This window comes from Planobispora rosea (genome assembly GCF_014648175.1).
Lineage (GTDB): Bacteria > Actinomycetota > Actinomycetes > Streptosporangiales > Streptosporangiaceae > Planobispora > Planobispora rosea.
Genome location: NZ_BMQP01000016.1, coordinates 55170 through 111957 on the forward strand (window position 1 = coordinate 55170; position 56788 = coordinate 111957).

Here is a 56788-nt window from a genome sequence, read left to right on the forward strand (position 1 = left end):
GCGCACGTTCTCGCACTCGGGGCCGACCACGTGCACACGCACCTGGTTCTTGGCCCGGTTGTGCCAGAACAGCACGATCTTGGCCTCCTGGCCGTTGTAGAAGCCCTGGTCCACGGCGAACGGGGTCTTGCCGACCTGCGCCGACATCTGCTGCACGCAGCGGGTCAGCTCGGAGCTCTCCGAGGCGCCGTCCTTGGCCGCGGGCGCGGGGCCGATGTAGTCCATCAGCGAGCCGCTGAGCTCCTGGTCGGTGTAGTTCCAGTTGCTGTCGGTGACCTGGTAGGTCTGGGGCCCGGCCACCGCGGGGGCGACCTGGTGCTTCGCGACCGGGCCACCGGACGCGGAGAGCATGCCGGTCGTCACCACGGTCGCGCCGATCACGGCCGCCGCCACCCCCGCCGCCGCGGCGGGCATGGCCCACCGGCGCCGGGCGGCGGCCCTGCGCCGCCTGGCCGGCGTCACCGGGACGACGGTGCCGTCGTCGCCGACGACCCCCAGTCGCGTGACCGGCTCAGGCTCGGGTTCGCGAGGCCCGGGGAGGGACGGGTTCTCCGTCTCCCACGGCGCGTCGCGCATCACGTCATCCCAGGCCGGTGCTTCCACCAGCCCGACACCACCTCCACGGAAGCTCTCGGCCTCGGCGGCCAGTGCGCGGTCGATCCGGAGCGCGACCCCCATCGGCATCGCCGGAGTGGGCGTCGCCGCGAGTACTTCACGGACCGCCGCGAGGTCGGCGAGGCTCTCACCACAGGGATCACAGATCGCGAGATGCTCGCGAACCTGCAGCGCCGTGGCGGCGTCAAGGAGACCCTCGGCCAACTCGGCCAGGATCTCCAGGTCGTAGTGCGTATCACCCGTCACGAAGTTCTGCTCCCTTCGCCGATGAGACGCGAGATAGGTCAGATCGGTTCCGCAGATGCGAAAGAATTGGGACAAGCTTGGCGCGACCGCGCGCACACCGGCTCTTCACGGTTCCACTGGGAACCTGCAGGACATGGGCCGCGTCCTCGACGGAGTAGCCCATCATGTCCACGAGCACCAGGGCGGCCCGCTGGTCCGCGGGGAGCAGCTTGAGCGCGGAGGAGACCTCCATGGAGACCTCGCGCTCGGTCGTCTGGTCGGGGACCGGGGTGTCGCGCTCGGCGGCCTCGATCAACTCGTCGTCGGCGACGGGACGCACCGACTTCCTGCGCATGCGGTCCAGGCAGGCGTTCACCACGATGCGGTGCAGCCACGTGGTGACCGCCGCCTCGCCGCGAAAGCTCTCGGCCTTGCGGTAGGCGGACACGAAAGCGTCCTGTACGGCGTCGGCCGCCTCGTCGGGGTCGCCCAGCGTGCGCAGGGCGACCGCCCACATGCGGTCTCGGTGTCGCTTGACTATTTCACTGAAGGCGTGCGGATCCCCGGCGATGTGCCGGTTCAACAGGTCGGCGTCGGACACGGATGGCCGCGCCGCCTGGTGATCCGCCGCTGGCGGGATATCGGGTGGGGAATTCACAAGGAAGGTCCTGCTATACCGGTCCGGGGATAACACCACTACGGGATAGATGGTGCCACGAAATCTCCTGTGATCGGCAAGAAGACGGGGGAACTAGAGTAAACCGCACTGGTATGGCCGAGTTTTCACTTGACCGCCAGGACCTTCACCTCGTTCACCTGAGCGCGGAACCCACCGGGCAGCTTGGTGAACCAGAGCAGCAGGTAGCGCCCCTTCTTCGGGGAGTCGACGGTGACGGTCTCCTTGTCGCCGAAACCGGAGACCTTCTCGACCACGTCGAGGCCGTCCAGGCTCTTGGAGTCGCCCACCCTCAGTTCCACCGTGCCGCCGGAAGTGCCACCGAAGTCGACGACCACCTCCTTGACCGGCACGCTCTCCTTCAGATCGAGCATGAGGCCGACGCCGTCCTTCAGCCGGCCGAAGTCGGCCGAGCCGTACGTCTCGGAGTGCCAGTCGGTGGAGGGCTTGCCGTCCACCGCGGCGGCCGCGCGCTTCTGCTGCTCGTCGCCGTCGCCCAGCGGGTCGAACCCCGAGGCCGACATGGACTTCACCTCACGGGTGCCCGTGGCCTTGGCGGTGGTGGAGGGCTTGGCGGTGGCGTCGGCCGCCGGGGTCCCGCCGTTGCCGATGTTGCGGCCCAGCGTCCAGGCGCCCAGGCCGACGGCGGCCATCACCAGCAGGACGACCACGGTCATGGCCACCTTGCCGAGCATCCCGCTGCCGGAGGACGCCGGAGCGGCGTACGGCCGGGGGGCGTACTGCTGGGGCGGGGACGCCTGGTGGGCCTGGTGGGTCTGGCGGTGCTGCGGGGCCACGGTGTCCAGGCCCTCGGAGCGGGAGGCCGTCACGGAGGGCTGCGGGACCGCGGTGGGGATGGGCATCGGGACGGGCCGGGGCACGGACTCCAGGGCCTCGGCGACCGCCGCGGGAGTCGTGAGCGGAGCCAGGCCGCGCCTGCTCTCCGGCAGGATCACCCGGCAGGTGACCGTGTCGAGGTAGTTGGGGACCCCGGCGGTGACCTGGCGGGGCGTGCAGTAACGCCCGTCGTCCATGGGCGCGACGGGCAGCTCGCACTGGTCCGGGTCGCCCGGCCAGTGACCGGTCAGTCCGGCGTACAGCAGGCGGCCGAGCCCCTCGGCGTCGGCGCGGGCCGCGTCGTCGACCCGCATGTTGTCGTCGGCCACACCGGCCAGGACGGCGTCGATGCCGAGGCCGAGCAGCTTGACCGTGCCGCCGGCCGTCCACACCAGGTGGTCGGGGGTCAGGCACAGGTGCGGGATGCCGGCCTCGTGGGCGTGGGCCAGCGCCTCGGCGAGCTCGGCGACCAGACCGGCGGCCCGCTCGGGCTCCAGGGACCCGGTGGCGACCAGGTCCGTCAGGCTGTCTCCGCTCACCCACTCGCTGACCACGTAGGAGCGGCCGTCGTCCTCGGTGGCGTCGAAGACCTGGGTGAGCCGGGGGTCGGTGAGGCGGCTGGCCGCGCGGGCGGCCGTCACGACCTCGTTGACGCGCGGGAAGTCGGGCGCGAAGGTGTGGACGGCGACGGGGCGGGCGAGCACCTCGTCGACGGCCTTCCAGAGCGTGGCGCCACCGGACTCGTGGACGCGATCCTCGAGCCGGAACCGCTCGGCCAGCTTCGTGCCGGGCTCGATCGCGGAGGTGCTCATGAGTCCTCCGAAATTGGAGACGGGTCAGCCTCGTGTCCCGTGGACACGAGACAACGCCTCACATGATGCCGGGTGGATCCGCCCACGCCCTCCTGCTTCCGTTCGCCGCATGTCACCACACGCGTCGCACCATGGTAGTGCCGCAGTGGTTCCACCCGGGTTCTCCTCTTCAGACGAGCGGGTGGAATCTCTGGGTTACCGCCGTACCCGTCCTGCCACCATTCCAACGATCGAACTCACCTCCGGGATGCGCATGCGGTGGGCGATGACCAGATAGAGCACCATGCCGAGCCCGCCTCCGGCGGCGAGCATGACGGCCGCGCTGAGCGGGGCCAGGCCCGTCAGCTCCTGAGTGAGCCACAACACGCCCAGGGCGACCAGCGCGCCCGGGATGGCGGCCGTGTACATCCGGGAGAGCCCGGCGGCCACCGCCCGTCCGTTCAGGCCTCCCGCGCGGCGGGCGGCGAGGGTCCAGGCGACCACCGTACCCACCACGTAGGCGGCGGTGAAGGCGCAGGCCAGGCCCATGACCACGTAACGCGGCGGGAGGACCGCCGCGAACAGCAGGCTGAGGGTGATGCTCACCGCCGTGTTGCCGGCGCCGATGAAGACCGGGGTGCGGGTGTCGCCGAAGGCGTAGAAGACGCGCAGGAGGAGCTGGTAGATCGAGAACGGCACCAGCGCCAGACCGAAGACCTGGAGCACGTTGCCGATGTAGACGGCGTTGTCCAGGTCGTTGTTGCCCCAGGAGTAGATCAGCACGGTCACGGCCGGGCCCAGCACCATCAGCAGCAGCCCGGCGGGCACGAGCAGCACCGAGACCAGCCGCACGCCCGAGGCGAACTCCTCGCGGATCGACGACAGGTCGCCCTCGTTGACCGACCGGCTCATCCTCGGCAGCATCGCGGTGATCACCGAGACCGCGATGATCCCGTACGGGAGCTGGAAGAGCTGGTACGCCTGGGCGTAGGCCGTGTTGCCCGCCCCCTCGACCGCGTCGCCCGCACCGGAGGCGATGTTGGTGGTGACCAGGAAGCCGAGCTGGGTGATGATCACATAGACGATCGTCCAGGAACCGGCCCTGGCCATCTCGCCCAGTCCGGCCTCGCGCAGGCCGAGCCGGGGGCGGAAGCGGAAGCCCGCCCGGTGCAGCGAGACCATCAGCACCAGGCACTGGGCCACGATCCCGGCGGTGGTGCCGAGTCCGAGCAGGGCCAGGTCGGCATCGCTCACCCGGTCGACGTCCGAGCCCGCCTCGCCGGTCGTCACGAAGTAGAGGAGCAGGACGCCGATCATCACGATGTTGTTCAGCACCGGCGCCCACATCGGGGCGGCGAACCGGTCGCGGGTGTTGAGGATCGCCCCGGCGATGGCTCCGATGCCGAAGAAGGCGATCTGGGGGAGGACGAACTGCGTCAGGGTGACCGCGACCTCGATGCGCCGAGGGCTCCAGCTGTCGTCGGTGTAGAGGCCGATCAGCGGGCGGGCGAGCAGCACGGCCACCACGGTGAGCACCGTCAGGGCGATCGTCCCGATCGTCATCAGCCGCTGCTCGTAGGCCCGGCCGCCGTCGGGGTCGTGCTTCTGGTGACGGACGATCATCGGGACGATGACGCTGCTCAGCACCCCGCCGATGAGGAAGTCGAACAGGATGAGCGGGATCGCGTTGGCGATGGTGTAGGCGTCGCCCATGTAGGCGCTGCCCAGTGCCGCCACGAGCACCGCCGAGCGGGCGAAGCCCGTGACGCGGGAGACCATCGTCCCCGCCGCCATGATCGCGCTGGCTCGCAGGATCCTGCTCATGCGCTCTTCTCCGCCCGCCGGACGCTCGCTGGTTTCACGACTTCACGACTTCCAGGGTTTCCAGGGTTTGCAGGGTTCTCGGTGGGCCGCGGGGATCAGGACTCGTTCCCGGCGGGTACGGCGGGCTGCCGGGCCGGCGGCTTGACGGCCGCGGCGCGACGGGCCCCCCGGCGGCGCAGGATCCGCATCACCACGGCGGCCAGCATGACGACGAGGGCGGCGCCCACGATCACCAGGGCGATCCCGGTGTATCCGGTCGTCCGCACGGTCAGCCTGACCCGCTGGCCGTACTTGCGCTCGTCCTCGGTGGTGAGCTGGACCGTCACCGTGGTCTGGCCGCTGCCGCTGGCCGTCATCGGGACCCGGATGGTCTCGGCCCGGCCGGCGTGGATCTCCATGAGGTCGTCGTACGGCTCGATCTTCAGTAGCTTGCGATCCCCCGAAGTGACCTTGACCCGGACCCTGACGATCTTGTCGTCGCCGCCCTCCAGGTCGTTGCGGACGCTGATCGGCACCTCACCGTCCTGACCGGCCAGAGTGCGGATCTGGGACAGCTCGTTGCCGGTGATCGCGACCTTGGCGATCCAGGTGTCGATCGTCTCCCGCACCCGCTCGACGTACGGCGCCGCGTCGTCGGTCCGCCCCCGCCAGGCGGAGGAGGACAGCCGCAGCAGCGCCCGGTCGAAGGGGTCGACGTCCTGGACCTTGGTGATGGCGGCGGTCAGATCGGCCCGGGCGCCGACCCGGCGGATACCGCCCATGTAGGTCTTGCCGAGTTCGTTGCCCCTGTCCTGGGGGGTGTAGGTGAGGTCGGCGCGGGCCGCCGGGGCCGCCGGGCCCTTGGCGGGCTTCACCGAGTCGAGCGTCGTGGGCGTCAGCCAGGGCAGGGACGCGGCCGTCTCCACCAGGTCGGTCACATAGGCCGGGTCGGGGGACCAGCGCCGCGGCGGGACGACCAGCACGGTCTTGGCGGGGGCGGCAGCGGCGGTCCCGGTCGTCCCGGTGGCCGCGGCGGTGCCGGGGTCGACGGCGCTCTCGGCGCTGATCATCGCGGTCTCGGCGATGAAACGCCGCCGGCTCTGCAGGGCCGCGCCGGGGGCGGAGGTCGCCGCGCCGAGGGTTTCGCTCAGCACGGGGTCGGCGACCAGGGCGCGGACCGGGCCGCCCACGCTGGACAGGGGGGCGACCGCGTCCGGGGTGGCGGGCGGTGTGACGGGGACGCCGGTGGTGCCGTCCGGGGCGGTCGTGGCGGCCGCGAGCGGCAGGTTCGTCGAGTTCAGCAGTACGGTGCCGACCCCGGAGGTCGCCAGGAGGTCCAGCCCGTCATAGTCGATCATGCCGCCGACCGGCCAGGCGACGTCGGTGCGGACCTCGCGGCCCAGGAGCTCCCGGGCGGTCCTGCCGCCCGTCTCGACACCCGTCGCGGTGACGTCGTCGAGGCCGTTGTGGGCCAGGGCGGTCACGTCGGGGTCGGCGTAGGGCGTGACGACCACCGGGGGATCGGCCAGGGCCGTCTTGAGGTCGTCGAGCCACCGGGTCGCGGCGGGGTCTCCCGGCCGGCGCTCGGTCTTGCCCTTCGTCCTGCTCCAGTGGGTCGCGCCCGCGGCCCTGGCGTCGTCGAGCAGCGCGGGGTCGACCACCCAGGTGATGCCCTTGACCGAGGAGGTGTCCTGGGCGATCTTCAGCAGGTTGCCCAGGCGCTTGCCCGAGGCCATGGCGGCGGGGAGCCCCCCGTCGACGAAGGTGGCGTCGTCGGCCCGGCGCGGCTGGTCGACGATCGGCAGCACCACGGCGAGCCGTGTGCGCGGCACCGTGGCGTCCCGCGGCAGATAGGTGATGAAGGTGCGCAGGGCGGCGACCTCCTGCCGGAGGCTGTCGAGCACCTGGACCATCACCGGGTAGACGCCGAAGCGTGAGATGCCCAGCTCCTGCGGGGTGAAGGCGAACTCCCACGCGGCCTTGCCCGACGGCGCGATCGGCTGCTGGTAGTTCTCCACCAGCCACGAGCCCGGCTGGGAGCCCGGCTGGCCGCTCAGGTAGGCGCTCATCTGGGCACGCTGGGTGAACGGCCGTCCCGCGTAGGACATCCGGACGTACAGGTTGCTGAGGACCTCTTTGCCGTTGTTGATCAGGGAGCCGGAGATTCTGATCTTGGCATCCGGCTCCCGGATCAGGTCCGGTCCGAGCTCGTCGGGCACGAGCCGGACGGTCTGGCGGCTCGCCGTGCTCGGGCCGGCACTCGCCGTGTTCACCTGTGCGCTCGCCGTACCAGGAAGGGCCACGGCCGCGGGAGACAGCAGCGTGGCGGTGAGGACGGCGAGCAGCGTGGCCTTGCGGATCACGGGCCGGCCAAGGGTGGAATACGGCGCACGCCCGTAATGCTAAGGGGTGTCCGACCGGCGCCGCCGGTCTTACCCGGCGAGCTGTGCGGTCACCGGCTCGGTCAGGGCCCGCGGCGGAGAGAGGTCGGCGACCTTCCCGGCGACGAGTCCGAGCAGGTCACCGACGTGGACCAGGAGCGCGGTGTGCCGCTCGCCGGTCGGGGTGTGGACAAGACCGGTGGTCCGGGACAGACGTTCGTCCACCAGCACGGTCAGGCCCTCGGGGAGCAGCAGCGGGCAGACCAGGCCGGCGGCGTAGTCGGTGGCGGAGTTCACGGTGAAGGCGGAGGCGGGACGGACCCTGCGGGCGCCCAGCGCACCGCCGATGGCGCCCGGCCTGGGCGGGGCTCCGACCGTTGAGACGACCGCCACCGGCTCGCGGCCGATCCGCGTGGTGACCTCGAAGACGGAGACGCCCACGCAGGTCGCGGGGTCGGCGGACAGCACCTCGGGAAGCTCGTCGGCACACGTCAACGCGCGCGGAAGGCGTACGATCTCATGATGGATCTGGTGGGCCAGGAGCCATCGGTGGATCGCGAGGGCGTCCTTCATGAATGTCCTCCCTGCCTCGTCGCTCAGCCCCGTCCGGCTCCCTGACCGACCGTAATCTGGTGATCGCTACACGGCGTATCCCCAGTGGGGAACGTATCCCTAACCGAAGGACCTACCCGGTTTGTCCCTTTCAAATCTGACTGAGAGCCAGCGGCACGGCATGAGCGAGTTGTTCCGGAAGATCGACCCGGTCGTCGACGAGCTCGGCGAGCTCTTCGCCGAGCGGGGATACGAGATCGCTCTCGTGGGCGGTTCCGTCCGCGATGTCCTTCTCGGCAGGATCGGCAACGACCTCGACCTGACCACCAGCGCCCGCCCCGAGGCAGTCCTGGAGCTCATCCGCGACTGGGCCGACACCACCTGGACGATCGGCATCGACTTCGGCACGGTCGGCGCGCGCAAGGGCAACTGGATGCTGGAGATCACCACCTACCGCAGCGAGTCCTACGACCCCCGCTCGCGCAAGCCCGAGGTGATCTACGGAGACACGCTGGAGGGCGACCTCGCCCGCCGCGACTTCGCGGTCAACGCGATGGCGCTGCGGCTGCCCGGCCGGGAGTTCGTGGACCCGCACGGCGGGCTGGACGACCTGCACGCCAAGGTGATGCGCACCCCGGGTCCGCCGGAGCAGTCCTTCGACGACGACCCGCTGCGGATGCTCCGCGCGGCCCGGTTCGCCAGCCAGCTCGGGTTCACCGTGGACCCGGCGGCCTTCGCCGCGATGACCGCGATGGCGGACCGGATCGAGATCGTCTCCGCCGAGCGGATCCGCGACGAGCTGGACAAGCTGATCTGCGGTGACCACCCCCGCGAGGGGCTCGGCTACCTGGTCGACTCCGGGCTGGCCGCGCACGTCCTGCCCGAGTTGCCCGCGCTCCGCCTGGAGATCGACGAGCACCACCGGCACAAGGACGTCTACGAGCACACCCTGATCGTCCTGGAGCAGGCCATCGACCAGGAGGAGGGCGGCCCGGACCGGATCCTGCGCTGGTCGGCGCTCATGCACGACGTGGGCAAGCCCAAGACCCGGCGGCACGAGCCCGGCGGCCGGGTCTCCTTCCACCACCACGAGGTGGTCGGCGCCAAGATCACCAAGAAGCGGATGACGGAGCTGCGGTTCCCCAAGGACGTGGTGTCCGACGTCTCCCGCCTGGTCGAGCTGCACCTGCGCTTCCACGGGTACGGCACCGGCGAGTGGACCGACTCGGCGGTGCGCCGCTACGTCCGGGACGCCGGGCACCTGCTCGACCACCTGCACAAGCTGACCCGCGCCGACTGCACCACCCGCAACCGGCGCAAGGCCCAGGCCCTGTCCCGGACCTACGACCAGCTTGAGGAGCGCATCGCCCGGCTCGCCGAGGAGGAGGAGCTCGGCAAGATCCGCCCCGAGCTGGACGGCAACGAGATCCAGGCGATCCTCGGCGTCCCGCCCGGCCCGGTCGTCGGCCGCGCCTACAAGTTCCTCCTCGACCTGCGCATGGACGAGGGCGTCATCGGCAAGGAGGCCGCCACCGAGGCCCTGCGCGCGTGGGCGGAGCGGAACGGCATCCCCTCCGCGGATTCCGGGTCGTGAATCCGCAGGGCGCACCGTCTGGAGAGCACCCCTGACGAACGCATCGAACGCCTGAACCGTCCCCGGTCCGGGACGCCGGCCCGTGCCGGTGGTCGTCGTTCTCACGAGGAGACCGGTACATGCCGCCGGTGTAACGTCCCGTGAGGCCGTGACGACATTCCAAGAGGGTGGTGCGCGCAACGACGATTCCCGAGATGCATCGAGGGACGCGTCACCACCCGAAGGAGAGGGGAGATGGCCCGGCGGGACCGCAGACATGGATGAGATGATGAGCGTACGCGTCGTTCTCCAGGCAGATCCCGAGTGGGACGCCGGAGCCGCCGACCGCCTGGCCAAGCGACTCCGCGCCGAGCTCACCGACCTCGATGTGGAGCTGGTTCGTCCGGTGTCCGGGGGCGGGGCGGGACCGGCCGGCGCGAAAGGGCCCGACCCGGTGACGCTGGGAGCCCTCCTCCTGGTGCTGAGCGCCTCGGGTGGGGTCTTCACCACGTTGATAGGGGCGCTGCAGGACTGGTTGACCCGTCAGTCCGGACGGCACCGGATCTCGGTCACCATAGACGGTGACACCATCGAGCTGGAACGGGCTTCGGCAACCCAGCAACGGGAGCTGATCGAGGCGTTCATCAAGCGCCGCACAGACGGTTAGCGGATGAGTCGGCGGCTGGCGCTGTTGATCGCCACCTACGAGTACGCCGATCCGGGGGCTGCGGCAGCTGGTCGCGCCCGCCCACGACGCCGAGGCTCTGGCGGAGGTCCTGCGTGATCCCGACATCGCCGGATTCGAGGTCGCCATGCTCGTCAACGAGCCCCATCACCGGGTCGGGGAGGCCGTCGGCGACTTCTACCGGAACCGGCGCGGTGATGACCTGACGCTGCTGTACTTCACCGGACACGGGCTCAAGGACGATGCCGGGCGGCTGTATCTGGCCATGGCCGACACGCGGCGCGACAACCTGGTGTTCACGGCGCTGTCAGGTGAGCAGATCGACTACGCGATGGAGGAGTGTCCGTCACGGCGGAAGATCCTCATCCTCGACTGCTGTTACAGCGGGGCGTACCCCGGCGACCGCTTCCCGAAGGCCGACGAAGCCGACGTGCACACGCTCGAACGCTTCCGGGGCCGGGGCCGGACCGTGCTCACCGCCTCCGACACCACCCAGTACGCCTTCGAAGGCGATCACCCGCACGGCGGGGCGGCTCAGTCGGTGTTCACGCGCTATCTCGTGGAAGGGTTGCGCGAGGGGACCGCGGACCTCGACAGTGACGGCGACATCACGCTCGACGAGTTGTACAGCTATGTCTACGACCGCGTTGTGGCCGAGATGCCGCAGCAGCGGCCGAAGAAGCTCGACAACGTCGAGGGCCGCACCGTCATCGCCCGCAACGTCAACTGGTCACTGCCCCCCTATGTCCGCCACGCGCTGGACAGCCCCATCCCCGCCGACCGTCTCAACGCGCTGGACGCGCTGGGGCACCTGTACAGGATCGGCAACAGTCGTGTGAGGGCGGTCACGGCGGAGGCGATCATGCGCCTCGCCGATGATGACAGCCGGAGCGTCTCGACGGCCGCGACCGCCCGCCTCGCGACCATGAGAGGGACGACCGGGGCCGCATCGCCTCCGCCCGCGTCACCCGATCCCGTACCGCAGCCCTCCACGGAGCCGGAAAGCATCCCGGCGGACGCCGCCCCCGTTCCCCCCGACGCCGTCGGACCGCGGCCGGAGACCGTCCCCGGCGTGCACACCCCGACATCGGCGGGCCGGCCGCGGCTGGCCGTCGTCGCATCGGTGCAGGCGGCTCTGCTGAGCGCCGCGTACGGTGTCGCCACTCTGGTGGCCAAAATCACCTACGGCAACAGGGATTTCTCCCCGACCTTCGAACGGGCCGACCAGACGGCGACAACGCTCTGGGCGTTCTCCATCCTGGCCACCGCCGCCGCTCTGGCAGGGTTCGTCCCCGCCCGAAACGCCATGGGCCGGGTTCAGCGCGCGCCCTTCCTCCTGGGCATCGTCGGAGCGGTCATCCTCGCACCGGTTGTCGCCGTCGAAGGGATTCTCCGCGACACCGTGCCCTTCTTCCTATTGCTGACCGGCTTGGGAATCCTGGTGGCCGCCCTGACTCTGGCCGCCGTCACGGGTCACCGCGCGCGGGTATGGCCGACCACGGCGGCGATCGCCATCGGCCTTCTCGGCCCGGTGTGGCTCGCCACCAGCCTCGGCGGCGGCCTGTCGCTGGGCCTCCCGGAAGTGGTCATCTTCTCGATCCTCACAGTGACGACTGCCCGAGCGGTCAGGACTCCCTCCTTCCCGGACTCGCCACGGCCCTGGCGTATGTGGATGACCTGGCCCATGCCTCTCGTCACCGGACTGACGGTTGTGATCATGGCCACGGTGCCCACCGTGCTGGTCGCCGTCGGCTCCGATGACGGGACGGAGTCCGCTCCGAGACCCGATCCCGTCACTTCGGTGACGTTCGCCCGCGAGGACAGGTCCCTGCTCACCGCCAGCTATCTGGAGGCCCGAGTACGGGTCTGGGACGTCTCCGACGGGCGTCTCGTCCAGACCATCCCCGGCACCGCCGAGCATGACGATCACGGCGGGATCCACGCTCTGGCGGTCAGTCATGACGGCACGCTGCTGGCCACCGGGCACGGCGACAACAGCATCCAGCTGTGGCGCTTTCCCAGCGGCACTTGGGTCACACAGCTCATCGGGCACGGAGAGAAGCTGAGGACATCCGATACGGACACAGGCGGCAGCGCGGTTCTCTCCCTCGCGTTCAGTCCCGACGGCAAGATCCTGGCCAGCGGCGGCGTGGACGGCACGGTGCGGCTGTGGGACGTGGTCACCGGGGCGGGGACCGTCACGCTCACCGACCACACCGATTCCGTCACGTCGGTGGCTTTCAGCGGCGACGGCAAGATCTTGGCCAGCGGCAGCCGTGACAGGACCGTCGTGCTGTGGAGCGTGGCGGAGCGCAGCGCCATCGGAACCCTGAGCGGGCAGTTCGGTTTCGGCGGCACGTTCTCCGGGGTGAGCGCGGTCGCTTTCAGCCACGACGACAAGATGCTCGCCACATCCACCCCGGGCAATGTCGGTGTTCTGCTGTGGGACGTCGCCACAAGGAAGGTGATTCGCACCATCTCCGGGCATTCCAACAGCGTCACCGCCATCGCGCTCCATCCCGCTGAGGACCGGCTGGCCGTCGGCGGCTACGACGGCACCCTCCTGGTGTCCGACACCTCCACCACCCGCACGCTCCGTACCCTGCGCGGCTCCAACCGTGAGATCGCCGCGGTCGCCTTCAGCTCCGACGGGCGCACTCTCGCCGACGGCGACTGGAGCGGCACGATCCATCTGTGGGACGCCACCACCGGAGAGCTCAGGCGCACCCTCACCAACGCACCCCTGCCGACACCCAGCTGAGTCCGGGCACCCGGTGGCGGATCGTCACCGGCCGGTCGCTCCGTCCACTGCAGGACCCTGGGGAACTCCCGGACCGGTGCGCCCTTTAGGGTGGCGGCGTGGACGTGCTGAGCCTTGATCGCGATCACGTGTGGCACCCCTACGCCGCGACGCCCCCGGCCGTGCCGGTGCACCAGGTGGTGCGCGCCGAGGGGGTACGGCTGACGCTCGCCGACGGGCGGGAGCTGGTCGACGGGATGTCCTCGTGGTGGGCGGCGATCCACGGCTACAACCACCCGCGCCTCAACCAGGCGGTCAAGGACCAGCTCGGGGACATGGCGCACGTCATGTTCGGCGGCCTCACCCACGAGCCCGCCGTACGGCTGGCGCACCGGCTGGCGGACATGACCGGCCTGCCGAAGGTCTTCCTCGCCGATTCCGGGTCGGTGGCCGTCGAGGTCGCGATCAAGATGGCCTTCCAGTTCACCGGGAGGAGCCGCCTGCTGACGGTCAGGGGCGGCTACCACGGGGACACCTTCGGCGCGATGGCCGTGTGCGATCCGGTCAACGGCATGCACCACCTGTTCTCCGGCGCGCTCCCGGAGCACGTCTTCGCCCCGCGCCCGCCCGCGGCCTACGACGGGGGCTACCTCGCGGAGCTGGAGGAGACCGTCGCCCGGCACGCCCGCGAGCTGGCGGCGATCATCGTGGAGCCGGTCGTCCAGGGCGCGGGCGGCATGCACTTCTACCACCCGGCCTACCTGCGCAGGCTCCGGGAGCTGGCCGACGAGCACGGCGTCCTGCTGATCGCCGACGAGATCGCCACCGGCTTCGGCCGTACGGGGGAGCTGTTCGGCTGTGACCACGCCGGGATCAGGCCCGACATCATGTGCCTGGGCAAGGCGCTGACCGGCGGCTACCTCTCCCTGGCCGCGACGTTGTGCACCGAGCGGGTCGCGGCGGGCATCGGCGTGCTGATGCACGGGCCGACGTTCATGGGCAACCCGCTGGCCGCGGCGGTCGCGGGGGCCTCGCTCGACCTGCTGGCCGAGCGGCCCTGGCGGGAGGAGGTCGCCGGGATCGGGCGGGGGCTGGCCGAGGGCCTGGCCGGGGTCGCCGGGCTCCCGGGGGTGAAGGACGTGCGCGTGCTGGGCGCGATCGGCGTGATCGAGACCATCACACCCGTCGATGTCACGAAAATTCAGGACATCGTGATGCGACATGGCGTCTGGCTCCGGCCGTTCGGCCACCTGATCTACACCATGCCGCCCTACGGGATCGGCGACGACCTGGAACGGATCACTACCGCGATGACGGCTGCGGCGCGGGCACTGGGCGCGGAGTGACGACCCGGTAGAGCACCGCCCCGCCGACGTACCCGGCGGTGATGAGGCCGAGCACGGGCAACGACCTGCCGTCCGGCGGCAGCAGCAGCGCCGCCAGGGCGGCGGCCAGCACGTAGCTGCCGTTGAAGAGCATGTCGTAGATCGAGAACGCGCGCCCGAGGTAGGCGTCCTCGATGTCCCGCTGGACCATCGTGTCCGCGCAGATCTTGATGCTCTGTCCGGCGATGCCGAGCACGAAGCCTCCGACGGCGAAGCCCCACTGCTGGAACGGCGCGCACAGGGCGAACGTCACGACCCCCGCCGTGACGAGCATGGCCGGGATCCACCGCTGGATGCCGAACCGCTCGGTGGCCCACGGCGTGACCAGCACGGCCAGGAAGTAGCCCACCCCCGAGGTGGCGACCACCACGGTCACCGCGTCCAGCGCGTCCTCGGAGCTCTCGGCGAAGTAGTAGCGCGAGAGCATCACCAGCATCGCCGTGCACATGCCGTACATGAACCGGTGGGTCGCCATCGCGCCCATCGCCGCGGCGGCGGCCCGGTGGTGGACGAGGTGCCGCGCGCCGTCGGCCAGTCCGCTCAGCACGTGCCGTACGGCCTCACGGGCCTGCGGCCGGTTCGGGTCGTAGGCGGGGCCGAGCAGCTCGCGGCGCATCGTCCTGGCGATCAGCGCGCTGAGCCCGAAGATGAGCCCGGAGACGACCATGAGCACGGCGATGCCCTGGTCGTCGGCTCCGAAGACCTTCCTGAGCAGATAACCGACACCCACACCGACGAAGGTCAGCACGGTGCCCGAGGTGGGGGTGACCGCGTTGGCCACCATCAGCCGGTCCGACGGGACGACGTGCGGGAGCGAGGCCCCCAGCGCGGCCAGGAAGAAGCGGTTCACGCCGAGCACGCAGAGCGCGGCGGCGTAGAAGATCCAGTCGGGCACACCGGAGATGAGCAGGGCACCGGTGGCCAGCAGCAACGTGCCGCGGATCAGTGGCGCGAAGACCAGGATCTGCCGCCGGGACCAGCGGTCGATGAACACGCCCGCGAACGGCCCGAGGACGGAGTACGGCAGCAGCAGCACGGCCAGGCCCGCGGCGATCTGGACGGCGCTGGTGCTCTTCTCCGGGCTGAAGAAGGCGAAGCCGCCCACCGCGAACTGGAAGATTCCGTCGGAGAACTGCGAGACCAGGCGGGTGCTGTACAGCCGCCGGAAGTCCCGCCCCCGCAGGACCACACGCAGATCGGATACGAACGACACCCGCCCAGCCTATGTGTGCCGCTCCCGATCACAGCATCGGGAACATCCCTGATATCTCAAACGACATACCCGGCCCTTTCATGACCTATCGTCGATCAGGTGTGATGAGCAGACATGATCACGTACCCTCGGTCGAGTGACACCTGATGAGCACGTCGTCCTTGTCGACGCCGACGGAAACGCGATCGGCACGGCGCCCAAGGCGGCGGTGCACGGCACCGACACCCCTCTCCACCTCGCCTTCTCCAGCTACGTGTTCGACAGGAACGGCAGAGTGCTGCTCAGCAGGCGTGCCCTGCACAAACTCACCTGGCCGGGCGTGTGGACCAACAGCTGCTGCGGCCACCCCCTCCCGGGCGAGCCGCTCCCGGACGCGGTGGTCCGCCGGCTCTCCTACGAGCTCGGGCTCCGGGTCGACCGGGTGGACCTCCTCCTGCCCCGCTTCTCCTACCGCGCGGTCATGGACAACGGCATCGTCGAGCGCGAGCTCTGCCCGGTCTACCGGGCCGTCGTCTCGGCCGAGGCGGCGCCCAACGCCGACGAAGTCGACGATGTGCGCTGGGCGCCCTGGAAGGAGTTCGCCGACGACGTGCTCCACAACGGCATGGCGATCTCCCCCTGGTGCCGCGAGCAGCTTCCCCACCTCGACGGCCTCGGCCCCGACCCCCTCCTGTGGCCCGCCGCCGACCCCGCCGACCTCCCCCCGGCCGCCCGCTGACTCACCCCGCCCGCACGACCCGCCGCCTGTACGGCGCCGTGCCGGATGGGACCGTACCGGGTGGGAAAGGCGAGAGCCCCCCGCCTGGAAGGGGCGGAGGGCTCGGTGCGGAGGAGGGGAGCGTCAGCGCTCGACCTCGCCGCGGATGAACTTCTCGACGTACTCGCGGGCCTCGTCGTCGGAATACTGCTCCGGCGGGGACTTCATGAAGTAGGAGGAGGCCGAGAGGATCGGGCCGGCGACGCCCCGGTCGAGGGCGATCTTGGCGGCGCGGACGGCGTCGATGATGATGCCGGCGGAGTTGGGGGAGTCCCACACCTCCAGCTTGTACTCCAGGTTCAGCGGGGTGTCGCCGAAGGAACGGCCCTCCAGGCGGACGTAGGCCCACTTGCGGTCGTCCAGCCACGGCACGTGGTCGGACGGGCCGATGTGCACGTCGGCCTTGCCCATCTCGTGCGGGATCTGCGAGGTGACCGACTGGGTCTTGGAGATCTTCTTGGACTGCAGGCGCTTGCGCTCCAGCATGTTCATGAAGTCCATGTTCCCGCCGAAGTTGAGCTGGTAGGTACGGAGCAGCTCGACCCCGCGGTCCTCGAACAGCTTGGCCATCACCCGGTGCGTGATGGTCGCCCCGACCTGGGACTTGATGTCGTCACCGACGATCGGCACCCCGGCCTCGGTGAACTTCTCCGCCCAGACCGGGTCGGAGGCGATGAACACCGGCAGCGCGTTGACGAAGGCGACCTTGGCGTCGATGGCGCACTGGGCGTAGAAGCGGTCGGCCTCCTCGGAGCCCACCGGCAGGTAGGACACCAGCACGTCCACCTGCTTGTCCTTCAGCACCTGGACCACGTCGACCGGGGCCTCGTCGGACTCCTCGATCATCTCCTGGTAGTACTCGCCCAGACCGTCGAGGGTGTGGCCGCGCTGCACGGTGACCCCGGTCGGCGGCACGTCGCAGATCTTGATGGTGTTGTTCTCGGAGGCGACGATGGCCTCGGACAGGTCGCGGCCGACCTTCTTGGCGTCGACGTCGAAGGCGGCGACGAACTCGACGTCACCGACGTGGTAGTCGCCGAACTTGACGTGCATCAGGCCCGGCACCCGGGTGGCGGGGTCGGCGTCCTTGTAGTAGTGCACCCCCTGCACCAGCGACGAGGCACAGTTGCCTACACCGACAATGGCTACGCGCACCGAACCCATGGCACTCGCTCCCCTTGTTCTAATCGTCAGTTGTCTTCCGGGGCGGCCTGCCGACCCGGTGTATCAGTTCCGGACGCGGACGCCCGGGAGGTTCCTTCGTGTACGGCGGGCCGCTCGCGGCCCGCGTCATCCGCCGCCGGCTCCTGCCGCTGTCCGCTTCCGGCCGTGCGCGGGCCCTCGTTCGCTTCCTGCCGCTCCGTCGCGATCAGCTCGTTGAGCCACCGCACCTCGCGCTCGACCGACTCCAGGCCGTGGCGCTGGAGCTCGAGGGTGTAGCTGTCCAGCCTTTCCCGGGTGCGGGCGAGGGCCGTGCGGACGCTGTCGAGTCGCTCCTCCAGGCGGCTGCGCCGGCCTTCGAGGATGCGCAGGCGCACCTCGGCCTCGGTGTGCCGGAAGAAGGCGAAGTGGATGCCGAAGCTCTCGTCCTCCCAGGCTGACGGGCCGGCCTGGGTGAGGAGCTCCTGGAGCCGCTCCTTGCCCTCCGTGGTCAGCCGGTAGACGATCTTCGATCGGCGGCCGGCGAGGGGGACCGTGCTCTCGGGCGGGGGTTCCTCTTCGGCGATGAGTCCGTCGGCCAGCAACTGGCGGAGGCAGGGGTAGAGCGACCCGTAGGAGAACGCGCGGAACATCCCGAGCAGGGAGTTGAGGCGTTTGCGCAGCTCATAGCCATGTAGCGGGGTCTCGTGCAGCGACCCGAGCACGGCGAGCTCCAGCACGCCACCGCGTCCACCGGCCACTGGAAACCACCACCTCTCGCGTCGATGTATCGAGCCGATACATCAGAAGGATACGTCGGCTCGTCATATCGCTGCAATCGGCAACTTTCCTGAGAGGTTGGGAGCAAACGCAAAAAAGCCGTAGTCTGGCGGCTATGTGGTCACATGGAGCAGGAGTGAGCTCTGGCTCGCATGCGCTCGTGACCCATCACGAATACGGGGAATTCCACGTCCGTGAGGGAGAGGTCTGCCAAGGTTGCTCCCGAAGCCACCAGACGGTCTCGGCCGTCCATGGGAACGGAGATCCCCCAGAACAGGTCGGCTACCAGTGAACCAAGGCGCTGAGATCTCCGGCTATCAGGAGGTAATCTCACCCGCCTGCACACCGTTGTAGACCCTGATGACCGAACGAGGACGCGTGAGTTACAGCAACAGCTATGACCCGGAGCCGAACGGGGGCCAACCGCGCCCCGACGGGTCGGCTCGCCCGGGGCGGCGCCGTCGCTCGAACCCAGGAGCCGCTCCCCGTACCGTCCCCCCGTTCCCGGCGGCCCAAACCGGCGACATGAGCCGGGGGGCTCCCCAGGGACGGCCGCAGGGACACGGTCCCCACCTCGCCGCCCCGGTCCCCCCGCAGGGGACGTCCCCCGTCCCCCGGCCCGGTCAGGTTCCCGCACCCCGGCCGGGTGCGGCTCCCGACCCGCGGCAGGGTACGGCCCCCGGCCGGCGGCCGGGGCAGGGCGGGACGCGTCAGCGGGACACCGCCCCCGCGGGACGCCGCTCCGAGGCAGCGTTCGAGGACACCCAGGCCATGCTCGCCTCGCAGGCGGGCGGGGGCCGCCCCCCGGGATCCGGCGCAGGTGACGCCGGAGGCGGGCGGGGGCGGGGCGGACGCGGACGCGGTGGCTCCGGCGGTTCCAGTGGTCCCGGGGGTCCCGGCGGTCCCGGAGGTCCCGGGGGTCCCGGCGGTCCCGGGGGTCCCGGCCGGAAGCGGGCGGGCAGGCAGGGCTGGAAGCGCTTCGTGCCCAGCTGGAAGCTGGTGATGGCGAGCGGGGCCGTCCTCGCCGCGGGCGTCTTCGGCATGGTCGCGGTGGCCTACGCCAACACGCCCGTCCCCACCGTTCCGAAAGCCGACGTGAACGACCGGGAAAGCATCATCTACTACCGGGACGGCAAGACCGAGATCGCCCGGATCGGTACCAAGCGCGTCCCGGTGACCATCGACAAGATCCCGGAGCACGTCCAGGACGCGGTGATCGCGGCGGAGAACCGCAGCTTCCGCGAGGACGGCGGCATCGACTTCTCCGGCATGGCCCGGTCGGTCTGGAGCACGGTCAGCGGCACCCAGGTGCAGGGCGCCTCGACGATCACCCAGCAGTACGTCCGCAACTACTACGAGGGCATCAGCAAGGACGTCTCGATCCAGCGGAAGGTCAAGGAGATCTTCGTCGCGGTCAAGGTCAGCCGCGAGCTGGACAAGAGCGAGATCCTCACGCGCTACCTCAACACCATCTACTTCGGCGACGGCGCCTACGGCATCCAGGCCGCGGCCACGACCTTCTTCGGCAAGAACGTCTGGCAGCTCACGGTCCCCGAGGCCGCCTACCTCGCCGGCCGCATCCAGAACCCCAGCCGGTTCGACGCCCTGGAGAAGGCGAAGAACTTCGCCGCCACCAAGGAGCGCTACGGCTACGTGCTCGGCGGCATGGCGACGATGAACTCCGCCGCCTACGGCAAGTACACGAGCGCCCCCTTCGAGGAGCTGAAGTTCAAGAAGAGCAAGAGCAAGGAGATCTACCGGGGCCTGCGGGGTTACATGCTCAACATCGTGCTCCGGGAGCTCGAGAGCCGGCACATCACCGAGGAGGAGCTGGAGACCGAGGGGCTCAAGGTCGTCACGACCTTCGACCGGGACATGATGCTCGCCGCGAAGAAGGTGGTGAACGCCAAGACCAAGGGCCTGGACCCCACCATCCACGCCACGGTCGCCTCGGTCGATCCCAAGAACGGCCGGGTGCTCGCGTTCTACAGCGGCGACGACTTCATCGAGTCCTCCGTCAACCGCGCCTTCGACACCACCAAGCAGGCCGCCTCCGCGTTCAAGCCGTACGTCCTGGCCGCCTGGCTGGAGGCCGGGCACTCCCTGAACAGCTACGTCGACGGCAAGAGCCCCATCAAGATGCCGGGCACCACGCCGATCCAGAACTCGGGCAACCAGAGCTTCGGCGCGATCGACATGGTCAGGGCCATGGCCAGCTCGGTGAACACGGTCTTCGTCCAGATGGGCGACGTCGTCACCCTGGAGGAGGTGGCCAAGGTCGCCAAGGCCGCCGGGGTCGGCGAGCAGGCCAAGATCAACCCGAGCTACCGCGGCATGAACGGCGTGGACTACGCCGTCGAGGAGCAGAAGTACCAGGTCACCATCGGCAGCGCCTCGGTCACCGCGGTCGAGCAGGCCGCCGGCTACTCGATCTTCGCCAACGAGGGCAAGCACGTCCCGTGGCACACGGTCAAAGAGGTGAAGCAGATCAAGGACGGCCTCGTCCTGCTGCCGGAGCTGCGTCCCGAGCGGCAGGTCATCAGCCCCGACTCGGCCGCCGACGCGACCGTCGCCATGCAGGCCGTGGTCAAGACAGGCACCGGCACCGCCGCCAACCTGGGCACGCGCCCGGTGGCCGGCAAGACCGGCACCAACAACGGCTACAAGGACGCCTGGTTCGTCGGTTACACCCCGCAGCTCGTCACCGCGGTCGGCATGTCCAAGGACGTGCCGTACACCCCGGACGGCAAGCGCAGGGTCAAGGTGGACAAGTACGGCCTGCCGAAGAACGACAAGGCGGAGGTGATCTGGAAGGAGGAGGAGATGCCCGCCTTCATCGGCGGTGGCGGCACTCCCACCCAGATCTGGCACGACTACATGGCCATCGTCACCGCCAAGGACGAGGTCGTGCAGTTCCCGCCGAAGGCCGGCGTCGGCATCCCGAAGAACCTGGCCACGCCCAAGCCGTCGCCCAGCCCGACGCCCAGAGACCCGTTCGGCGACGACACCGAGAACCCCACTTTCGAGTGGCCGGACGACGAGGGCGACGACAACGGCGGTGGCGGGGAGCCCCAGGACTGCCTGCCCTGGGACGGCTCGTGCGACAACCGCGACGGCGGCGGGGTCGGGGAGGGCACCGAGGGTGACGTCGGAAACTCCCGGGGAACCGCGGTCACGCCGACCCTCACCCCGACACCGACCCCGGCCCCGACACCGAGCGGCCGACGGCCTTGATGAAGAACATCGAGCGAGTCCGGACTCCTCTGTCCGATCTCGGCACACGCGCGGTGCCGTACGTGCCCCTGGCCCTGTTCGCGGGGCTGGGGGCGGTCCTCGCCTATCTGTGGAAGTGGCCGTGCCGCTTCAACGGGGCCTGGAACGACGGCACGCTCCAGTTCACGAACTTCTGTTACACCGACATCTATCCGCTGTGGTGGAACGAGAAGCTGCACCAGGGCAAGGTCCCCTACTTCGACTACCCGGTCGAGTACCCCGTCGGCATCGGCGGGATCATGGAGTTCTTCCGGCGGATCATCCCGGGTGACCCGGGGAGCCTCGAGGCCGGGACGATGTTCTACGACCTCACCGTGATCCTCATGGCGATCTGCCTGGTCGTCGGCGTGCTGATAATGGCGGCGCTGGCCGGTCCGGCCCGCCGCTGGGACGCGCTGTGGTACGCCCTGGCCCCGGCTCTGATCCTCACCGCCTACATCAACTGGGACCTGGCCGCCAACGCGCTCGCGCTGGGCGCGCTGCTCGCCTGGTCCAAGCGGCGGCAGTGGCTCGCCGGCGTGCTGCTGGGCCTGGCGATCGCCACGAAGTTCTACCCGCTGATGTTCCTGGGCCCGCTGTTCCTGCTGGCCTGGCGGACGGGCCGGTGGAAGCCGTTCCTGCAGACCCTCGGCGGCACAGTGGGCGCCTGGCTGGTCGTCAACGTCCCGATCATGATCCTCGCCTTCGACGGCTGGAAGCGGTTCTACGTCTTCAGCCAGGAGCGTCCGGCCGACTGGGGGTCGATCTGGTACTTCTTCCAGCAGAAGGCCTGGCCGTTCCTCGGTGAGCCCGACCGGCTCGACACCCTGGGCGTCCTGTCGCTGGGCGCGTTCTGCGCCGGCATCGCCGTACTGACGCTGACGGCGCGCAACCGGCCCCGGCTGGCGCAGCTCTGCTTCCTGACGCTGGCCGCCTTCATGCTCACCAACAAGGTGTGGTCACCGCAGTACGTGCTCTGGCTGATCCCGTTCGCGGTGCTGGCCCGGCCGAACTGGAAGCCGATCGCCCTGTGGATGGTCGCGGAGTGCTGGTACTTCTTCGCGATCTGGCTCTATCTGGTCTCGTTCCAGGAGGGCAAGGCACACCTGGGGATCTCCGGTGACACCTACTTCACCGCCGTGTGGGGACGGGCGATCGCCATCTTGATCATGATGGTCTTCGTGGTGCGGGACATCCTGCGGCCGGAGAAGGACGTGATCAGGAAGGATGGGGCCGACGACCCGGCCGGAGGCGCCTTCGACGACGCGCCGGACCGGTTCCGGCTCGCGCTCACCTGATCTCCGGGTACGGGACGCATGGCCGCCTCCGTCAAGCACGCGCACGCCGACGGGCCCGGACCCGAGCCCGGGTCCGGACCCGGGGCCGAGAGGGAGCGCGCCGCCACGGTGGAGGCGCTGGTTCTCTGGTTGTTCTCCCGCCTGGGAATCATCACGCTCGTCGCCGTCGTGGGGGCCGCGGCCGCGGCGAAGGGAGAGGAGGCCGCGCCGTTTCTGAAGCAGTGGAGGTATTGGGATGCCAACCTGCTCATCGTCATCGCCGAGCACGGCTACGGCGGGGACCCGGCCGGTGAGCCGGACAAGGGGCTGCCCGCCTTCTTCCCCGGCATGCCGCTGGCGCTGCGCGCGGTGACCCTGATCACGGGCGACTGGACGCTCTCCGGGCTGCTCATCTCCTTCGTGGCGGGCGCGGTCGCGGTGGTCGCGCTGGCGCGGCTGGCCGAGTTCGAGGGACCACCCGGGGCCGGCTGGCGGGCGGTGCTGGCGCTGCTGCTCTGGCCGATGTCGGTGTTCCTGTTCGCCGGATACAGCGAGTCGTTGTTCCTGGCCTTCGCGATCCCGGCCTGGCTGGCCGCCCGCAAGGGGAACTGGCCGCTGGCCGCGGCGCTGGCGGCGGGCGCGTCCTGCATGCGCATCACCGGTCTGTTCCTGGCCCTGGCGCTGATCGTGGAGTTCGCCTCCCAGCGCCGGCCGGTACGGCAGGCGCCCTGGCTGCTCCTGCCGTTCCTGCCCCTGCTCGCCTACTCCGCCTACCAGTACGGCAGGACGGGCGACTGGCTGGCGTGGAAGCACGCGCAGGAGGCCAACTGGGGGCGGACGCTGGTGTGGCCGTGGGAGTCGCTGGCGACCACGTGGCAGACGGCCATGTCGGAGGGGCACTTCGCCTGGGCGTTCCGGATGGAGATCGCCGGGGCGGTCGTCGGGGTGACGCTCGTGCTGATCCTGCTGTACCTGCGGCGCTGGAGCGAGCTCGTCTACGTGGGACTCCAGGTGGGAGCGCTGATCTGCTCGGCGTACTACCTGTCGATCCCGCGCTCGGCGCTGCTGTGGTGGCCGCTCTTCCTGCTCGCCGCCCGGCTGAGCACGCCGGGACCGCGCTGGAGGACGGCGCTCATCGCCGCGTACGCGCTGGTCATGGGCCCGCTGATGGTCCTCAACACCATGACGTTCACGGAGGGTGCCTGGGTGGGATGAGGCGCTTACCCCTTTCCCAGGGAAAGTAATCCATGGAAGTTATCCACAGGCTGGGGATTTCCTCGCGGCCCTGTGGATAACTGTGGATAACCGTGGATCAGGGGCTTTCCGGAGAAAGCAGATCAGAGGCTCTTCCTGAGGAAGGCGATGTCGTCGGCCTGTCCGGCAGACGGGGTCTCCACCACGATCGGCGCACCGGCCTTCCGGCACACGTCGAGGATGAGGCCGGTGTCGATCCGGCCGGCGCCGAGGTTCGCGTGCCGGTCCGCTCCGGAGTCGAACGCGTCACGCGAGTCGTTGCAGTGGATCAGGTCGATCCGTCCCGTGATCGCCAGCACCCGCTCGACCACGTCGGACAGTTCCTCCCCGCCCGCATGGGCGTGGCAGGTGTCGAGACAGAAGCCCACGTCGAAGCCGTCCAGCGCGTCCCAGAGCCGGGCGATCCGCTCCAGCTTCCTGGCCATCGCGTTGCCGCCGCCCGCGGTGTTCTCGATGAGGACCGGGACCTCGTGCTCCTCCAGGCGCTCGAACACCTTGCGCCAGTTGTCGAACCCGTTCTGCGGATCGTCCCCGGCGCCCACGTGCCCGCCGTGGACGACCAGCCCCTTGGCGCCGAGCTCGGCCGCGGCCGCCAGGTGGGAGCTCAGCAGCTTGCGGCTGGGGATGCGGATCCGGTTGTTGGCGGTGGCCACGTTGATGACGTAGGGGGCGTGGACGTAGACGTCCACGCCGGAGCCGGCGATCTCCCTCGTCTTCTCGCCGATGACCGGGCCCTTCCAGCCCTGCGGGTCGCCGAGGAAGAACTGCACGACCTCGGCGTCGCGTGCCCTGGCGTGCGCCAGCGGGTCGTCCTGGTCGACGTGGGCTCCGATACGTGGCATGTGTCCGAGCGTAGCTGTTTCACCGCTCTCGCTTGAGACGGTTGAGCGCTCCCGTCCGGGGCCGTTCCACGCTCTCTCCTCCTGATCCGTTTCACCGCCCCGTCCCAGGGCAGTCGCAGAGCGCGCCCCACCGCCCGCGACATGCGGGCCATCCCCCCGAGGAGTCGTCGATGGCTTACCGGTACCGCAGAGGAATCAGCCTGATCGGCCTCATCTACATTCTGATCGGCCTCTATGTGGCCTGGGTCTACGACTACATCACCCCCGGACTGCTGCGGGACATCGCCGAAGCGCTGCTCGCCGTCCTGCTCTGGTTCCTCGTCCTGCTGGGTGTGGACCTGCACCTCGGCTGAGGGGCCCGGCCCGGGAACCGAGGATCCCGGTCCGGGAGCTGAGGGTCCCGGACCGGGTCACGGCATGAAACCGCCGTGGAAGATGCCGAAGGCCGCGCCCACGAACGAGCTGACGATGCCCACGATGTTCAGGCCGCGCTCCCTGGTGGTCGCCGAGATGTACTGCGAGTAGAGGCCTCCGAAGAAACCCACCGCTCCGGCCCACGACGCGATCACGTGCGCGGCCGGGGAGAGACCGGAGACGAAGGCGACCAGGCCGAGCACGAGGGTGCTGACGCTCATGATGTTCTCGACGGGATGCCGCTGCCCATCGGTGTTCAGGGTGAACATGGAGGGTTTCCCGGTGGAACCGATCGTTTTCCCGGTGGGACGGATGGCGTGCGACATGAATCACACCTCCCCTTTCCTCTGGTACTGAGGTTCCCTGCCGGATGTCCGCCCAACCCTTGACGCCCTGGTAGGCTGGCGCTGCTACGTCGAATGGGTGTGCTATAGACCGCCCCTCCGCCCGAGCGCCGACCTGGGTGCCCGCGGCGAAGACGTCAGCGTCCTCCTGTCACGGCACGGTGTCGTGACCGCAATAGTCCAGAGGAGGTTGGAAGCCAGCATGCGTCGTTACGAAGTGATGGTCATCCTGGACCCTTCGCTCGATGAGCGCACCGTGGCCCCTTCCCTCGACCAGTTCCTCTCTGTCGTCCGCAACGACGGCGGCACCGTGGAGAAGGTCGACGTGTGGGGTCGTCGCCGGCTGTCCTACGACATCGCCAAGAAGCCCGAGGGCATCTACGCCGTCATCGACCTGACCGCGGAGCCCGCCACGGTCAAGGAGCTCGACCGGCAGATGAACCTCAACGAGGGCATCCTGCGCACCAAGGTCCTGCGTCCGGACGTGCACTAAACAGCGGCATTTTGTCGGGCGTCAGCCGTAATCTGAGCCGATAACCAGCAAGGCCGCAGGAAGGGCAACGCTAGCCATGGCAGCAGGCGACACTCAGATCACCATCGTCGGCAACCTCGTCGACGACCCGGAGCTGCGCTTCACCCCCGCGGGGCAGGCGGTGGCCCGGTTCCGCATCGCATCCACTCCGAGGTTCCTGGACAAGCAGACCAACGAGTGGAAGGACGGCGAAGGCCTGTTCCTGACCTGCAACGTCTGGCGGCAGGCGGCGGAGAACGTCGCCGAGAGCCTGCAGCGCGGTATGCGGGTCATCGTTCAGGGACGGCTGCGCCAGCGGTCCTACGAGACCAAGGAAGGCGAGAAGCGCACGGTCTACGAGGTCGAGGTCGACGAGGTCGGCCCCTCGCTCCGTAACGCCACCGCCAAGGTCAACAAGACCGCCCGTCAGGGCGGTGGAGGCGGTGGAGGCGGCTTCGGCGGCCCGGCCAACGACCCCTGGGCCTCCGCGGCGCCCGCCGCCCCGCAGGGCGGCTACAGCGGCGGCGGCGGTGGCGGTGGCTACGGCAACGCCCCCCAGGGCGGCGGCGGTGGCTACGGCAACGGCCCGCAGGGCGGCGGCTTCGGCGGCGACTTCAGCGACGAGCCGCCCTTCTAACGCCTTTTCGGACGGTTCCCCTGGGACCCTCCGGGATCGCACCATCCAGTCCCCAGTATCCGCAGCGACCATTCCCGCCCGACGGCGGGGCTCTGAAAGGAGCACCACGATGGCCAAGCCGGCACTGCGCAAGCCTAAGAAGAAGGTTTGCCTGTTCTGCCACGACAAGATCTCATACGTCGACTACAAGGACACGGCGCTGCTTCGGAAGTTCATCTCCGACCGCGGCAAGATCCGTGCCCGCCGGGTGACGGGCAACTGCACCCAGCACCAGCGTGACGTGGCGACCGCTATCAAGAACGCTCGTGAGATGGCGCTCCTGCCGTACATGAGCACCGCGCGCTAAGGAGGTCCGGACAGATGAAGCTCATTCTCACCAGTGAGGTCACCGGCCTCGGCACTCCCGGCGACATCGTCGAGGTCAAGAACGGCTACGGCCGTAACTACCTGCTTCCCCGCGGCTTCGCGATCCTGTGGACGCGCGGCGGCGAGAAGCAGATCGCCTCGATCAAGAAGGCGCGCGACGCCCGCGAGATCCGCGACCTGGGCACCGCCCAGGAGGTCGCCGGCCAGCTCAAGTCCCTGAAGGTGGTCCTGAAGACGAAGGCCGGCGAGTCCGGTCGCCTCTTCGGCTCCGTCACCACGGGCGACGTCGCCGAGGCCGTCAAGGCCGCCGGCGGCCCCACGCTGGACCGCCGCCGTATCGAGATCGGTAACGCGATCAAGAGCCTCGGCGCCCACCGGGTCACCGTGAAGCTGCACCCGGAGGTCTCCGCCGCCCTCGACATCGAGGTCGTCGCGGCCTGACCGCAGGCGTGAGCGAGGGCCCTTCCCCGATTCGCGGGGAAGGGCCCTCGTCGTTTCCCGGCCCCGGGACGCCTCCGGGTGGTTTTCGGGACCGCTCCGGGGGCTGCGGGCGGTTCCGCCGCCAACGGCGGAGCCGCATCACCGGTGACCGGGACAGGTCCCTAGAATTCTGGGGTCGCTCATTGACTGGAGGTTTGCCATGGTCCGTCCCTCGACACTGCTCGCGCTCGGTGTCCTCGCGGTAGCCACGGCGGCTTGCGCCCCGGCCTCGGAACCGACCCAGGCGAGCCCCTCCGGCGCGGCCAGCCCCTCCGCCGCGACGGGTTCGCCGGCCCAGGCCTGCGCCAAGGACCGGCTCGCCCTGAAGACCGCCGGCAAACTGACCGTCGGCACGGACAAGCCCGCCTACGAGCCCTGGTTCAAAAACGACGACCCCACGAACGGTGAGGGGTTCGAGAGCGCGGTCGCCTACGCAGTCGCGACCCGCCTCGGCTTCACCAAGGACGAGGTCGTCTGGGAGACCGTGAAGTTCGACACGGCGTTCGCCCCGGGCCCCAAGAAGTTCGACTTCGACATCAACCAGGTGTCCATCACCCCTGACCGGGCCAAGGTCGTCGACTTCAGCAGCGGTTACTACACCGTCAAGCAGGCCGTCGTCGCGGTCGAGGGTTCGGCGTTCGCCTCGGCGAAGGACCTGGCCTCGCTGAAGGACGCCACGATCGGCGTGCAGGTCGGCACCACCAGCCTCCGGGCGGTCAAGGACGTCATCCAGCCCTCCGCCGAGCCCAAGGTCTACAACGATCAGGTCGACGCGGTGAACGCGCTGAAGAACAAGCAGGTGGACGCCATCGTGGTGGACCTGCCGACGGCGTTCTACGTCACCGCCGCACAGGTCGAGGACTCGGCGATCGTCGGCCAGTTCAGCGCCACCGGCGGCACGCCGGAGGAGTTCGGCCTGGTCTTCGAGAAGGGCAGCACGCTGGTCACCTGCGTCAACACGGCCATCGACGAGCTCAGGTCCTCGGGCGAGCTCGCGAAGATCGAGGAGCAGTGGCTCAGCGCCGCCGCCGGCGCCCCGGAGCTGAAGTGACCCACCCCGGTCCCGGGCACCGGCTCCGGGAGGGAAGGGCGTGAGCGAGGTCACCTGGGTCAAGAGTGAGCGGCAGCTCCAGCGGGAGAGGCTCCGCCGGGTCCGGGCCGTGCGGTCGGGCACGGTCGCCACCGTCTCCACGATCGTCTTCCTCGGTGTGCTGGCCGCGGTCGTCACCAATTCGCCCGGATGGCCGCGGGTGCAGGGAGCCTTCTTCAGCCCCGAGGCCTTCGCCGAGGCCTGGCCCGACGTGCTCGACGGGTTCTGGACGAACGTCCGGATCTTCCTGATCGCCGAGCCTCTGATCCTCGCCCTCGGCCTGCTCGTCGCCCTGGTGCGCACCCTCCGGGCGCCGGTGTTCTTCCCGCTGCGGGCCCTGGCGGTGGCCTACACCGACGTGTTCCGTGGGGTGCCGACCCTCCTGGTGATCCTGCTGGTCGGCTTCGGCATCCCGGCGCTCAACCTGCAGGGCGCGCCGAGGGACGAGGTCACGCTGGGCGTCATCGCGCTGACGCTCTCCTACGGGGCGTACGTCGCCGAGGTGTTCCGCGCCGGCATCGACTCGATCCACCCCAGCCAGCGCGCCGCGGCCCGTTCCCTCGGGCTGAGCCACGGCAAGACCATGCGCTACGTGATCCTGCCCCAGGCCTGGCGCAGGGTGGTGCCGCCGCTGCTCAACGACTTCGTCTCGCTGCAGAAGGACACCTCCCTGGTCTCGACCATCGGGGTGATCGAGGCGCTGCGCCAGGCGCAGATCTACGCTTCGGACAAGTTCAACTACACCCCCTATCTGGCGGGGGCGCTGCTGTTCGTCCTGCTCACCATCCCCATGGCCCGCTTCACCGATCATCTGGCGGCCCGTTCGCAGAGGAGGCGCGGCCAGTGAGACACGACCGCATCGAGGGCGGCGGGGAACCGGGCGGCGGGGAGCGGGAAGGCCCCGTCCTGGCCGTCGAGGGTCTGTGGAAGAACTACCACGGCACCCCCGTGCTGCGCGGGATCGACCTGTCGGTCGAGGCGCACGAGGTGGTCTGCCTCATCGGCGCCTCCGGCTCGGGCAAGTCCACGCTGCTGCGCTGCGTGAACCTGCTGGAGACCGTGGACGACGGCACGATCCGCCTGGACGGGATCGAGATCACCGACGTCCGGGTGAAGGCTGACGACGTGCGCAGACGCATGGGCATCGTCTTCCAGGCGTTCAACCTGTTCCCGCACATGACCGTGCTGGACAACATCACGCTCGCCCCGCGCAAGGTGCACGGGGTCGCCCGCGCCGAGGCCGAGGAGCGGGCGCGCGAGCTGCTGGACAGGTTCGGCCTGGCGGGCAAGGCCGGTGCCTACCCCGACCGGCTCTCCGGCGGACAGCAGCAGCGCGTGGCCATCATCCGGGCCCTGGCCGTACGGCCCCGCCTCATGCTGCTGGACGAGGTCACCTCGGCACTGGACCCGGAGCTGGTGACCGAGGTGCTCGGCGTCATCAGGGAACTCAAGGCGGGCGGGATGACGATGATCCTGACCACCCACGAGATGGGCTTCTGCCGGGAGATCGCCGACACCGTCTGCTTCCTCGACGGCGGCGTGCTCCTGGAACGCGGCACTCCCGAGCAGATCTTCACCGATCCCCGGGAGCCCCGGACCCGTGAGTTCCTCAAGAGCGTGCTCGACGCCCGCAGGATCTAGGGGGCGTCCGGCTCCAGGGCGTCCGTCTCCGGGACGCCTGCGGTCTCCCAGCGCAACAGGTCTCCCGGCTGGCACTCGAGCACCTCGCAGAGCGCGGCGAGTGTCGTGAAGCGCACCGCCTTGGCGCGGCCGTTCTTGAGCACCGCCAGGTTGGCGGGGGTGATCCCGACGCGCTCGGCGAGCTCGCCCACGGACATCTTCCGCCTGGCCAGCATCACGTCGATGTCGACGACGATCGGCATCAGATCACCTCGTCCAGCTCGGCCTGCATCTGCGCCGCCTCGGCGTCGCGCGCGACGGCCTGGGCGAGCAGCATCCGCAGCACCAGCACGACGAGCGCGACGCCCAGGACCGCCAGGCCGAACCCGCCGATCAGCAGGACGATGCCCGGGGCGACGGGGTCGCCCGGCGCCAGGACGAAGCCGAGCGCGAACACCAGGAGCGCAGCCGCCACGATCGCGCCGATCACGATGTCCACGTACCGGAAGGCGGCATGGGAGAACACCGTCCCGCGCCGCACCATCGTCACCAGCCGCCATACGCAGACCAGGACGACCTGGACCGACACGACGCCCAGAAGCGCGATCACGATGAGCGGGATGCGCAGGTACGTGAACTCCGTGTTGAGCCCTTCCAGGTCGGCGGCCAGCAACGGCACCATCACCGCCTGGACGAACACCGAGCCGGCGAGCAGCGCCACGAGCACGGCTCGCAGCGCGTGCACGGTCAGTCTTCCCATCGTCCCTCCTTCGATCGAGTAGCGATGGAAATCTATCGATATTCGATATGTACGGCAAGGCGGGGGGTCAGCGCAACCCTTACGCCGGTCCAACCTTCACGCTTTTGCGCCGGTCTATCGAGTGACGCGTCCCCGTCCTCGGCCGGCCACCGGGACGTCACCCGGGGAGGCCGCCGGATCGGATCAGCGGCGGTGCCGCCCCCTCAGACCGCCCCTGACCGCGACGGGGGGTTCGAGCGGCGGCCGGCCGCCCGCCAGCGCACTCTTGCGCCTGCCGTACGCCAGATAGACGAGGAGTCCGAAGGTCATCCAGGCGAGGAAGTACAGCCAGGTGATGACCTGGAGGTTCACCATGAGCCAGAGGCTGGCGAGGATCGAGGCGATCGGCACGTAGGGGGAGAGCGGGGTACGGAAACCCCGGGGCAGGTCCGGCATCGTCCGGCGCATCCTGATCACCCCGGCGGCCACCGCGACGAACGCGAACAGGGTGCCGATCACGACCAGCGGTTCCAGCGTGAGCACCGGTACGAACTCGGCCAGCAGGATCGCCAGGACGCCGATGACCAGGGTGGCGGTGGTCGGACTGTGGTAGCCGCGGTTGATCCTGGCCAGCGGGCGCGGGAACAGCCCGTCACGGGCCATGGAGAAGACCACCCGGGTCAGGCCGACGAGCAGGACCAGGACGACCGTGGTGAGGCCGAGGACCGCGCCGATGTTGATGACGTGGACCATGAACCCCTCACCCGCCTGGCGGAAGGCGCTGGCGAGCGGGGCTTCGACGTTGATCTCCTTGTACGGGGTCATGCCGACCATCACGATCGCGACCGCGATGTAGATGACCGTGGTGATCACCAGGCCCCGGATGATGCCCTTCGGAACGGAGCGGGGGGCGTCCTTCGCCTCCTCGGCGGCGGTGGCCACGACGTCGAATCCGATGTAGGCGAAGGTGATCGTGGCGGCGGCGGCGAAGATGCCGAACCAGCCGAACGCGGTCGTCTGGCCGAACGCCAGGCCGAGCAGCGGGGAGTCCAGGGCCGCGGACGCCGTCTTGATCGGTTCTGCCGGGGCCGGGATGGCGGCGAGGTTGTCCTGGTCGAAGTGGGTGGCGCCGACGACGATGACCGCGCCGATCGCCGCCAGCTTCGCGATGACGATGATCCACAGGGTGCGCAGGCCGACCCGGGCACCGAGCGCGACGACTCCGGTCAGCAGCACCAGGATGAGCAGCGTGAACAGGTCGAATCCCCGCTCCTGGCCGATGACCCCGGACAACGGTTCGGGGATCCGCACACCCAGATCCACGAGCATCTGGGCGGCGTAGAGGGACCAGACGCGCGAGACCACCGCGGCGGCCAGCAGCAGCTCCATCACCAGCGCCCAGCCGACGATCCAGGCCCACACCTCGCCGAAGATGACGTAGGCGAAGGTGTAGGCGCTGCCGGAGGCCGGCATGGCCGACGACAGCTCGGCGATGCAGAAGGCCACGAGCAGGCTGGTGATACCGGCGATCATGAAGGAGAGGATCACGCCGGGTCCCGCCATGGTGGCCGCCTGGCGGCCGGCGACGCTGAAGATGCCTGAGCCGATCATGACGCCGATGCCGAGGACGACGAGGTCGGTCTGCCCGTACGCGGCGGGCAGGGCGTGGCGCGCGCCGGTCCAGCGTCCTGTCGCCTCGCTCGGAGGGAGACGGCGCACGATAGATGAAGAATGACCTTCGAGCACGATGCGGCCAATCGTGACGGTACAACGCCTTTGTTGCCGGACCCGTTTCACAGTGCCGTAGGGGATGGGGCGGTACAAGAGGTATGCGATTACGTGGTGGACACCTCCGGGTCACGTGCCGATCACCGCTTGGGCAGCTTTCTGTGCACCGACGGCTACATGTGCGGTGACCTCACCGCCGGACGTCCCTCACGCACCGGTCACCAGCCACCGGTCGCCTCTCGCGCGCAGCCCCAGGGTCACCAGCCGGGCCGCCATCCACACCCCCAGCGCGACCCAGAGCGCGGCCAGGCCGCCCCCGGAGACGAGTACCAGCAGCACCGCGGGCAGATAGGCGATCGTCGTCCACACCCCCGCCCACGCGAGGTAGGACTGGTCCCCCGCGCCGATCAGCACGCCGTCCAGGACGAACACCACCCCGGCGATAGGCTGCAGGAGTGCCGCCACCCACAGCGGGGCGGGCAGTTCCCCCGCCACCGCCGCCTCCGCGTCGAACAGGCCGGGAAGGAACGGTCCCGCCGCGATCGTCAGCAGGCCGAGGACCACCCCGGAGGCGACACCCCAGACGATCATCCGCCGGGTCGCGGCCCGTGTCCCGGCCGCGTCGCCGGAGCCCAGCGCGTGGCCGGTGATGGCCTGTCCGGCGATGGCGATGGCGTCCAGGGCGAAGGCCAGCAGGGTCCAGATCCTGAAGATGATCGTGTGGGCCTCGATCTGCGCCTCTCCCATCCGGGTGGCCGCGGCCGTGGCGATGATCAGTACGGCCTGCAGGCACGCCGTACGGATCACCAGGGCCGCTCCCGCCGTCCCGGCGGCCCTGATCCCGGCCAGATCGGGCCGGAACGGGGCCCGGTGGCGCGCGAACATCATGACCAGATAGACCCCCGCGGCGAGAGTCTGGGCCAGGACGGTACCCCAGGCCGAGCCCGCGACGCCCCAGCCGAGCCCCAGCACGAAGACGACGTTGAGCAGCGCGTTGAGCACGAAGCCCCCGACGGAGACCAGCAGCGGCGTCACGGTGTCCTGCATCCCGCGCAGCACCCCCGTCCCGGCCAGCACCAGCAACATCGACGGCACGCCGAGGAGGCTGATCCGCAGGTAGACGATCGCCTGCCGGGCCAGCTCGCCCTCCGCTCCGAGGAGGTGGACGAGGGACGGCGCGAGCGGCCATATCACCGCGATGGCGGCCAGGCCGACCCCCGCGGCCAGCCAGAGGCCGTCCATCCCCTGGCGGATCGCCCGCCGGGTGTCGCCCGCGCCGATCTGCCGGGCCACGGCCGCGGTGGTGCCGTAGGCGAGGAAGATGCACAGGCCCACCAGGGCGCTCAGCACCGTGCTCGCGACGCCCAGCGCGCCGAGCGCGGGCGCCGGGAGGCGGCCGACGATGACCGTGTCCGTCAGCAGGAACAGCGGCTCGGCGATCAGCGCTCCGAAGGCGGGGACGGCCAGCTTGAGGATCTGCCGGTCACGGACATCGAGAGTAATGGCCACAGCCTTATTTTGCTTCTTACATCCCGACGATCTCCATGGGGGTGACGACGTCCCGGGGGGAAGAGAGGGGGCGGCTGCGCACGGGACCGGGGAAAAACGGGGGTCGGCCGTGCGCGGGGCCGGGGTGGCGGGCCCGAGGGGGCGGGGTCAGTGGACGGCCGGACGATGGACGACCGGACGATGGACGACCGGACGGTGGACGACGAACGATCGGACGGGAGGACGGGAGGACGGGAGGACGGGAGGACGGGAGGACGGGAGGACGGAGCGACGGGAGGACGGAGCGGCGGACGAGCCATGCGAAACCGGTCTCGGCGTGTCGCTCCAACTTTCTTTCCTCCACAGCCGGTGGATGAAGTCATCCCTGGTGAGCAGGGCATCCCGGGTTGTGGATAACTATTGTCCACAGGGCTTTCCACAGGCTGCCCACACCCCTGCCGGGGAACTCCACACGTTATCCACAGCCTTGTCGACAGGCCGCGTTGCCACTCGGTTCGGAGAGCGGCGAAACTGTCATACCGGTCGGCTACAACTGGGGATGGCAGGACCGTGAACGAAGGGGGGTGCGCGGGTGAGCCTTGTGGAGCCACCAGTCTTCGAGCCGGGGTTCGAGCGCACGCCGCCGAACAACATCGAGGCCGAGCAGTCGGTCCTCGGAGGCATGCTGCTGTCCAAGGACGCCATCGCCGACGTCGTCGAGATCCTGCGTTCCGACGACTTCTACCGCCCCGCCCACCAGCTCGTCTACGACATCATCACCGATCTCTACGGGCGCGGTGACCCCGCCGACGCCGTCACGGTCTTCGGCGAGCTGCAGAAGCGCGGGGAGGTCGCCCGGGTCGGCGGCGCCGCCTACCTCCACACGCTGACCTCCGTCGTGCCCACCGCCGCCAACGCGGGCTACTACGCCCGCATCGTCCGCGAGCAGGCCATCCTCCGCCGCCTCATCGAGGCCGGCACCCGCATCGTCTCCTACGGCTACGGCGGCCAGGACGAGGAGGTCGACGACCTGGTCGACCGCGCCCAGGCCGAGATCTACAAGGTCACCGAGCGGCGCACCTCCGAGGACTACGTCCCCCTGTCCGAGATCATGCCGGGTGCCCTCGACGAGTTGGAGGCCATCGGCAGCCGGAGCGGCCAGATGGTCGGCGTCCCCACCGGCTTCCAGGATCTCGACTCCCTCACCAACGGCCTCCACCCCGGCCAGATGATCGTCGTGGCCGCGCGCCCCGCGATCGGCAAGTCGACTCTGGGGCTGGATTTCGCGAGATCTGCCGCTATCAAGCACGGCATGACGACTGTCGTGTTCTCGCTGGAAATGTCCAGGAATGAGATCACGATGCGTCTGCTCTCGGCGGAGGCCCGGGTGGCGCTGCACTCCATGCGGTCGGGCTCGCTGACCGACGACGACTGGGCGCGGCTGGCCCGGCGGATGGGCGAGGTGGCCGAGGCGCCGCTGTTCATCGACGACTCGCCGAACATGTCGATGATGGAGATCCGGGCCAAGTGCCGCCGCCTGAAGCAACGTAACGACCTGCGCTTCGTCATCATCGACTACCTCCAGCTGATGTCCTCGCCGAAGAAGACCGAGAGCCGCCAGAACGAGGTCTCGGAGATCTCCCGTGCGATCAAGCTCCTCGCCAAGGAGCTGGAGGTCCCGGTCATCGCGATCTCCCAGCTGAACCGTGGCCCGGAGCAGCGAACGGACAAAAGGCCTATGGTTAGCGACCTTCGCGAGTCCGGATCGATCGAGCAGGATGCGGACATGGTCATCCTTCTCCACCGGGAAGACGCATATGAGCGCGAGTCCCCCCGCGCGGGAGAGGCCGACCTGATCGTGGCCAAGCACCGTAACGGCCCCACCGCCACGGTGACGGTGGCCTTCCAGGGCCACTACAGCCGCTTTGTGGACATGGCCACGCACTGACACGGCGGATGGCCGGACGATTTCCCCGTCGGCAGGCGATAGGGGGCGGATCCGGCACGGGTTCAGCGGGCTCAGACGACCATCCGGGTGTGGGTGGTGAGGCGGTCGCCGTCGAGGACGTGCAGGGAGAACTGGGGCGGCAGGTCGAGGTCGACGGGGATCCGCGCGGTGGACTCCGCCGGCAGCAGCAGGGTGTTGACGACGCCGGGGGCGACCAGCAGCGGGCGGTCCGCGAACCGGGTGCTCGCCGGGGTGTGGGCGTGCCCGGCGAGCACGGCGATGACCTGGGGATGGCGGCGCAGCACCTTCTCCAGCCGTTCGGGCTCGCGCAGGCCGATCTCGTCCACGTAGGGGGTGCCCAGGGCGGCGGCCGGATGGTGCATGCCCACCAGCGTCGGGGTGCCGGACGACTCGGTGAGGACGGCGTCCAGCCAGGCGATCGTCTCGTCCTGCAGATATCCCTCGGGGCGTCCGGGGACGCTGGAGTCGCACAGGACGACGGTGAGGCCGTCGAGCCGGAGGACCTGGTTGACCGGGCCGTAGCCGTCACCGCGGCCGTCGGCGGGGCCGCCGCTCCCGACCTCACTGCCGCTCCCGACCCCACTGCCGCCTCCGGCCGTGCCGCCACTCCCGGTCTCGCGGAGGAAGGCCTTGCGGAAGGACTGGCGGTCGTCGTGGTTGCCGGGGCACACGATCGTCGGGAGGCCGGTGTCCAGGAGTTCCCGGGCGGTCTCGTACTCCTCGGCCGTGCCGTGGTCGGCGATGTCGCCGGTCACGACGACGGCGGCGAGCGGGCCGGGCAGGGAGGCCAGGTGCCGGGTGACGGCCCGCGTGCGTCCGACGCTGTCGGCGGAGGGGGCGCCGATGTGAATGTCACTCATGTGCGCGAGGATCAGCATCTCCTCAGCGTGCCACGCCGTCGGTCGCAGCGTGCCACGTTGTCGCTCGTCCCCGGCGGGTCACACCGTTGCATGACATATCGTCTGCAAGTCGTCTTTAAGACGCATATGGAAGTTTTGCCGCACTTATCCGGTGCGACTGCGGGGTGAAGATGTTCGGGATCGTTCGGCCGTGCCGCCACGGCATGTGCGGTGGGCTTTTCGCGGCGTGGATGGCCCATCTGTGCGGCCTCTGCCTGGCTCTGCGTGACGAGCACGGGCACGCGGCCCGCCTGGTGACCAACTACGACGGGCTGCTGGTCTCGGTGCTGACCGAGGCGCAGTCTCCCGCGCTCTCCCCCCGCCGTAAGGCCGCCCCGTGCGCGCTGCGCGGATTCTCCGGCGCGGAGGTGGTCGGCGCCCGGGCCGAGGGGGTACGGCTGGCGGCGGCGACCTCGCTGATCCTGGCCTCGGGCAAGGTCCGTGACCACATCGCCGACGGGGACGGGGTCTACGCGCGGCGGCCGGTCGCCGCGGTCGCGAGCCGGGTGGCCACCCGCTGGGAGTCGGCCGGAGCCCGTACGGCCGTCGCCGTCGGGTTCGATCCCGCCGTGCTGACGGACGCGGTGGAGCGGCAGACCCGGCTGGAGGCCGTACCGGACCTGACCCTGCTGGACCTGACCGGGCCGACCGAGGACGCGGTCGCGGCGGCGTTCGCGCACACCGCGACCCTCGCCGGCAAGCCGCACAACGCCGACCTCCTCGGTGAGGTCGGGCGTTGCTTCGGCCGGATCGCCCACCTGGTGGACGCGGTGGAGGACCTCGCCGAGGACCGCGCCACCGGCGCCTACAACCCGCTGCTCGCCACCGGCACGGACCTCGCCGAGGCCCGCCGCCTCTGCGACGACGCGCTGCTCGGCATCCGCCTGGCCGTGACAGACCTGGACCTTCAGGAGCGGGGCCTGGTGAAGGCGCTGCTGGTGAAGGAGGTCCGTCGCTCGGTGGACCGGGTCTTCGGCCCGGAGGCTCCGGCGGTCGGCCGGTGCTCCCGGGAGGGCACGGGGCCGGCCGCCCAGGAGGCCCCCACGCGGACCCCGCACGACCCCGGCAAGACCACTCCCCGGGACCCGGGGCTGCCGCCGGAGCCCGGATGGGGGCCCCGGCTCTGCTTCGCGCTCAGCTTCATGGCCTGCACCTGCGGGCTCTACCGGCCGCCGTGGGACGAGGACCGCTACAAGTCCTGCGGGGAACGCCTGGACTGCGGCGGCTGCGACGCCTGCGGGCAGTGCTGCAACGGCTGCTCGGGTTGTTGCGACGTCTGTTCCTGCTGCAAGGACGGCGGCTGCTGCGACGGCTGCGGGTGCGACTGCAACTGCTGACACGGTCCCGGCCCTGTCACTGCCAGCGGAAGAACCGGGCCGCCAGCCCGCCGAAGAGCAGCAGGGTCGCCGCCATCACCACCAGGTTCAGCGTCTGGGGGGCGCCGCCCGCCCAGGTGTCCCGCAGGGCCTGGGCGAACGGCGCCATGGGCAGGAAGTCACCGATCTGCCGGGCCAGGTCGGGCATCAGCTCCCGGGGGATCCACATGCCCGCCATGAACAGCAGCGGGAACATCAGGATGGAGCCGATGCCCGGCGCGGACTTGGCCGTGGGGGCCAGCGCGGCGATCAGCAGGCCCAGCCCGAACATCGAGGCGGTGCCGAGCAGGAACACGCCGGCGAAGGCCAGCGGGCTCCCGGGGAGGGGAGTTCCGTGGACGAGGTTGCTCAGCCCGATCAGCAGGGCCGTGGCGACCACCGCGACCGCGAGGTTGTTGACGAGCTGGGCGACCAGCAGCCGGAACGGGCTGACCGGGGTGGTGGACATCCGGCGCAGCACACCGGTCTCGCGGTAGGACGCCAGCGTGCCCGGCAGCACGGTCAGCGCCATCGTCACCACCGCGAGGATCGTCATCATCGCGGGCAGGTGGTTGTCGATCACCCGCTGGCCGCCCAGCTCCGGGCTGGCCTCCTGGAAGTCGGGGATCATGCCCAGACCGAGCAGGAGGCCGAGGGGGAGCATGATCGCGAAGATCAGCGCTCCGGGCTCGCGGAGGAACAGCTTGGCCTCGACCAGGATCATCTTGTTCATCGGGCGTCTCCGTTGGTGATCTTCTTGCCGGTGAGGGCGAGGAACGCGTCGTCGAGGGTGGCCTGCTCGACGCGGAGGTCGGCGGGGACGACCCCGGCGGCGGCCAGGGCGGTGGTGATCGCGAGCAGCAGGTTGCCGCCGCCGGTGACCGTGATCCGGTCGCCGTCGCGGTGCACTCCGGTCACCTCGGGGAGGTTCTTCAGCGCGTCGTCGTCGAGCCTGCCGGAGGGCCGGAACCGGACGGTCTGCTGGTGCTCGATCCGGGAGATCAGCCCGGCCGGGCTGTCGACGGCGACCACCTTCCCGGAGTCGATCAGCGCGATCCGGTCGCAGAGCCGCTCGGCCTCCTCCATGAAGTGGGTGACCAGCACGATCGTCACGCCGTCCGCCCTGATCTGCTCGATGAGCTCCCAGGTGTCCCGGCGGGCCTGCGGGTCCAGTCCGGTGGTCAGCTCGTCGAGGATGGCCACGCGGGGGTTGCCGACCAGGGCCAGGGCGATGGACAGCCGCTGCTGCTGGCCGCCGGAGAGCTTGCCGTACCGGGTGTCGCGCTTGTCGGCGAGCCCGACCCGTTCGATCAGCGCCATCGGGTCGATGGGCCTGTTGTAGAAGGAGGCGTACAGGTCCAGCGCCTCCCAGACCTTGAGCCGCTCGGGGAGCGCGGAGCTCTGCAGCTGCACGCCGAGCTTCTCCTTGAGCGCGTCGCCGGTCAGGCCGCCGAGCACCTTCACGGCGCCGGCGTCGGGGGTGCGCAGGCCGGCGACGCACTCGACGGTGGTCGTCTTGCCGGCGCCGTTGGGGCCGAGAACACCGAAGATCTCGCCCTCTTCGACGGTGAACGACACGTCGTCCACCACGAACCGGTCGTTGTACCGCTTGCGGAGGTTGTCTACCTCGATCACCTTCATGGCAATGACGCTAGAAATCACGGGGATCGGGCGGAATCGGGATGGATACCGAGCGGGGGTCGGTCTGGACGCCGTACGGGGGTGGGGATAACTCCACCCCCGTACGGCGTGCGGCCCCACTGGGCAACACCCCGGCGGATCGCCGAAACTTCATGACATGAGGCGATACGCGGCGGCCACGGGCCGATCCCTGGCCCTGGGGTTGCTGGCCCTGACGGACATGGTCCTGGCGGCTGCGGTCATGCTGATGATCATTTTCTCGTTCACGCTGGGACTCATCTTCCTCTTCCCGCCGGGGGCCAGGATGCTCCGGCGGCGCACGGCGCTCGCCAGGAGGCTGAACGGAAGGTTGCTCGGGCGGGAGATCGGGCCGTCCTACCTGCCGCCCCCGCCGCCGGTCCGGCGCCAGCCCGACGGCTGGTACCGCCACGATCGCCAGCTCTACAAGACACCGCGCGTGCCCGAGTGGAACAACCGCTGGAAGTGGATGTTCGGCGACCCGGCCACCTGGCGGGACCTGCTCTGGGTCACGCTCAACCCGCTGCTGGGCGCCGCCCTGCTGCTGCCCGCGATCACCATCGGGTACGCCGTGGCCACGGCCCGGCAGGGACATCCGGTGGCGCTGCTCCTGGGGCTGATGGCCGCCGCCGCGGTCGCCGTGACCCCCTGGCTGCTGCGTTTCTACAGCTGGTGGAACGAACTGCTGCTCGGCCCCACGGCCAAGTCCCTGCTGGCGAGCCGGATCCACAGCCTCAACCAGGCCCACCTGGAGACGGCCGACTCGCAGGCGGCCGAGCTGCGCCGGATCGAGCGCGACCTGCACGACGGGGCCCAGGCCCGGCTGGTGGCCATCGGCATGACGCTCGGCGCCGTCGAGGCGCTGGTGGAGACCGACCCCGCGGCGGCCAGGGCGCTGCTGGGCAAGGCGCGCGAGGCCTCCTCCACTGCGCTCACCGAACTGCGCGACCTGGTCCGGGGCATCCACCCGCCGGTGCTGTCCGAGCGCGGCCTGGGCGACGCCGTACGGGCCCTGGCCCTGGACAGCGCGCTGGAGGTCAAGGTCACCGTGGACCTGGAGACCCGCCCCGAGCCGCCCGTCGAGTCAGCGGCCTACTTCTCGATCAGCGAGCTGCTGACCAACGCGGTCCGTCACGGGGGTGGGGACCGCGTCTGGATCGACATCAGCAGCCACCAGAAGAGCCTGCGGATCACCGTCACCGACGACGGTTCGGGCGGGGCCGACCCGGCGCGGGGCAGCGGGTTGCGCGGTATCGAGCGGCGGCTGGCCGCCTTCGACGGGGTGCTGGCGATCAGCAGCCCGCCGGGCGGTCCGACGATCGTCACCGTCGACCTGCCGCACGCGCTGGCCTGGGAGGACGGCTCCGACAAGAGGGCGCAGATGCCCAAGTGGAAATGGGCGATCGTCGGGCTCGGCTACGGTCTCGGCTGGCTCCCGCTCTTCCCGCAGGGAATCGTCGCGGCGATCATGAAGATCATCGAACACGAGAACAAGAGCTGGTTCTACATCCTCTACCTGCCCGAGCCGCTGCACTGGCCGTTGATCATTTTCAACATCGCCCTCGGCATCGCCATGTACGGCGCGGCCGTGCTGATCCCGATCCAGCACTCCCGCGAACGGTGGATGGCCGAGGCCACCCCGCGCCGTCTATGGTTGCACCGGTGATCCCCCGCACCGTCCGGCCGGGCCGATGAGCGCCCGCGTCGTCATCGCCGAAGACCTCCACCTGCTCCGGGAGGGCCTGGTCCACCTGCTCCGGGCCCACGGCTTCGAGGTCGTGGCCGCCGTCGAGTCCGGGCCCGAGCTGCTGAAGGCGCTGACCGGGGAGCGGCCCGACGTGGCCGTGGTGGACGTCCGGCTCCCGCCCACCTTCACCGACGAGGGCCTGCAGGCCGCACTGGCCGCCCGCAGGGCGATCCCCGGCCTGCCCATCCTGGTGCTCTCCCAGCACGTCGAGCAGCTCTACGCCCGCGAGCTGCTCGCCGACGGGTCCGGTGCGATCGGCTATCTCCTCAAGGACCGGGTGTTCAACACCGAGCAGTTCGTCGACGCCGTGCGCCGGGTCGCCGCCGGGGGGACCGCGATGGATCCCGAGGTGATCGCCAAACTGCTGGCCAGCACCGCCCGGCACGAACCGCTGGCCGCGCTGACGCCGCGCGAGCGGGAGGTCCTGGAGCTGATGGCGGAGGGCCGCTCCAACGCGGCCATCTCCCAGCGGCTCTTCCTCAGCGAGAGCGCGGTCGGCAAGCACACCGCCAGCATCTTCACCAAGCTCGACCTCGCCCCCTCCGACGACGACAACCGCCGTGTCCTGGCCGTGCTGGCCTACCTCAACGCCGTCCGTTCCTGAACGCCGTCCGTCCTCGGACGCCGGTCAGCCCCGGGACGCCGGGGCGCCCGGTGCGGCCTGCCGTACCTCGAAACGGCCGGTGACCTCGCGCAGCCGGTCGGCCGTGCTGGTGAGCTGCCGGATCGAGTCCGCGACGGCCCCGGTGGCCTCGGCCATGCGCTCGGTGGAGGCCATGTTGGCCTGGGCGAAGGAGCCCACCTCGTCCAGGGCGGTCCGCAGCGTGGCGGTGCCCTCGGCGATGCGCTCGAACGCCGCGCGGGCGTGCTCGTCGACGACCATGACGGCCTCGCCGCTGGTCTGCTGGATCTCGTTCACCACACCCGCGATGGACTGCGCCGCCTTGCTGCTCTCCTCGGCGAGCGTACGGACCTCCGCCGCGACCACCGCGAAGCCGGATCCGTGCACGCCGGCCCGGGCCGCCTCGATCGAGGCGTTGAGGGCCAGCAGGTTGGTCTGTCCCGCGATGCGGGCGATGGTGTCGACGATGTCCCCGATCCGGGAGGACTTCTGGTCGAGATCGCGCATCACCTGTGCCAGCTGCCGCACGGTGCCGATGCCGTCCTCGACCAGGCCGGAGGTCTGGTGGGCGGCCTGCTGCGCCTCGTCGACGAGGCCCGCCTGGCGCTCGGCGTTGCCGACCACCTCGCCCACGGCGGTGCGCACGCCGTCGGAGACGCCGGACAGCTCCTGGGAGGCCGCGTCGAGCGCGCCCGCCGAGTGGCGCACCTCCCCGATCGAGCCGTTGAGGTTGGCCACCATGGAGGTGAACGCCTGACCCAGCCGGTCCTCGGACGACTTCGGGGCGGCGTCGACGGCGAGGTCGCCCTCGGCCATCCGGCGGGAGACCTCGGCCATGTCGTTGAGATACCCCACCATGCGCTCGAACGCGGCGGCGACCTCGGCGATCTCGTCGTCCGCGGTCACCTCGACGCGCTGGTCGAGATCACCGCGCGCGATCCCGTCGGCGGCGACGGACAGGCGGCGCAGACCGGTGGAGATGCGCCGGTCCAGCACCCGGCGGACGGTCAGCGAGACGGCCACGGCGGCTGCCAGCAGCACACCCAGGGCGGTGAAACCGACGACGAGGTCGCGGCGTGTGTCGTCGCGGCTCTCGGCCGCGGACCGGGTGTCCAGCTCGCGCAGCGTCGCCACGCCCTCCTTGAGCTTGTCCCACTGCTCGTCACCGGCGCCGTCGTCGAACGTCTCGCGGGCCGCCGGGATGTCCCCCTTGTCGGCCAGCTCGACCAGCGGACGGGTCACGCTGACGTACTCGGACCAGGCGCCGTCGAAGGCGTCCAGGGTGGCGAGGTGCGCCTCGTCCAGCGGCAGCGCGCGGAGCTCGGCGATCAGGTCCTTCATCTCGGCGTCCTCTTCGGCCATCGCCTCGACCGTCGCGGCCCGCTCCTCGTCGCCGGGGGGCAGGGCGAGATACTCCCACTGCTCCTTGCGGTATTTGTTCATCAGCCCGTCGACCTCACCGGTGAGCCGCGCTCCCGGCATGCCGGCCTCGGTGATGCCGTTCACCGACGACGACGCCTGCCACAGGAACCAGGCGGAGGTGACCGCGGGGAGCAGCAACATGCCGATCACCACGGTGAAGCCGAAACGCAGCCCCTTGCTGATGGTCATCCGGCCCAGTGCCTCGCGCATCATGTTCATGCCCCTGCTCACGCCTCTGCTCATGTTCGGAGCATCGGCAGGCGAACGGTGAAGTTGAGCCTCCCGGGCCACTTCCTCGTCCTGGCTCCCCTCCGGCTCCCCTCCGGATCGGCCCCGGGGCGCGGTGATGCCGAGGACGGCGGCGTGAGCTTGTTCTGTCGGCGGCAACGACTAACGTTCTGAAGAAGTACGGAAGTACGGCATCCGCCAGCAGAAGGGGACACGAGGTGAAGTTCCGGGTTAACCGTGATGTCCTGGCCGAGGCTGTGGCGTGGGCCGCGCGGGTGCTGCCCAGCCGGCCGGCCGTCCCGGTCCTGTCCGGCCTGCTCCTTGAGGCGGGTGACGACCTCGTTCTGTCGGCCTTCGACTACGACGTCTCGGCCCGTGCGACGGTGGAGGCCGACGTGGCGGAGCCCGGCCGGGTGCTGATCCCGGGCCGGATCCTCGCGGAGATCACGCGCAGTCTGCCCGGAGAGCCGGTGGAGGTCGTCACCGGCGGGGCGGAGGCGGTGCTGACCTGCGGGAGCGCCGAGTTCGGCCTGCTGACCATGCCGGTGGAGGACTTCCCGATGCTGCCGGAGATGCCCCCCAGGATCGGGGCCGTCGGCGGCGGGGTCTTCGCGACCGCGGTCGGCCAGGTCGCCCCGGCGGCCAGCCGTGACGAGGCGCTGCCCATGCTGACCGCCGTCAGGATCGACGCCGCCGGTGAGAACATGACGATGGCCGCGACCGACCGCTACCGCATCGCCGCCAGGGAGTTCGACTGGCGTCCCGAGCAGCCCGACGCCGCGGCGGCCGCCATGGTGCCCGCGCGCGTTCTCGTCGAGGTGGCCCGGTCGCTGCGCGGAGGCGAGGTGGCGGTGGCTCTGGGCGAGGGCATCGCCGGGTTCGAGAGCGTGGGCCGGAGCACCACGGTCCGCCTGCTGGACGAGCAGTTCATCGACTATCGCTCGCGGCTGACCGACGACTGGTCCATCCGGGCCGATCTGCCGGTGGCCCCGTTCGTCGAGGCGATCAAGCGGGTGGCGCTGGTCGCCGGGAGCAACACGGCGATCAGCTTGTCGTTCACCCGGGGACAGGTGGTCGTCCAGGCGGGGGGCGGCGACTTCGGCCGGGGCACCGAGGCGGTGGACGCCGAGCTGTCCGGCGATGACATCCGCATCGCCTTCCAGTCCCAGTTCCTGCTGGACGGCCTGTCCGGGGTCCACACCGAGCTGGTCCGGATCAACATGGAGTCCCCGACCCGTCCCGCGCTCATCGCCGAGGTCCCCGGGGACGCCGAGCCCGCCTTCCGCTACCTGGTCATGTCACTGCGCCACACCTGACGGGCGGGGGTCCGAACGGCGGCCGGGACGACAGGTCCCGGCCGTCCGTCAGGAGGAGATCTCCTGCGCCTCGGTCAGCGAGATGAGGATGTGCTCCATGCAGGCGTGGCCGGCCCGCTCGGCCGCGGTCGCGTCACCGGCGGCGATGGCCCGGGCGATCGCGTCGTGGGGGATGTAGCTGCTGTTGAGCGAGGTGCCGGCGGCGGTGATGCTGGCCCGCAGCGCGGCGGAGAAGTCCTCGTAGAGGTCGATCAGGACACGGTTGTGGGTGGCCCGGACGACCGCGATGTGGAAGGCCAGGTCGGCCTCGACGAACGTGTTGGGCTCGCCGAGCTCCCACGCCCTCTCCCGCTCGGCCAGGGCGGCCTCGATGGCGGTGATGTCCTCGTTGGTGCGCCGGGTGGCGGCCAGCCGTGCGGCCTCCACCTCCAGTGCCCGCCGTACCTCCAGGATCTCCAGCTGCTCGGCGGCACGCAGCCGCCGCAGCATGGCCCCGGACAGCTCGCTCGTGGCCCGCACGTAGGTGCCGTCACCTTGGCGGCATTCCAGCAAGCCCGCGTGGGTGAGCGCCCGTACGGCCTCGCGGACGGTGTTGCGTCCGACCCCCAGCTGCTCGGCGAGCACGGTCTCGGTGGGGATCTTCGCGTTCATCTGCCAGGAGTTCGACGTGATCTGCTCTTTGAGCTGATCAATCACCTGGTCGACGAGGGACGCTCGCTGCGCCGTACGCAGACTCACAGTCCGCCTCCTCTGGGGAACCAATCATCCTATGAGTCAATGACTGATAGACCCTAATTATTCCAGAGGCATAAAACCAAATCTGGGACGCCAGCGGCAAGGAACGTCTTACCGGACCAGGGCCGAATCAACGATCATGCCTACCAGCGCGCCGCGGACACCGACCGCCTCCAACGCCTTACGATACGCGCTCGTCTGCTCTCCTCGCACACCCGCGTGACCGTAGAGGTCACCGAGCCGGCGCCAGGCCTGCGCGGATTCGCGCGCGAGGGTGCCGTCGGCGGACGCGCCGACGAGGGACTCCCGGGCGTCGTCGAGAACGGAGACGGGCCTCTCCCCGCGCGCGAGCGCGACCTCCGCCAGCACCAGCCGTGCGGTGGCGGCGACGATGCTGGAACGGTCCGAGACCGGGGTGAGAACGGAACCGGCCAGGCGGTCGGCACCTTCCAGGTCGCCACGGCGCAGGCTCAGCCGGGCGAGGACCACCAGGCTCCTGGCGTGGTCGTGGACGTGGCGCGGGAACGATGCAAAGACCTCGCTCGCGGCGGTGGCGAGCGCCTGGGACTCTTCGAGCGACTCCTCCTCGGAGGTCGCCATCAGGTGCGCCCATTCCATCGCGATCCGGGCGAACTTGACCGACATCCGGCTGGGGCGGCCGGTCGCGATCGCCTCGTCGGCGAGGTGGACGGCCAGCGCCGAGTCCTCGCTGTCGGCGGCGGTGACGCTCGCCTGCCAGAGAGCGTGGACCTCGTCGTCCCGGCCGGTCGCGGCCGGCACGCCGTTGGCCAGGATGACCTTGTGGACGTATGCCATGGCCGGGGAGCGCAGATCGCCCGGGGTGACGGTCTCCAGCAGGCACAGAGCCAGATCCGCGGCGAGCTCACCCTGGACGAGGGAGAGCCGGACGGCCTGGGCCAGGGCGGCGGTCGCCAGATCACGGGCGCGCAGGCTGTCGCCGCCGCGGCGGTAGCACCGGCTGAGAGCGACCGTCAGCGGCAGGATCGCCAGGCGCTCCGGGTGGGCCGCGGCCTCGCGGCGCAGCCTCTCGAACGCCTCCACCGCGAGGGCGATCAGGCCCTGGGACTCCAGGGCGTGGGCCCTGCCGAACCGCGCGTGGGCGGCCAGCATGGCGTTCTCCTCGCCGGTGACCTTGACGATCTCGCCGAAGCGGTCGGCCGCCACGGCCGGATCGCCGTGGTGCAGCTCCAGCTCCGCGTGGCGCAGGCCGAGCTCCGTGTCGATGCGCTGGCGCGGCTCGATGCCGTGCAGCAGGAACTCGGTGGTGCATCCCAGCCGCTCGGCGAGCAGCCGGGCGACCACAGGCGTGGGCGTGCGCTTGCCCGACTCGATGAGGGAGACGTAGCTGTCGGAAAGGTCCGGCCCGGCCAGCTGCGCCTGAGACATGCGCCTGCTCAGCCGCAACCCGCGGACACGGTCACCGATGGTTCCCTGACTCGGCATCTGATCTCTCAGGGCGGGGGATGGTCAATGTTTCCGCCATGATTGCATGAAGAAGTCGAATAAGGTAACCCCCCGGAACAATCATCGGCCGCACCCTTCCCTGCCGCTCCGCCATAGCGGGCGCCATGGCAGAGGTCATGGCAGGCGGATGGGATTAATCATCCGAGTCGTTTGCGTTGGGGAATAGCATCTGGCAGACCTCGAGGTAGAGGGTCTCCGGATACGGGATGTATGTGACGGTCGACAACGCCTGGTCCTGACCCGCCGACTCCAGGATGAACTCCCCGTATCCCAGCATCCGGCCGAGAAGAGAGCGCTGGAAGCTCATGTCGGTCACCTTTGTGAGCGGCATCATCGCGACCTTGCGCGTGATGAGGCCCGTGGTGAGCAGCATGCGCTTGGAAGTTACTACGAAGTAGTCAACGGACCATTCCGCGACCTTCCACACAAAGCGGATCAGCAGCAGGAGCCAGGCCCACCAGACGACGACAAGACCGCCGCCGGCGCCCTGGCTGCTGAGCCATGTGCTGAGCAGTCCGGCGATGATGAGACCGCCGAAGACCTCCGCGACGGGACGGAGCAGTACGGCCGGGTGACGCCGCACCATGATGACCTGGTGTTCGTGGGGGAGGAGGTAGCGGTTGACCGACGATGGGGCGGAATCCCCATGGGTCACGAGTCTCATGACAGATGGGACACGAACTGGGCCAGAGAGTCGGCCGCGTCGAACACCGAGTCGAGGGCGCCCCTTACCGCGCCTGCCGCGTCATCCGGCCGTTTCAGCAGGAAGAATGCGGCGAAGGCGATGGCGCCGTACTTCAGAACCTTCTTGACCTGCACTGCGGCCTCCAGCCACCACTCACCCACTGCACCCGACGTATACATTACCCACGCCCCTCGCGGGGTAAAGCGCATCGGCCCATCAGGTCTGGTACCGGTCGGAAGACCTGGGAGGACCGGTGGTGCGGGGGTTACTCGCGACCGCTCGCGACCAGCGCGAGCACCTGAAGATGTTTGCGGGCGATCCGCTCGACCAGCCCGGGATGGGCGTATCCGGTGATCTCCAGAGCACCGTAGTGCGCCGCGTCGATGCAGCGGGTCACGGTGGCGGCCGGATGGATCGCGGAGAACTCCTCCCGCAGGGTGGCGCTGACCTCCGCGTACGGATCCGGATCCGGGGCCGGGATGTTTCGCTCGCTCACTGTTCTCCCTGAGATGCGTCCACGACCATCGGGATCGAGGGCGCGGAAGAGATGCTTCGGCACTCTTCGTACCCATGTAACAGCAGATTGTAACGATGGATCGGGGCGAATGGCCGTCCGACCGGCGGGACGAATCGGACGGGCCACTGCGTAAGTGATTGATTCGGGGCAGCCCGGCGGTGCCGGAGAGTGACCGATGAACCGGGCGGCTCAGGAAGGCCGGGAACGCCGGGGGCGAGGAGGCGGGGAGGTGCGGGAGCGGGGAGCCGGAAGGTCCGGATCAGGCGACGCCGTAGAGGCGGTCTCCGGCGTCTCCCAGGCCGGGGACGATGTAGCCGTGCTCGTTGAGCCGCTCGTCGAGGGCGGCGGTCACCAGGCGGATCGGCTTGCCGCTCCCGGCGAACGTCTGGTCCAGATGGGCGATGCCCTCGGGTGCGGCCAGCAGGCACAGGGCGGTCACGTCGTCGGCACCGCGCTCGAAGAGGAACTCGATCGCCGCGGCCAGCGTGCCGCCGGTGGCCAGCATCGGGTCGACCACGTAGACCTGGCGCCCGGACAGGTCGTCGGGGAGCCGGGTGGCGTAGGTCTCGGCCATGAGGGTCGACTCGTTGCGGATCATCCCGAGGAAGCCCACCTCGGCGGTCGGCAGCAGCCGGGTCATCCCGTCCAGCATGCCGAGACCGGCGCGGAGGATCGGCACCACCAGGGGGTGAGGGTGCGCCAGCCGTACGCCCCGGGCCGGGGCGACGGGGGTCTGCACCGTCACCTCGCTCACCCGGACCTGCCGGGTCGCCTCGTAGGCGAGCAGCGTCACGAGCTCGTCGGCCAGCCGCCGGAAGGTCGGCGAGTCGGTGTTCGCGTCCCGTAGGACGGTCAGCTTGTGTGCCACGAGCGGGTGGTCAACGACCAGGGTCTCCATGGGGATAAACGGTATCCTCCATGGCCGCTGAGGGGATAACGGACTACATGTGACACGCCCACGGGGGAGATCTGATCACAATTTGGACGGACGGCGTACGGCCGCAGCCCGGTTCTGGAAGCATTGGCCTCCGTACCAGGCCGCTCGGTGGGGATGACGATGACTGACGAAGATGTGCTCGACTTCGCCATCGTGGTCTATCGCGAGGATGACCGCTGGGAAGCGGAGATGCTTCCCGTGGCGCTCACCTCCGATCTCCACGGGCTGATCCACGCCCTGCGCCAGCAGCCGAGCATGAGCGGCACGATTGGCCTGGTCGCTGTGGGGGATGAGTTCTTCGTGGCGCTACGGGTGTTCGGTGAACGTGTCGAGGTCTTCCTCTCCGACATCGCCGCGTCGTGGGACTTCCCCCTCGCGCGGCAGGTGCTGGAATACCTCGACGTCCCGGTGCCCGACGAGGAAGAGCTCGAGGCGATCCTCCAGGACGAGGAGACGGCGCTCCCCGCGGGAGACCTGTCGATCTTCACCGACCTGGGGCTCGACGAGATGGAGCTCGGTGTCCTCTCCGGGGACATCGACCTGCTTCCCGAGGACGTGCTGTCCAGCATCGCCGCCCGGCTGGGATTCTCCGAGCCGTTCGAGCGCGCCATCGACTCCGTGTTCGGCTGACCTCAGGAGATCGGCCATGCCCTCCAGACCATCCGGCAGCAGCATCTTCTCGGCGGCCTTCGTCCGCACCCCGAAAGGCTGGAACGGCGCCGAGGCCGACCTCACCGAAGCCGAGATCGTCGACGACCTCGGCGACACGGTCCAGGAGAACCTCGGGCTCACCGGGGACGAGCTGGCGCTGCTCTGCGTCGAGGTGGAGGACGAGTGGTTCGCGCTCGTCCGCTACGAAGGCGACGCGGAGCCCCGGGCCTTCCTGTCCGACGCCCAGGCCGCGCTCACCGACGACCTCGGCGCGCTCTTCGGAGAGCTGGCCGGGGTGGCGCCGGGCAGCGACGCGCCCGAGCTGGGCGTACGGCCCGCGGGCGACTTCGAGCTCCTGAGCGACCTGGGACTGAGCCCCGAGGAGCTGATCGAGCTCAGCATGGAGGAGGGCGCGCTCCCCGCGGACACCCTCTCGGTGGTCGCCGAGCGGCTGGGCTTCGCCGACGAACTCGACCGGCTCCGCTGACGGACCGTGCCTGACGGGCCGCCTCCGGTCACACCCGATGACCAAATCCGATGACCACGTCTGACGGACCGCCTTTGACGGATCACGTTTCCCTCCCCGCTTCCGCCGCGGCGGATCCCGGCTACGTCGCCGCGATGCGGCTCGCCCTGGCGCAGGCCGTACGGGCCGGGGAGCGCGGTGAGGTGCCGGTCGGCGCGGTCGTCCTCGGGCCCGGAGGCGAGGTCCTGGCGCGGGCGGGCAACGACCGCGAGTCCCTGCGCGACCCCACCGCGCACGCCGAGGTGCTGGCCCTGCGCGAGGCGGCACGGGGACGCGGGGAATGGCGGCTGGGCGGCTGCACGCTGGTGGTCACCCTGGAACCCTGCACGATGTGCGCGGGGGCGGCCGTGCTGGCCCGGGTCGACCGGGTCGTCTACGGCGCCGTGGACGCCAAGGGCGGCGCGGCGGGCTCGCTCTGGGACGTGATCAGGGACCGCCGGCTCAACCACCGCCCGGAGGTCGTCATGGGCGTGCTGGCCGACGAGTGCGCCGGGGTCCTCACCGCGTTCTTCGCCGCCCGCCGGTTGAGCGAGCAATAGCGGTTATCCGGTAAGCTGCTCGGCGGTGGTGTCGCCTAGTGGCCGAGGGCGCACGCCTCGAAAGCGTGTGATGGGGCAACTCATCCGTGGGTTCAAATCCCACCACCACCGCCGCTGAAAAGGGCCTCTGACCTGTGTGATCAGGTTGGAGGCCCTTCGCGTATCAAGATCATGGGGGAACCATGGGGGAACGGCCCCGTTCCCGATCTTGAAAAGCGGTCCCCGGTGGCGGTGGTGCTCACCTTCCGAACCGGGAAGGCAGACATGGCATCGATCGAGAAGAGAACCGGCGCAGGCGGACGCACGACCTACCGCGTCTCCTGGGTCATCGGCGGCGCCCGTGGCGGCGGCCGCGACAGCGAAACCTGCGACAGCCTCCGGATCGCCAAGCGCTTCAAGGCCCTCGTCGAAGCCGCGGGGGAGCGCCGTCCCGAGGGCTACCCGAAGCGGTGGCGGGGGCTGGAGCTCGCGGCCGCCGCGCCCAAGACGGTCCACAACCTCCACGGCGGGGTCCATTGCCCCGGCGCTCTCCTGCGCGGCCCGTAGGGGCCTCCTGGACGTCTCCCCGTCCATCGGAGTCCAGCTCCCCGCCAAGCCCTCCCGGACCGTGACCATGGACCAGGTGCCCACCGGAGAGAAAATCGCCGAATGGATCGCCCTCGGGTACGAGGTGTCCCAGCTCGCCGGAGACGTCATCACGCTGGCCATGGGCACCGGCCTGCGCTACGGCGAGATCACAGCCCTGCGGCCGTGTGACATCGACCTCAAGCGGCGACGGCTCACCGTGGCACGGGCGGTGAAGGAGGACGGTGAGCCGCGACGGCTCTACATCGTCCCGTACGGCAAGAGCGACGCGGCGCTGCGCACGATCCGCATGGCCGACAGCGTTGTGCTCATGCTCAAGCGCCGCACGAAGGACGTGCCCGACCAGGAGCTGATCTTCACCGCTCCGAAGGGAGGCATCCTGCACTCCAACGGCTGGTCCCGGATCTGGCTGAGAGCCTCCTCGAGATCGGCCCCGTTCGGCCTGGACTGACTCAGGTGTCCAGCGCGGCAATCGCCGCGGTGATCAGCACGCGGGCAGCTTCGCCGTACACCGCGAGATCGGCCAGCCCGGCGAACGCTGCGGCGTACATGGCGATCTCCCTTGGCTGGGTGATGGTCAGGTGCCCGGACACCAGCTCGACCGTCACCTCGGCGTCGTCGAACATCCAAAAGCCCTCCACCGGCCAGGCACTGCGGCGTGGCGAGAGAGCACATCGACCGGGAATCGCTGGCACGCGAACGCGGCCCCTGTTCTCGATCGACTGACCAGACACCAACGATCATGAGGGGCCGCGTTTGTTATCTATGCACCGTGTGCCCTGAGCGAACCAGCGTCCAGGGCGATCGTCCCGCCATCCAGGAACGCTTGGGTTCCACTCTTTGGTTACGTCGAATTCTCAGGTGAATTTCCCACCGTTGAATCGCGTCCACTTCCATTAGTTCCAAGGGCACTTCTTGGACCCGCCCCCGCCGTCGGCCGGTTGTCCCGAGGACTTACAGATCGTGTTTCCAGCGCCTGGCGTGTACGATACCACTTGCTGGGTGTACCCCCACCGCACTTCTGCGCCCTGAGGAACGACGACGGACTGCCCGTATTCGGCAGCTCCAGTGTCGGATTGGGCGCCGCCGTCCGGTTCATATGACATGGCGTATCGGCCTGGGTCGGGATGTGTGACGTTTACGTAGGTGCAGCTGCCAGGAATGGCAATGCTGAACACTGCGATGGGTCCGGCCGCTACTCCGAGGTTGTATCCCGCGCCGCAGTTCTCATAGCTTCCGCCGGGAACGTTCTCGTCGTTCCAGAGGAAGACACTAGAATAGCCCGAGCCTGGATAGCTGGACATGTACATCGATTGAATCAGGGACGTCCAGGTGTCTAGCGGCTCTACGTAGCCCCGTCGCTTGGTCGCGTAGTAGTTGTAGTTGCCGTTGCCATCGTTTTTAACCACCCATCGCTCCCAGGTGGCGTTCATGAGGGTCTTGTCGACTACCTCCAGTCGAAAATTCCCGGAGGCGGTCCTAAGAGGGTAGGGTTCCGCTGCTACAGAAGCGTCCCCTTCCGCAAGGAGATCCTGCTCGTTGGCGGGCACGTACGGGGAGTCCTCAACGTATGCCTCGTAACCATCCTTGTAGGCCTTGATGCTGATCTTCTTAATCTCGACATCGCGAGGAGCGTACATCCGGAGGTCCGGACCCAGTTCGAGCAGGTCGACCTCTGAAGGCGTATAGGTTTTCCCCATGGTGGCTGCGGTTTCACGAATGAACTTGCTGCGCTTCGACTGGCGGCTGTCTATCTCGGCTTGAGAGAGGCCGCGAGCGCGCGCCTTGCGGTCCTTCTCCCGCGAGGCCCGAACCATCGTGTTGATCTGGTTACTGTCGAAGTTAATCTCCCCAAGGAGCGGCCCCTTGTCCTGTGGGCCAGCCAGCACTCGTGCAGCTGCAGCAGGCGCTCCAACGCCCGCCCCGGCTGTGGCTGCGCCCAGTAAGAGAGCCGCTAATAATGTTCGAGTCTTGTGCATGCAAACAATCCTTCCATTGAGTTCTTGCCACGGAACTGCGACAAGTTTTTTCATGGAATGACGAAACAGCTCGAAGAGGTGTGATGTACATCCGTTGCTAATTCAGCCACGTCACTTCAGACAACTCTGTCGTAAAGTCCGCGACACGCCAGGAAGTCGCGCCCTGTGACCCCGCGTCGTACAGATTGACAACTACACGGGCGTCCTTCGACTCCCTCATAAAACTGGCGTCGCTATTGGGCTGGCCGCACTGGTCCGGCTTTTTCGGCTCCTCTATGCACACGTCAACCAGAGAGTTCCCGCCTGCTGTGGCACTGGATTGAAAGTGAATTTGGCGGACGGTGACGCGACCACCTTTTCGCATATCCTTTACGATTGACTCAGCTGAAGTGATTCTATATCCGGGAGGCAGTGTGCGCGGTAGCGCAAACGGGACACCTGGATTCCTTTGAAGCTCCTCGAGTAAACCGGCCTTGCTTAGATGATCAACTGGACTTTCGCCGCTACACCCTGAAACAAAAAAGGCCGCGACTAAACATGAGAAGCCGATTGACCTGCCGAATGCAGTTCCAGTTCCCCGAAAGCGTACTCGCGCACGCTTCTTCCCCTTACCCCGCATAGCTTCCCTATTTCGATATGCATGTGAAGCCTAAGGACCCGCCTGGATTCTTGTGTGCCACCTCGACCTTCCCTGCCGACCTGGATGATCTAGGCCAGACAAGAAGTGGATAATCTAGGCCAGACAAGAAGAAGATAATCTACTGTCAAAATCTAGGCAAGACTCGTTCAGCAAAAATGTGTAAAGAGGCATGTGGAAGGCGGTGTTCATGGCGCCCCCTTCGCATGTGCACTGCCGAAATCGAGGATTGCAAGCGAATTGCAGTTTTCTCAATTGAGTTAGGGTCCATTTGAAAGCATGGTTAGGGCCTTCCGGAATACGCCAGGGGAACTTCGAACCAGCATTGGAGACCGGAAGAAACCGTGGGACGGGTCAGGCCGGGTTGGAAGCGAGTACGGCGTCATCGGTGGCCCGCGCGGCCACCGATGACGAGGCGACCGCGTTGAAGATCCGCCCCGGCAGTTCCGTTTTAGCCGTCGACCGCATCACCCAGGACGGCGCTGGCCGTCCTGGACGATCTGGCACGCCCACGGCACCTGGCACCCCACCCAGCGGTGCTCCTGTACCGGAGCCGAGTGCAGCTGCGCACGCACGCTGCACGACCCGAACGCGGGCGAGTTGTGCCGCCAGCTCGCCGAAGCGGAGCACGCATGATCAGTCCAGAGATCCCCGTCCCCTACGTGCTGGTCTACTCCGGCGAGGCCGTCCCCCAGCGGCTGGGCTTCGCCGAGGACCCCATGTCCGGGATGCTGCACCTGTCCCACCGGGCCCCGCGGCCGCGTTCGGACTGGACCCGCGGCGTGCTGTTGAGCGGGTGGGTTCACATCCCACCACCACCGCCATCACCGAGGGCCTCTGATCTGAAACATCAGATCAGAGGCCCTTCGCATGCCGAGGTCGTGACGGTGTGGCTCATCGCGTTCGAGGTTTCAGGTGGAGGCTCACTCCTCCGTGTAGGACCAGCCGCGCCATGACTCCACCGTGACGGCGACGACGGGGCCCTCGGGCGGGCGGTCGCGGTACTGGGGATAACGCGCGGCCAGGAGGGTGAGGGCGTGAGCGCGGGCGGCGGGATCCTCCGTGACCGCCGCCCTGCCGTCCGCCCGCACCCACCACAGCCGGGACCAGTCGTCGGCGTAGTGGTCCGCCAGGAGGCAGACGCGGTCGTTCTCGGCGATGTTGCGCAGGCGGCGCAGGTCCGTGGTGCGCTTGGGCTTGTGGTCGACGGCGAAGACGATCGTGTCCCCCTCGACGGCGTAGGTGACGGGGACCAGGTGGGGGATGCCGCGGCGGTCCGCGGTGGCCAGCCGCGCGACCCGCGACAGGGCGAACCGCCGCCTCGCCTCGGCCTGGTCCATTCGCCTCCCCGACGGTCCGTCTCCCCGGCGGTGCGCGGTGTTCCGCCTGGACGCACCGTACGGCGGACCGGGGCCCGCGGCTACTTCCGGGGGGCCTCGCCGGTGCGGAGCCAGCGGGGCAGGAGCGCCTGGACGGCCGGGATCGCCATCACCCGGGCGAAGGCTCCGGCGACGGCGAGGGCGGTCGCCACGCCGGGCAGCGCCTCGGGGACGTCCGCCGCGTCCACGATCAGGGGGAGCGCCGCGGAGACGCCGATGGCGGTCTGCAGGGCCGTACGGATGGCTCGTCTGGTGTCGTCGGTCATGACTCTCCTGGAGTGACCACGCCCCGGCCGGGGCGGGGGTACGGCTCCCGCCGGCCGGCGCCGTACCCCGCGGAGAAGAGCGATCGCCTCTGGACACCCCGGGTATACCCAAACGAGCTGGAGGAATCACTCAAAGTGACGATGGTCGTCGTCGGCGGGGCATGCCGTTCCCGGCGGGGAACCGGGTGCCTCCGAGGAAGGGATCCTCCCGCCCGGGGGCGGGATCGGCGGCGGAATGCCGGGCGCTTCTGGGGGCAGGGGATGTCCCGGACGGATGGAAGGGACGTCGGCAATGGACTTCAGGGACGATGTCCAGCTGGACACCTCGCAGGTCGAGAGCGGCGGCCGGGGCGGCTTCCCCCGGGGCGGACTCGCGGTCGGCGGGGGTGCGGCGGGGATCATCGCGCTCATCGTGGCGCTGGTATTCGGAATCAACCCCGGCGACATCACCGGCG

General features: G+C 69.4%; 56 protein-coding genes and 1 tRNA gene (2 of these 57 only partly in view). 28 read left to right on the forward strand and 29 right to left on the reverse strand.

The genetic code is table 11. From position 1 onward, the window contains the following. From IEZ08_RS17630 to IEZ08_RS17655, 6 genes are all read right to left on the reverse strand, one after another. A protein-coding gene (locus tag IEZ08_RS17630) for an anti-sigma factor family protein (RefSeq protein ID WP_068928255.1) crosses the window boundary here: on the reverse strand, positions 1–861 show its 5' portion. The gene continues 27 nt to the left of window position 1, outside the view; only the first 861 of its 888 coding nucleotides appear in the window; it begins with the start codon at positions 859–861; its stop codon lies beyond the left edge, outside the window. Further along, positions 851–1498: an RNA polymerase sigma factor SigM gene (gene sigM, locus IEZ08_RS17635; protein ID WP_068929312.1), complete on the reverse strand. Its 648-nt coding sequence runs from the start codon at positions 1496–1498 to the stop codon at positions 851–853. Before sigM ends, IEZ08_RS17630 begins: the two co-directional genes overlap by 11 nt. Positions 1499–1623: 125 nt before the next feature. After that, positions 1624–3165: a protein kinase family protein gene (locus IEZ08_RS17640; protein WP_068928254.1), complete on the reverse strand. Its 1542-nt coding sequence runs from the start codon at positions 3163–3165 to the stop codon at positions 1624–1626. 195 nt (positions 3166–3360) lie between these two features. Then, positions 3361–4968, reverse strand: a complete 1608-nt coding sequence (gene murJ / locus IEZ08_RS17645; RefSeq protein ID WP_068928253.1) for a murein biosynthesis integral membrane protein MurJ — start codon at positions 4966–4968, stop codon at positions 3361–3363. Positions 4969–5063: 95 nt separating this feature from the next. Further along, positions 5064–7310 carry a DUF6049 family protein gene (locus tag IEZ08_RS17650; RefSeq protein WP_189242502.1) on the reverse strand — a complete coding sequence of 749 codons (2247 nt, stop codon included), beginning with the start codon at positions 7308–7310 and terminating at the stop codon, positions 5064–5066. Between the two features lie 69 nt (positions 7311–7379). Further along, entirely contained in the window at positions 7380–7901 is a 522-nt protein-coding gene (locus IEZ08_RS17655) for an aminoacyl-tRNA deacylase (RefSeq protein WP_068928251.1), read from the reverse strand. A gap of 160 nt (positions 7902–8061) precedes the next feature. On the opposite strand from IEZ08_RS17655, the gene IEZ08_RS17660 reads away from it, so the two are divergent. The 4 genes from IEZ08_RS17660 to IEZ08_RS17675 all read left to right on the forward strand — a co-directional run bounded on the left by IEZ08_RS17660 (position 8062) and on the right by IEZ08_RS17675 (position 14224). Next, positions 8062–9474, forward strand: coding sequence for a CCA tRNA nucleotidyltransferase (locus tag IEZ08_RS17660; protein WP_068928250.1), 1413 nt, complete (start codon positions 8062–8064; stop codon positions 9472–9474). 268 nt (positions 9475–9742) lie between these two features. Continuing rightward, a complete protein-coding gene (locus IEZ08_RS17665; RefSeq protein WP_189242503.1) occupies positions 9743–10120 on the forward strand; it encodes an effector-associated constant component EACC1 in 378 nt (125 codons plus the stop codon). Between the two features lie 67 nt (positions 10121–10187). After that, complete coding sequence (locus tag IEZ08_RS17670; protein WP_268249342.1) at positions 10188–12899, forward strand: caspase, EACC1-associated type; 2712 nt, start codon at positions 10188–10190, stop codon at positions 12897–12899. 104 nt (positions 12900–13003) lie between these two features. Further along, entirely contained in the window at positions 13004–14224 is a 1221-nt protein-coding gene (locus IEZ08_RS17675; protein WP_189242550.1) for an adenosylmethionine--8-amino-7-oxononanoate transaminase, read from the forward strand. Here the strand turns inward: IEZ08_RS17675 and IEZ08_RS17680 are convergent. Next, on the reverse strand, positions 14181–15476 hold the full coding sequence (locus IEZ08_RS17680) for an MFS transporter (protein ID WP_068928246.1): 1296 nt from the start codon (positions 15474–15476) through the stop codon (positions 14181–14183). The two genes, IEZ08_RS17675 and IEZ08_RS17680, sit on opposite strands and share 44 nt — an antisense overlap. Positions 15477–15612: 136 nt before the next feature. Between IEZ08_RS17680 and idi the strand changes: the two genes are divergently transcribed. Then, positions 15613–16194: an isopentenyl-diphosphate Delta-isomerase gene (gene idi, locus IEZ08_RS17685; RefSeq protein WP_068928245.1), complete on the forward strand. Its 582-nt coding sequence runs from the start codon at positions 15613–15615 to the stop codon at positions 16192–16194. A 123-nt stretch (positions 16195–16317) separates the two neighbouring features. On the opposite strand, the gene IEZ08_RS17690 is transcribed toward idi, so the two are convergent. Continuing rightward, positions 16318–17397: an inositol-3-phosphate synthase gene (locus IEZ08_RS17690; protein ID WP_068928244.1), complete on the reverse strand. Its 1080-nt coding sequence runs from the start codon at positions 17395–17397 to the stop codon at positions 16318–16320. Between the two features lie 26 nt (positions 17398–17423). Next, positions 17424–18134 carry a PadR family transcriptional regulator gene (locus IEZ08_RS17695; protein WP_068928243.1) on the reverse strand — a complete coding sequence of 237 codons (711 nt, stop codon included), beginning with the start codon at positions 18132–18134 and terminating at the stop codon, positions 17424–17426. A gap of 1000 nt (positions 18135–19134) precedes the next feature. Between IEZ08_RS17695 and IEZ08_RS17700 the strand changes: the two genes are divergently transcribed. From IEZ08_RS17700 to IEZ08_RS17710, 3 genes are read left to right on the forward strand one after another with little or no spacing between them, the layout of a single operon-like run. Further along, positions 19135–21387 (forward strand): transglycosylase domain-containing protein, encoded by a 2253-nt coding sequence (locus IEZ08_RS17700; protein WP_068928242.1) that lies wholly within the window; start codon positions 19135–19137, stop codon positions 21385–21387. Positions 21388–21440: 53 nt separating this feature from the next. Then, positions 21441–22703: a glycosyltransferase family 87 protein gene (locus tag IEZ08_RS17705; RefSeq protein WP_229803218.1), complete on the forward strand. Its 1263-nt coding sequence runs from the start codon at positions 21441–21443 to the stop codon at positions 22701–22703. An 18-nt stretch (positions 22704–22721) separates the two neighbouring features. Then, positions 22722–23897, forward strand: a complete 1176-nt coding sequence (locus tag IEZ08_RS17710; protein WP_189242506.1) for a mannosyltransferase family protein — start codon at positions 22722–22724, stop codon at positions 23895–23897. Between the two features lie 122 nt (positions 23898–24019). Here the strand turns inward: IEZ08_RS17710 and IEZ08_RS17715 are convergent, their stop codons facing one another. Then, on the reverse strand, positions 24020–24778 hold the full coding sequence (locus IEZ08_RS17715) for a deoxyribonuclease IV (protein WP_068928241.1): 759 nt from the start codon (positions 24776–24778) through the stop codon (positions 24020–24022). A gap of 170 nt (positions 24779–24948) precedes the next feature. Between IEZ08_RS17715 and IEZ08_RS17720 the strand changes: the two genes are divergently transcribed. Beyond that, positions 24949–25131 carry a hypothetical protein gene (locus tag IEZ08_RS17720; protein WP_068928240.1) on the forward strand — a complete coding sequence of 61 codons (183 nt, stop codon included), beginning with the start codon at positions 24949–24951 and terminating at the stop codon, positions 25129–25131. 57 nt (positions 25132–25188) lie between these two features. Here the strand turns inward: IEZ08_RS17720 and IEZ08_RS17725 are convergent, their stop codons facing one another. After that, entirely contained in the window at positions 25189–25518 is a 330-nt protein-coding gene (locus tag IEZ08_RS17725) for a hypothetical protein (protein WP_084780834.1), read from the reverse strand. 220 nt (positions 25519–25738) lie between these two features. On the opposite strand from IEZ08_RS17725, the gene rpsF reads away from it, so the two are divergent. From rpsF to IEZ08_RS17760, 7 genes are all read left to right on the forward strand, one after another. Beyond that, positions 25739–26029, forward strand: a complete 291-nt coding sequence (rpsF, locus tag IEZ08_RS17730) for a 30S ribosomal protein S6 (RefSeq protein WP_068928239.1) — start codon at positions 25739–25741, stop codon at positions 26027–26029. 76 nt (positions 26030–26105) lie between these two features. Further along, positions 26106–26684 (forward strand): single-stranded DNA-binding protein, encoded by a 579-nt coding sequence (locus tag IEZ08_RS17735; RefSeq protein ID WP_189242507.1) that lies wholly within the window; start codon positions 26106–26108, stop codon positions 26682–26684. 109 nt (positions 26685–26793) lie between these two features. Continuing rightward, positions 26794–27030, forward strand: coding sequence for a 30S ribosomal protein S18 (rpsR, locus tag IEZ08_RS17740; RefSeq protein ID WP_012895699.1), 237 nt, complete (start codon positions 26794–26796; stop codon positions 27028–27030). Positions 27031–27044: 14 nt separating this feature from the next. Continuing rightward, positions 27045–27491, forward strand: coding sequence for a 50S ribosomal protein L9 (rplI, locus tag IEZ08_RS17745; protein WP_068928237.1), 447 nt, complete (start codon positions 27045–27047; stop codon positions 27489–27491). Positions 27492–27690: 199 nt separating this feature from the next. Then, a complete protein-coding gene (locus tag IEZ08_RS17750; RefSeq protein WP_189242508.1) occupies positions 27691–28581 on the forward strand; it encodes an ABC transporter substrate-binding protein in 891 nt (296 codons plus the stop codon). A gap of 40 nt (positions 28582–28621) precedes the next feature. Next, entirely contained in the window at positions 28622–29467 is an 846-nt protein-coding gene (locus IEZ08_RS17755; RefSeq protein ID WP_068928235.1) for an amino acid ABC transporter permease, read from the forward strand. Further along, entirely contained in the window at positions 29464–30261 is a 798-nt protein-coding gene (locus IEZ08_RS17760; RefSeq protein WP_275424726.1) for an amino acid ABC transporter ATP-binding protein, read from the forward strand. Before IEZ08_RS17755 ends, IEZ08_RS17760 begins: the two co-directional genes overlap by 4 nt. Here IEZ08_RS17760 and IEZ08_RS17765 read toward each other — a convergent pair. The 4 genes from IEZ08_RS17765 to IEZ08_RS17780 all read right to left on the reverse strand — a co-directional run bounded on the left by IEZ08_RS17765 (position 30258) and on the right by IEZ08_RS17780 (position 34210). After that, positions 30258–30503, reverse strand: coding sequence for a helix-turn-helix domain-containing protein (locus IEZ08_RS17765; protein WP_068928234.1), 246 nt, complete (start codon positions 30501–30503; stop codon positions 30258–30260). The genes IEZ08_RS17760 and IEZ08_RS17765 overlap by 4 nt on opposite strands. Beyond that, on the reverse strand, positions 30503–31000 hold the full coding sequence (locus IEZ08_RS17770) for a DUF2975 domain-containing protein (RefSeq protein ID WP_189242509.1): 498 nt from the start codon (positions 30998–31000) through the stop codon (positions 30503–30505). The genes IEZ08_RS17765 and IEZ08_RS17770 overlap by 1 nt, the downstream gene beginning before the upstream one ends. Positions 31001–31183: 183 nt before the next feature. After that, on the reverse strand, positions 31184–32698 hold the full coding sequence (locus IEZ08_RS17775; protein WP_229803220.1) for an APC family permease: 1515 nt from the start codon (positions 32696–32698) through the stop codon (positions 31184–31186). Positions 32699–32914: 216 nt separating this feature from the next. Continuing rightward, positions 32915–34210: an MATE family efflux transporter gene (locus IEZ08_RS17780; RefSeq protein ID WP_068929308.1), complete on the reverse strand. Its 1296-nt coding sequence runs from the start codon at positions 34208–34210 to the stop codon at positions 32915–32917. A gap of 577 nt (positions 34211–34787) precedes the next feature. Between IEZ08_RS17780 and dnaB the strand changes: the two genes are divergently transcribed. Beyond that, positions 34788–36143, forward strand: coding sequence for a replicative DNA helicase (gene dnaB / locus IEZ08_RS17785; protein WP_068928231.1), 1356 nt, complete (start codon positions 34788–34790; stop codon positions 36141–36143). Between the two features lie 71 nt (positions 36144–36214). Here the strand turns inward: dnaB and IEZ08_RS17790 are convergent, their stop codons facing one another. After that, complete coding sequence (locus IEZ08_RS17790) at positions 36215–37024, reverse strand: metallophosphoesterase (RefSeq protein ID WP_229803222.1); 810 nt, start codon at positions 37022–37024, stop codon at positions 36215–36217. A gap of 170 nt (positions 37025–37194) precedes the next feature. On the opposite strand from IEZ08_RS17790, the gene IEZ08_RS17795 reads away from it, so the two are divergent. After that, positions 37195–38400: a DUF5685 family protein gene (locus IEZ08_RS17795; RefSeq protein WP_189242511.1), complete on the forward strand. Its 1206-nt coding sequence runs from the start codon at positions 37195–37197 to the stop codon at positions 38398–38400. A 16-nt stretch (positions 38401–38416) separates the two neighbouring features. Here the strand turns inward: IEZ08_RS17795 and IEZ08_RS17800 are convergent, their stop codons facing one another. Both IEZ08_RS17800 and IEZ08_RS17805 read right to left on the reverse strand, forming a co-directional pair. Beyond that, a complete protein-coding gene (locus IEZ08_RS17800; protein ID WP_068928228.1) occupies positions 38417–39151 on the reverse strand; it encodes an ABC transporter permease in 735 nt (244 codons plus the stop codon). Then, positions 39148–40059, reverse strand: coding sequence for an ABC transporter ATP-binding protein (locus IEZ08_RS17805; protein ID WP_068928227.1), 912 nt, complete (start codon positions 40057–40059; stop codon positions 39148–39150). Before IEZ08_RS17805 ends, IEZ08_RS17800 begins: the two co-directional genes overlap by 4 nt. Positions 40060–40216: 157 nt before the next feature. Between IEZ08_RS17805 and IEZ08_RS17810 the strand changes: the two genes are divergently transcribed. Then, positions 40217–41743 (forward strand): sensor histidine kinase, encoded by a 1527-nt coding sequence (locus tag IEZ08_RS17810; RefSeq protein WP_068928226.1) that lies wholly within the window; start codon positions 40217–40219, stop codon positions 41741–41743. A gap of 25 nt (positions 41744–41768) precedes the next feature. Then, on the forward strand, positions 41769–42428 hold the full coding sequence (locus IEZ08_RS17815; RefSeq protein ID WP_068928225.1) for a response regulator: 660 nt from the start codon (positions 41769–41771) through the stop codon (positions 42426–42428). A gap of 24 nt (positions 42429–42452) precedes the next feature. Here the strand turns inward: IEZ08_RS17815 and IEZ08_RS17820 are convergent, their stop codons facing one another. Then, complete coding sequence (locus IEZ08_RS17820) at positions 42453–44111, reverse strand: methyl-accepting chemotaxis protein (protein ID WP_084780833.1); 1659 nt, start codon at positions 44109–44111, stop codon at positions 42453–42455. A gap of 203 nt (positions 44112–44314) precedes the next feature. On the opposite strand from IEZ08_RS17820, the gene dnaN reads away from it, so the two are divergent. Further along, a complete protein-coding gene (gene dnaN, locus IEZ08_RS17825; protein ID WP_189242512.1) occupies positions 44315–45412 on the forward strand; it encodes a DNA polymerase III subunit beta in 1098 nt (365 codons plus the stop codon). 48 nt (positions 45413–45460) lie between these two features. On the opposite strand, the gene IEZ08_RS17830 is transcribed toward dnaN, so the two are convergent. From IEZ08_RS17830 to upp, 6 genes are all read right to left on the reverse strand, one after another. Further along, positions 45461–46150 carry a FadR/GntR family transcriptional regulator gene (locus IEZ08_RS17830; protein WP_068928222.1) on the reverse strand — a complete coding sequence of 230 codons (690 nt, stop codon included), beginning with the start codon at positions 46148–46150 and terminating at the stop codon, positions 45461–45463. A gap of 108 nt (positions 46151–46258) precedes the next feature. Then, complete coding sequence (locus IEZ08_RS17835; RefSeq protein ID WP_189242513.1) at positions 46259–47611, reverse strand: helix-turn-helix domain-containing protein; 1353 nt, start codon at positions 47609–47611, stop codon at positions 46259–46261. Positions 47612–47765: 154 nt separating this feature from the next. Beyond that, complete coding sequence (locus tag IEZ08_RS17840) at positions 47766–48296, reverse strand: PH domain-containing protein (protein ID WP_068928220.1); 531 nt, start codon at positions 48294–48296, stop codon at positions 47766–47768. After that, entirely contained in the window at positions 48293–48451 is a 159-nt protein-coding gene (locus tag IEZ08_RS17845) for a hypothetical protein (protein WP_176728647.1), read from the reverse strand. Before IEZ08_RS17845 ends, IEZ08_RS17840 begins: the two co-directional genes overlap by 4 nt. 131 nt (positions 48452–48582) lie before the next feature. Further along, positions 48583–48813, reverse strand: a complete 231-nt coding sequence (locus IEZ08_RS17850; RefSeq protein WP_068928219.1) for a hypothetical protein — start codon at positions 48811–48813, stop codon at positions 48583–48585. Positions 48814–49093: 280 nt separating this feature from the next. Beyond that, a complete protein-coding gene (gene upp, locus IEZ08_RS17855) occupies positions 49094–49732 on the reverse strand; it encodes a uracil phosphoribosyltransferase (protein ID WP_068928218.1) in 639 nt (212 codons plus the stop codon). 159 nt (positions 49733–49891) lie between these two features. On the opposite strand from upp, the gene IEZ08_RS17860 reads away from it, so the two are divergent. From IEZ08_RS17860 to IEZ08_RS17885, 6 genes are all read left to right on the forward strand, one after another. Then, complete coding sequence (locus IEZ08_RS17860) at positions 49892–50401, forward strand: tRNA adenosine deaminase-associated protein (protein ID WP_373294358.1); 510 nt, start codon at positions 49892–49894, stop codon at positions 50399–50401. Positions 50402–50417: 16 nt separating this feature from the next. Beyond that, the gene (locus IEZ08_RS17865) at positions 50418–50909 is read left to right on the forward strand and encodes a tRNA adenosine deaminase-associated protein (RefSeq protein WP_068928216.1); all 492 of its coding nucleotides are present in this window, start codon (positions 50418–50420) and stop codon (positions 50907–50909) included. A 134-nt stretch (positions 50910–51043) separates the two neighbouring features. Next, positions 51044–51487 carry a tRNA adenosine(34) deaminase TadA gene (tadA, locus tag IEZ08_RS17870; RefSeq protein ID WP_068929307.1) on the forward strand — a complete coding sequence of 148 codons (444 nt, stop codon included), beginning with the start codon at positions 51044–51046 and terminating at the stop codon, positions 51485–51487. 24 nt (positions 51488–51511) lie between these two features. Next, positions 51512–51598: transfer RNA gene (locus IEZ08_RS17875), tRNA-Ser, on the forward strand. Positions 51599–51751: 153 nt separating this feature from the next. Continuing rightward, positions 51752–52033: a hypothetical protein gene (locus tag IEZ08_RS17880; RefSeq protein ID WP_141704327.1), complete on the forward strand. Its 282-nt coding sequence runs from the start codon at positions 51752–51754 to the stop codon at positions 52031–52033. Positions 52034–52109: 76 nt separating this feature from the next. Further along, positions 52110–52523, forward strand: coding sequence for a tyrosine-type recombinase/integrase (locus IEZ08_RS17885; RefSeq protein ID WP_189242514.1), 414 nt, complete (start codon positions 52110–52112; stop codon positions 52521–52523). A gap of 1 nt (position 52524) precedes the next feature. On the opposite strand, the gene IEZ08_RS17890 is transcribed toward IEZ08_RS17885, so the two are convergent. The 4 genes from IEZ08_RS17890 to IEZ08_RS17905 all read right to left on the reverse strand — a co-directional run bounded on the left by IEZ08_RS17890 (position 52525) and on the right by IEZ08_RS17905 (position 56333). Beyond that, entirely contained in the window at positions 52525–52698 is a 174-nt protein-coding gene (locus tag IEZ08_RS17890) for a hypothetical protein (RefSeq protein WP_176728645.1), read from the reverse strand. A gap of 270 nt (positions 52699–52968) precedes the next feature. After that, the gene (locus IEZ08_RS17895; RefSeq protein ID WP_141704325.1) at positions 52969–54051 is read right to left on the reverse strand and encodes a hypothetical protein; all 1083 of its coding nucleotides are present in this window, start codon (positions 54049–54051) and stop codon (positions 52969–52971) included. A gap of 1560 nt (positions 54052–55611) precedes the next feature. Beyond that, positions 55612–56028: a TIGR03668 family PPOX class F420-dependent oxidoreductase gene (locus tag IEZ08_RS17900; RefSeq protein ID WP_068928213.1), complete on the reverse strand. Its 417-nt coding sequence runs from the start codon at positions 56026–56028 to the stop codon at positions 55612–55614. 80 nt (positions 56029–56108) lie between these two features. After that, positions 56109–56333, reverse strand: coding sequence for a hypothetical protein (locus tag IEZ08_RS17905; RefSeq protein WP_068928212.1), 225 nt, complete (start codon positions 56331–56333; stop codon positions 56109–56111). A gap of 292 nt (positions 56334–56625) precedes the next feature. On the opposite strand from IEZ08_RS17905, the gene ypfJ reads away from it, so the two are divergent. Then, a protein-coding gene (gene ypfJ, locus IEZ08_RS17910; RefSeq protein ID WP_068928211.1) for a KPN_02809 family neutral zinc metallopeptidase crosses the window boundary here: on the forward strand, positions 56626–56788 show its beginning. Its footprint extends 692 nt past the window's final position; the window shows 163 of its 855 coding nt (coding positions 1–163); it begins with the start codon at positions 56626–56628; its stop codon lies beyond the right edge, outside the window.

What these genes read in the sequence shown, in the direction of transcription:
- IEZ08_RS17640 (WP_068928254.1), bottom strand. Translation starts at nt 3,165, where the DNA reads ATGAGCACCTCCGCGATCGAGCCCGGCACGAAGCTGGCCGAGCGGTTC.
- murJ (WP_068928253.1), bottom strand. Translation starts at nt 4,968, where the DNA reads ATGAGCAGGATCCTGCGAGCCAGCGCGATCATGGCGGCGGGGACGATG.
- IEZ08_RS17655 (WP_068928251.1), bottom strand. Translation starts at nt 7,901, where the DNA reads ATGAAGGACGCCCTCGCGATCCACCGATGGCTCCTGGCCCACCAGATC.
- IEZ08_RS17660 (WP_068928250.1), top strand. Translation starts at nt 8,062, where the DNA reads ATGAGCGAGTTGTTCCGGAAGATCGACCCGGTCGTCGACGAGCTCGGC.
- IEZ08_RS17665 (WP_189242503.1), top strand. Translation starts at nt 9,743, where the DNA reads ATGAGCGTACGCGTCGTTCTCCAGGCAGATCCCGAGTGGGACGCCGGA.
- IEZ08_RS17690 (WP_068928244.1), bottom strand. Translation starts at nt 17,397, where the DNA reads ATGGGTTCGGTGCGCGTAGCCATTGTCGGTGTAGGCAACTGTGCCTCG.
- IEZ08_RS17710 (WP_189242506.1), top strand. Translation starts at nt 22,722, where the DNA reads ATGGCCGCCTCCGTCAAGCACGCGCACGCCGACGGGCCCGGACCCGAG.
- IEZ08_RS17715 (WP_068928241.1), bottom strand. Translation starts at nt 24,778, where the DNA reads ATGCCACGTATCGGAGCCCACGTCGACCAGGACGACCCGCTGGCGCAC.
- IEZ08_RS17720 (WP_068928240.1), top strand. Translation starts at nt 24,949, where the DNA reads ATGGCTTACCGGTACCGCAGAGGAATCAGCCTGATCGGCCTCATCTAC.
- IEZ08_RS17725 (WP_084780834.1), bottom strand. Translation starts at nt 25,518, where the DNA reads ATGTCGCACGCCATCCGTCCCACCGGGAAAACGATCGGTTCCACCGGG.
- rpsF (WP_068928239.1), top strand. Translation starts at nt 25,739, where the DNA reads ATGCGTCGTTACGAAGTGATGGTCATCCTGGACCCTTCGCTCGATGAG.
- IEZ08_RS17735 (WP_189242507.1), top strand. Translation starts at nt 26,106, where the DNA reads ATGGCAGCAGGCGACACTCAGATCACCATCGTCGGCAACCTCGTCGAC.
- rpsR (WP_012895699.1), top strand. Translation starts at nt 26,794, where the DNA reads ATGGCCAAGCCGGCACTGCGCAAGCCTAAGAAGAAGGTTTGCCTGTTC.
- rplI (WP_068928237.1), top strand. Translation starts at nt 27,045, where the DNA reads ATGAAGCTCATTCTCACCAGTGAGGTCACCGGCCTCGGCACTCCCGGC.
- IEZ08_RS17750 (WP_189242508.1), top strand. Translation starts at nt 27,691, where the DNA reads ATGGTCCGTCCCTCGACACTGCTCGCGCTCGGTGTCCTCGCGGTAGCC.
- IEZ08_RS17765 (WP_068928234.1), bottom strand. Translation starts at nt 30,503, where the DNA reads ATGCCGATCGTCGTCGACATCGACGTGATGCTGGCCAGGCGGAAGATG.
- IEZ08_RS17770 (WP_189242509.1), bottom strand. Translation starts at nt 31,000, where the DNA reads ATGGGAAGACTGACCGTGCACGCGCTGCGAGCCGTGCTCGTGGCGCTG.
- IEZ08_RS17790 (WP_229803222.1), bottom strand. Translation starts at nt 37,024, where the DNA reads ATGAGTGACATTCACATCGGCGCCCCCTCCGCCGACAGCGTCGGACGC.
- IEZ08_RS17795 (WP_189242511.1), top strand. Translation starts at nt 37,195, where the DNA reads ATGTTCGGGATCGTTCGGCCGTGCCGCCACGGCATGTGCGGTGGGCTT.
- IEZ08_RS17800 (WP_068928228.1), bottom strand. Translation starts at nt 39,151, where the DNA reads ATGAACAAGATGATCCTGGTCGAGGCCAAGCTGTTCCTCCGCGAGCCC.
- IEZ08_RS17805 (WP_068928227.1), bottom strand. Translation starts at nt 40,059, where the DNA reads ATGAAGGTGATCGAGGTAGACAACCTCCGCAAGCGGTACAACGACCGG.
- IEZ08_RS17810 (WP_068928226.1), top strand. Translation starts at nt 40,217, where the DNA reads ATGAGGCGATACGCGGCGGCCACGGGCCGATCCCTGGCCCTGGGGTTG.
- IEZ08_RS17815 (WP_068928225.1), top strand. Translation starts at nt 41,769, where the DNA reads ATGAGCGCCCGCGTCGTCATCGCCGAAGACCTCCACCTGCTCCGGGAG.
- IEZ08_RS17820 (WP_084780833.1), bottom strand. Translation starts at nt 44,111, where the DNA reads ATGAGCAGAGGCGTGAGCAGGGGCATGAACATGATGCGCGAGGCACTG.
- IEZ08_RS17835 (WP_189242513.1), bottom strand. Translation starts at nt 47,611, where the DNA reads ATGCCGAGTCAGGGAACCATCGGTGACCGTGTCCGCGGGTTGCGGCTG.
- IEZ08_RS17840 (WP_068928220.1), bottom strand. Translation starts at nt 48,296, where the DNA reads ATGAGACTCGTGACCCATGGGGATTCCGCCCCATCGTCGGTCAACCGC.
- upp (WP_068928218.1), bottom strand. Translation starts at nt 49,732, where the DNA reads ATGGAGACCCTGGTCGTTGACCACCCGCTCGTGGCACACAAGCTGACC.
- IEZ08_RS17860 (WP_373294358.1), top strand. Translation starts at nt 49,892, where the DNA reads ATGACTGACGAAGATGTGCTCGACTTCGCCATCGTGGTCTATCGCGAG.
- IEZ08_RS17865 (WP_068928216.1), top strand. Translation starts at nt 50,418, where the DNA reads ATGCCCTCCAGACCATCCGGCAGCAGCATCTTCTCGGCGGCCTTCGTC.
- tadA (WP_068929307.1), top strand. Translation starts at nt 51,044, where the DNA reads ATGCGGCTCGCCCTGGCGCAGGCCGTACGGGCCGGGGAGCGCGGTGAG.
- IEZ08_RS17880 (WP_141704327.1), top strand. Translation starts at nt 51,752, where the DNA reads ATGGCATCGATCGAGAAGAGAACCGGCGCAGGCGGACGCACGACCTAC.
- IEZ08_RS17890 (WP_176728645.1), bottom strand. Translation starts at nt 52,698, where the DNA reads ATGTTCGACGACGCCGAGGTGACGGTCGAGCTGGTGTCCGGGCACCTG.
- IEZ08_RS17895 (WP_141704325.1), bottom strand. Translation starts at nt 54,051, where the DNA reads ATGCACAAGACTCGAACATTATTAGCGGCTCTCTTACTGGGCGCAGCC.
- IEZ08_RS17900 (WP_068928213.1), bottom strand. Translation starts at nt 56,028, where the DNA reads ATGGACCAGGCCGAGGCGAGGCGGCGGTTCGCCCTGTCGCGGGTCGCG.
- IEZ08_RS17905 (WP_068928212.1), bottom strand. Translation starts at nt 56,333, where the DNA reads ATGACCGACGACACCAGACGAGCCATCCGTACGGCCCTGCAGACCGCC.